Below are 57,392 nucleotides of genomic sequence, written 5' to 3' on the forward strand. Positions count from 1 at the left end.
AACCATAGAACATTACGCGAGGGGCGCTTGCCATGACGGTAACTGCCCGCTGCAAGGCATCGGTGTCCAGTTTTTCGCGCACTTCCATCAGCGTGTGCAACGTGGTATCGAAAATCTTGAGGCTAAGGTCTTCGACCGAGTCGTCTTCGTGAATGGCGAACTGGCCGAAGCTGGCGCCGGCCGCCAAGCTCTGCGCCAGCCTGAGTTTGAGGTCCTGGAACCCTGTACACCCAATGGCCCTACAAAAACGCACGATCGTTGGCTCGCTGATGCCCACATGGTGGGCCAGGTCTGCCATGGAGCTGTGCATCACGGCGGCAGGGTCAAGCAGGACATGATCGGCCACCTTTAGCTCCGATTTACGTAGCAGGTGGCGGGATTGGGCAATGTGTTGCAGAAGGTTCAAAAGTGAGGACTCGTATTGTGTCGGGCTGGGCCACGGTTTTTTGTAGTTATACTACATGGGCTGTTACAGGCCCAGTCAAACAAGGGGAACACCTTCGCTTCCCCGTACCACGAGCCACTGTGCAAACGCGGCCGCTGTGGCTGGGCGGCCGATCAGGTAGCCCTGAACCTCATCGCAACCTTGCGCCTGCAGTGTTGATAGCTGGCCACGGGTTTCCACCCCTTCAGCAGTGACCTTCAGTCCCAGCCCGTGGGCCATGGTGATGACCGCCTGGGTAATAGCAGCATCCGCATGGCTGTCTTCCAGTTCACGCACGAATGCCTGGTCCAGTTTCACGAAGTCTACGGGAAGCCGCTTAAGGTAACTGAGTGCCGAATAGCCTGTGCCAAAGTCATCGATAGCGAGCTTGACCCCCAATTGCCTCAACTGTGCAAAAGTTGCGTGAATGGCGCTGACATTGTCCAGCCACTGGCTTTCCGTCAGCTCAAGCTCCAGTAGTGTAGGTGCCAGGCCGCTTTCGGCCAGTACCTGGCGCACCAGGCTCACCAGGTTTCCATATCGAAGTTGCTGGCCCGACAGGTTCACGCACACACGCAGGTCGCCCAGGCCATGACGCTGCCACTCCCTCGCGTGACGGCAGGCGGTACGCAATACAAACTCACCAATGGCCGTAATCAGCCCGGTTTCTTCGGCCAACTCGATAAAAGTGCCTGGGGCCATCAGCCCTCGCTCCGGGTGATGCCAACGCACCAAGGCTTCAGCCCCACTCAGGGCCCGATTCGTTAGGTCCAGCTTGGGCTGATAGAACACCTCGAGCTGCTGCAGCTCCAGCGCCCGACGCAGTTGATGCTCAAGCTGAAGCCGGTCATGGGCATCAGCCTGCAGAGGTTCGGTGAAAAACTGAAAGCCGTCGCCGCCCAGCCGTTTGGCCTCCTGCATCGCCATGGCAGCCTGATTGAGCAGCACCGCCCCTTCCCGCGTAGTATCAGGTAGCAGGCTGATTCCGATAGAGGCAGTAATGGTCAGCTCGTGGCCATTGAGACGCAGCGGTACTCGAATCTTGCCCAGCAGCCGCGTGGTGACCTGGATCAGGCCGGAAAGGCTGGCGTAGGCATCGAACAGTACGCCGAACTCATTGCCCGATAGCCGGGCAACTGTATCTGCTTCAGGCAAGGCAGCCCCGATACGCTTGGCCACCTGGCGCAGCACTTGATCAGCCGCATCGTGGCCAAAGCTGTCATTGAGCAGCTTGAAACGGTCCAGATCGATATGCAGCAGCGCCAGGCTGCGACCATTGTGTCGCAAACGTTGGGTGGCATCGTGCAGCCGCTGGCGGAACAGGCTGCGGTTTCCCAGGCCGGTCAGTTCGTCGTGGTAAGTGAGGTAATGCAAACGCTCTTCGGAAGCGCGCCGTGAGGTCAGGTCCGAGCAGAACACCACGACTTGGCGCAGGCTGGCCGCCTCGTCGACGATGGCAGTCACCTGCAGCCACTGGGGGTACAGCTCGCCGTTCAAGCGCGTCTCTATAACCTCACCTTGCCAGGCGCCTTGTTCAAGCAGGGCCTGATGGATCTGAGGAAAATGGCGGCGAAGGTCACGGCTGCAGGGAAGGTCCAGCAGCAGCTCGCCCAGGCAGGCCGAGGGCAGGTAACCTGTTATGCGGCTGAAGGCCTGATTTACCGTCAGCACCCTGAAATCCGGGTCCAGCACAACGATGCCCTCGCTCATGGCATCGAACACGGTTGCGGCCAAACGTTGTTGTTGTGCCTGTTCGCGTAACCGTGTGATATCACGTCGGGTACCCAGCATTCGCAACACGCGCCCCCCTGGTGTGCGCTCCACCGCGCGACCGCGGTCTTCGATCCATAACCACCGGCCATCGTCGTGCCGTATGCGGTATTCAACGCGATAATCCGCGCTACGGCCTTTGAAGTGTTCAATCAGGGTGCGCTTAAGCGTTGGAAGGTCATCCGGGTGTAGCCGCGGGCGCAGGTGCTTGAGCAGCAGTGGCGTGTTTAGCGCCGCGAGGCCAACCAACCGCTCCAGCGCCGTATGGTGCACTTCGTCGGTACGCAGGTCCCAATCCCATAACCCCAGCTCGCTGGCTTCCAGCGCCAACGCCAGGCGTGCCTGACTCTTGCTTAACGCCTGGTTCGCCTCATCCAGCTGCTGGCTACGCTGTGCAATATGGGCTTCGAGGCTGGACTGGACAGTACGCAGCTCACGCTCCGCAGCGCTACGGCGGGCCATTTCCTCGGTCATTTCCCGGTTCAACCGCGTGATGACAGCTTGCTCCGCCTGCAGGCTGGCAATGAGGCTCTGGTTCTGAAAACGCCGAAGCAACCCACGCTCGATCAACCGATTGACTTGCCAGGCCACCACACACAGTGCGCCCAACAGCATCAGGCCAAGCCAAGCCCAACCCTGCTGGTGCAGGCCCCCGTGCATAAACAGCCAGATGACAGGCGGAACAAGACAGGGAACAGCAAAGCTTAGGAAGGCAGGAAAGCTCACCGCATAGGCGATGCTTGCCGATAATGCGGCTGCGCCCAGCAAGCCAAAGATCCAGGCTTGCTGCAGAAAACTGTCGAAAGGTGCGAGAAGGATGGCTGCACCGGCCAGGGAAAGCCCACTGGCGGCCGAGCCGAACAGGAACATCCGACGCCACACGGGTGAGGCCTGCCGGTCAGGCATGGAAGCATCAAACGCTGCGACCTGGATCACTCGCAGCGCTACAAGCGTCATAAGCCACCCCAGCCATACGCTGACCAGCCCATGGTGGCCAGGAGACCAGAGAATCCAGGCACACACCAGCCCTGTAATCAGCATCAACAGCGTAGGCACAAGCGAGCCTTGATAGAGCAGCCGCGTGCGCTCCACTGCAAGGCTTGCAGAAAAATCCTGTTCCAGGGCCTGGCGCACAGGCGCAATTTGCCCTGGGGAGCGGTATTCAAGGGCCATAAGCGTTATTCTTGTTCAGACCTGCATGATGAATGGCAGCATACACAAGATTTCCTCGAATGCCGCCAATGGCCCTTTGCCCACGGTGGCTTTTCGATACTTCGTCACCTATCAGCACACCGGTCGTAAGCGACGTTTGCTGTAGCCCGCCACTGCACCCTAGAATGCCCGCCATGCATGATGACCTCTCCTTGTTGCTCAATTCGCTCAACGATGCCCAACGCCAGGCAGTAGCCGCCAGCGTAGGTCGTCAGTTGGTTCTGGCCGGCGCTGGCTCTGGCAAAACCCGTGTGCTGGTGCACCGCATCGCCTGGTTGATGCAGGTGGAGCATGCCTCGCCGCATTCGCTGTTGGCCGTTACCTTCACCAACAAGGCCGCTGCCGAGATGCGTCATCGTATCGAGCAGCTCATGGGCATCAGCCCGGCCGGAATGTGGGTAGGTACCTTCCATGGCTTGGCCCACCGGCTATTGCGCGCCCACTGGCAGGAAGCGAAACTCAACCAGAACTTCCAGATCCTGGACAGCGATGACCAGCAACGCCTGGTCAAGCGCGTGATCCGAGAACTGGGGCTCGACGATCAGAAGTGGCCAGCGCGCCAGGCCCAATGGTTTATCAACGGCCAGAAAGACGAGGGCCTGCGCCCTCAACACATCCAGCCCAAGGGCGACCTGTTCCTGGCCACTATGCGAAGCATTTACGAGGCCTACGAAGCGGCCTGTGAACGCGCTGGCGTCATCGACTTTTCAGAGCTGCTGCTGCGTGCGCTCGACCTCTGGCGGGACAATGCCACCCTGCTGGAACATTACCAGCGGCGCTTCCGCCATGTGCTGGTGGACGAGTTCCAGGACACCAACGCGGTGCAATATGCCTGGCTTCGCCTGCTGGCCAAGGGCGGGCAGAGCCTGATGGTCGTCGGCGACGATGACCAGTCCATTTACGGATGGCGTGGCGCGCGTATCGAAAACATCCGCCAATACACGACGGACTTTCCAGACGCCGAAGTCATTCGCCTGGAACAGAACTACCGTTCCACAGCCGGTATCCTCAATGCCGCCAACGCCCTGATCGCCAATAACAGTGGCCGGCTGGGCAAAGAGCTGTGGACCGATGGTGGGGATGGTGACCCTATCAGCCTCTACGCCGCTTATAACGAGCATGATGAAGCCCGCTATGTAGTGGAAACCATCGAAAGCGCCATAAAAACTGGGCTTGCCCGCAGCGATATCGCGATTCTGTACCGGTCCAACGCTCAGTCTCGCGTATTGGAAGAAGCGCTGCTACGCGAGCGTATTCCCTACCGTATCTACGGCGGCCAGCGGTTCTTCGAGCGGGCTGAGATCAAGAATGCAATGGCCTACCTGCGCCTGCTGGATGGCCGTGGTAACGATGCCGCATTGGAGCGAGTGATCAACGTTCCTCCCCGTGGTATTGGTGAAAAAACAGTCGAAGCTATTCGTCAGCATTCCCGCCATGCCGATGTGTCCATGTGGGAAGCAGTGCGCCAGCTGGTGGCCAATAAAGGTGTCACGGGGCGAGCAGCCAATGCCCTGCAAGCTTTCATGGACCTGATCGAAGACCTGGCTACACGCACCCAGACCATGCCCTTGCATGTGATGACGCAGACGGTCATCGAGCAAGCAGGCCTGATCCTCTACCACCAAGAGGAAAAGGGCGAAAAAGGCCAGGCCCGGGTAGAAAACCTTGAGGAACTGGTCAGCGCTGCACGCAACTTTGAAAACGCTGACGGCGAGGAAGACCTGACCCCCCTGGCGGCATTCCTGGGCCATGCCTCACTTGAGGCAGGCGATACCCAGGCTGAGGAGCATGAAGACAGCATTCAATTGATGACCTTGCACAGTGCCAAAGGCCTGGAGTTCCCCTTCGTGTTCCTGGTGGGCCTGGAAGAGGGGCTGTTCCCGCACAAGATGAGCCTGGAAGAGCCTGGCCGCCTGGAGGAAGAACGCCGGCTGGCGTATGTGGGCATTACTCGGGCCATGCAGCAATTGGTGATGACCTACGCGGAAACCCGTCGGTTGTACGGCAGCGAAACCTACAACAAGGTATCCAGGTTTGTGCGTGAAATTCCTGCCAACCTGCTTACGGAGGTACGGCTGTCCAACAGCGTGAGCCGCCCCTTCGGCGGGGCAGCCAAACCCAATATGGGCAGTATATTCGGGCAGGCCGGTATTCCGGATACCGTGTTCAACCTGGGTCAACGGGTGCAGCATGCTGTATTCGGCGAGGGCGTCATCCTCAATTTCGAAGGTTCAGGCGCCCAGGCCCGGGTCCAAGTGAACTTCGACGAGGGCAGCAAGTGGCTGATGCTGGGCTACGCTAAGCTGGTCCCGTTGGAATAAATGTTCTTTCCCTGAGCCAATAGCCTGTATGCCCGCGCGCTGCTTACGTAGGGCGTGCAGGCTGTAGGAATTTTCCGTAAAAGCCGGAAACAATCTCCTGCTGGCTATCTCTCCAAGCGCCGTGCAACATGGCCATCGCTATATATCCATTAAATGGGAATGCCTTCATGCAACGTTTTTTAAGCATCGCCATGGCGCTCTGCCTCAGCCTTACGCTGAGCCTTGACGCCAGCGCCGCCAAACGCTTTGGTGGCGGCAAGTCCTTCGGTGACGCGCCTAGCCATCAAACACGCCAGGCCTCGCCTTCTCAACCTTCAGCCACCACGCCGGCCCAGGCGGGTCGCGCACCGGGCGCGCCGAGTGGCGCTTCGCGTTGGCTTGGCCCTCTGGCCGGTATTGCAGCGGGCGGCCTGCTTGCGTCCATGTTCATGGGTGACGGCTTCGAGGGGTTCCAGTTCCTGGACTTCCTGCTCCTGGCCTTGGTCGCCTTCGTAATCTTTCGGTTCATTTCCTCGCGCCGTCGCAAGCAACAACCTCAAATGGCCATGGCCGGCCATCCAGTGTACCAGCGTGAGGCAGAGCCCTTGGCAACCCCTGCATCGCCTTTTGGTGGTAGCAGCAGCGCCTCGGCGCGCCCTGTGATTCAGGCTCCAGCCTGGTTCAACGAGCAGAACTTCCTGGGTGCTGCCCGCGAGCATTTCCAAGCGCTGCAACAGCACTGGGATGCCAATGAAATGGACAAGATCGCCGAGTTCGTAACCCCGCAGATGTTGCAATTCCTGCGTCAGGAACGTGCAGCGCTAGGTGATGGCTACCAGTCCACCTACATTGATAACCTGTCGGTACAGCTTGATGGCATCGATGACCGTGCAGATCGCACCATCGCTACGCTGACTTTCACGGGCGTATCGAAGGATTCCCGCTTCGATAAAGGCGAGGCTTTTAGCGAAAGCTGGAACATGGAACGCCAACAAGGTGAGAACCAGCCTTGGGTTATTGCAGGTATTCGCCAGAACGGTTAAACCGCTAATGCGGCATACAAAACCCCGGCCCTGCGCCGGGGTTTTTCTTTTGAACACGGTATATGGCCCCTATCGGCAACCAACTGGGCTTCAAAACATATTTCATAAGGGCTAGCCAGGGAACTCATCCCTACGTCATTACCACGCAGTAGATTCCTCAGCAGGACAAAGGTGGCACATGCGGCCGACACCTGGAAGCTTTGACGGCCACAACCCCGCATACCTCCGGTAACCCCTAATTGAGTAATCGATCATGAGCACCCCAGGTATTACGCCAGGCATTGCACACGCTCCTCAAAGCACTGAGGACGATGAAGAACCCTCCATCCATACGCCCTTGCAAGCGGGTGCAGATATACACGCCCCAGGGCGCAGTGACGATGCTGACATCACCTTCAAAGGCAGAGGTGGCACCAACCTGTCCAAATTGTTCAGCGGCAAGCCGGTTGAGGCAACGCCTATGACAGAAGGTGTTTCCTTGAAAGCAATGGCTAAAGCTGCCAAAACCGACTTGAACCCGTCACAGAGTTTGAAGAACGCACTAATTGAGAACTATGGATTCACCAATAGCATCGAGCTATTAGACAAAGGCGTGAAATTCAAGCTCTAGCCGCAGGGTTGCTATCTGGCTACAGGTATGACCTTTGAGAGACTGCAAGGAATTGGTCCACGCCTGTGTGGTCACTCCTGACAGTAGCGATAAAACCTTCAAGGGCAGTGGTTGCAGCATGCTCTGGCAGGATGGATTAAAATCCCGCCGGCAAACCCGCCCCCCGTTTTTTCAAGGCAAAGGTCCGTCATTGTGGAAGAAATCATCGAACAGCTTCGGGAAGCCAACGAACCCGTTCCAGTCCCTCTGGAACTGCCAGATGAAGACCTTCTGGTTGAGATCGAAGAACAACTCTTCATCAATATCCCGTTCGTGTTCAAAGAGTTCCTGCTAACCGTCAGCGACGTTGTGTATGGCAGCCTGGAGCCGGTAACCGTTACCGACCCTCAGTCCCATACCTACTTGCCAGAAGTTGCAGCGACCGCATGGGATCTTGGCGTACCCCGTGAGCTCATCCCTATCTGCCAGGATGGGGAAGACTATTATTGCGTCGAGGAAGACGGAACAGTACTGCTTTGGAGCGGCGACGAAGAGGCCGTTACCGACGACAGTTGGGAATCGGTGTGGCATTGGGCGCGGGATGTCTGGCTCGAAAGCTGAACACCTACGCCCTTTGTAAGGGCCTAGGGTTTGTACGAGAAGTCGGCAAGCACAACCCCTTCCGTACAAAGCCTAGTGCTCGGCAGTGCTGGCTGGGCTGTCCAATGTCTCCACAAGCGCAGCCTGCATGCGCGCATGAATACGGATGAGCCACCGCCAGAATACGGCGGCAAATATAATCACCACCGCCCCTACGAGCAGCAGCATCTCACGTGTAGGCAGGATGCTGGCGGACAAGGCTGCCAGCAGGAACAGAATTGCGCCTAGAAAAACCATTGGAATGACCTGCGCCATAACTTGACGCAACGTTTCAGTGTGCCTGCCCGCCAACTGGGGTTTTACACCCGCTTGGGCCAGTAGCAATGAAAGCGCACCCAGTTTTCGGTAGGCCGCAATCAGGAAAGGTGTGGACAGCAGCAGCGCTAATGCGCATAGCACGCCCTTCTGCCCTTCTTCCCCTTCGATCCAAGGCGATAACCATTGGCCAACCGGCGCTGCAAAATGTGCGCAGGTAAAGAAAATGGCAACGATCAGCGCCAGGTTGATAGCCACATGCATAAGAATGCGGCGCACGATGGCGACGAAGGCGGCTCGCTCGCCTTCCAGCCGTATACCGCGCAGCCATTCACCGTAGGTCCCGAACACGCGGGTTAAAGGCGCTGGAATCCAGCGTGAAAGTGACCCAGCAAACGGGTCGGCAGCTTTTATGAGATAGGGCGTAAGCAAAGTAGTAATGGCAGAAACTGCCACGGCGACTGGGTAGAGAAAATCACTGGTAACTTCCAGCGTCATGCCAAGGGCCGCAATGATGAATGAGAATTCGCCGATCTGGCTCAAGCCCATGCCAACCCGAAGCGACGTACGCCCATCATTGCCGGCCAGGAATGCACCCAAGCTGCAAGACACCACTTTACCCACGATGACAGCCGCCGTAATAGCAACGATGGGTACAGCGTATTCCACCAGTACTTTGGGCTCGATCATCAAACCAATGGCCACAAAGAAGATGGCACTGAACATGTCTCGTAAAGGCTCTACCAGCCGTTCGATCTTTCGATGGTGGGTAGACTCAGCCATGATGGCGCCAATGAGGAAGGCCCCCAGCACCATGCTATACCCCAGCTTCACCACCAGCAGGCAGAAGCCGAAGCACAACCCCAGCACCACGACCAAAAGCATTTCATCACTTTTGGCTTCGGCCACATAGGCCAAGAGGCGTGGTACCAACAGGATACCGACTACCAAGGCCACGACCATGAACAAGCCTAGCTTGCCTACCGTAGCGGCAACCTCACCAGAGCTGACAGATCCGCTGACGGCAATGCCTGAGAGCAAAGCGATAATGCCGATACCTAGAATGTCTTCAACGATCAATACGCCGAATATCAACTGAGCGAAGCGCTGGTGCTTCATGTTCAGGTCGTTAAGGGCCTTGACGATGATGGTTGTGGAAGAAATGGCCAGGATAGCTCCAAGGAACAGGGCATCCATATTCCCCCAGCCAAAAGCGTTTCCGATTTCGTAGCCGACCCAGATCATCAAGGTGATTTCCAGTAGCGCCGCCACGAATGCGGTAGCGCCTACCTTGAACAGCTTGCGCAAGCTGAACTCAAGCCCGAGGCAGAACATCAGGAATACGACGCCCAGCTCCGCCAATGTCTTGATGGTTTCCTCGTCATGGATAAAGCCGAACGGGGGTGTATGTGGCCCTATGATGAAGCCTGCGGCAATATAACCGAGTACCACCGGCTGCTTCAGGCGATGAAAGATCACCGTGACGATGCCAGCCACCAACATGATAACGGCCAAGTCCTGGATAAAGGCGATAGCGTGCACGGTTGGCGCTCCAATCGTCGTGAAAAGAAATCAAACTTAACACCCATTGGAATGCATTCAGTCCCTTGGCAATATCCAGAAACAGACTCGCGTGTAAGACGATTCTGAATCTGCCGCGTGCGACGCATCGCATGGCGGGTAACTTATCTGTTCGGCAGCCGTCAGGCTGGCTGATCTCATCCCACTATGAGCACGCTATGGAACCTGGAAACGCCCAACTGACGATGACTGTCCTCATGACGCCAGACATGGCCAATTTTTCGGGCAATGTACACGGCGGCACCTTACTGAAGTACCTGGACGAAGTGGCGTATGCCTGCGCCAGCCGTTATGCAGGCCGCTACGTGGTCACGCTCTCGGTAGACCAGGTGATTTTCCGGGAACCTATTCACGTGGGCGAGCTGGTCACCTTCCTGGCTTCTGTCAATTACACCGGCAACACCTCGATGGAAGTGGGCATCAAGGTGGTCACGGAGAACATCCAGCAGCGCAGCGTTCGCCATACCAACAGCTGCTTCTTCACCATGGTAGCCATGGACGAAAACCGACGTGCAGTTTCCGTCCCGCCACGGGCGCCCCAGACTGGTGAGGAAAAGCGCCGGTTTGCTCAGGGTTTGCAACGCCGGCAGATTCGCCAAGAGCTGGAACAGCGGTATCAGGAATTGAAAGCCGAGGGTAACTGAATCAAAGGCGCGTTGCCTCGAACCGGACACGCGGGTGTGCAATACGGTCTTGGGCCCTGACGGGTTGAAGCTCGTAACTGGCACAGGCCTGGGTCTCCAGCATCACCTCATGCACCGCCGCTGCGGTGAATTCGAACGCAGCAACAGGCTCGTCCCCCAGCAGCAGGCGCGCCATGAACAAACCTGAGGTCAGGTCCCCTACGCCTACAGGCTGTCGAGGAAAGGCGAGCAAAGGCCGACGCAAGTGCCACGTGCCTGCCGGCGTAGCCAACAGCATCTCGAAACTATCAGGCTGCTTGTCTCGATAAGCCAGGTGCTTGACCATCACCATGCCAGGCCCTCGCGTCAGCAAGGCCTGGGCCATGGCTACGCACTCGTCGAGCGTATCCGCTGTGCGGCCGGTGAAGCTGTTGAGCTCCAACTGGTTCGGGCACAGAATATCGGCCTGCGGTAATGCGTGGGTCAGCAGAAAATCGGTAACCTCAGGCGCTACTACACAACCTTTTTCCGCATGCCCCATTACAGGGTCGCATAGGTACAGAGCACGCGGGTTAGCGGCCTTCACGGCTGCAACCACGTCTAGAATGGCACTTCCCTGCTCTGGGCTACCCAGGTAACCGCTTACGACACCGTCACAGTTGCCCAGCTCGCCAATAGCCGCAATGCCGTCTACCAGCTCACAAATCTGCTGAGCGGGCAGCACTTCACCTTTCCACTGGCCATACTGAGTGTGGTTGGAGAACTGTACAGTGTTGAGCGGCCACACATTAACGCCGGTCCGTTGCATGGCGAACACAGCGGCGCTATTACCCGCATGGCCAAATACGACATGGGACTGAATGGCGAGCAGATGGGGGGTGCGTTTCATTGAAAATTCCAGCGCATCAAAGGCAGTTTCAGATGTCCTAATAGTGCGTGAAAACCACGCTGTACGACAGACCAGGCAGGCAGTTAAGCTGGGCAAGTCCAGATGGAGCGCTCGTCGATGTTCACCCTTGAAAATCTTGCCGTGCTGTTGGTCTTGGCTTGCGTCGCGGCTTGGTTCTGGCATAACCACGGGCTTAGGGAAAAAGCACTGGCCAAGGTTCGGAACCACTGCGCGAACCTGGACCTGGAACTCCTCGACGAGAACGTGGCGTTCAGGCGGTTCGCATTTGTTCGCGATGCCAAGGGGCGAAAGCGCTTTGCACGTGTTTACGGGTTCGAATTTACAGTCACGGGTGAACAGCGCCATCCTGGGACGATTACCCAGTTCGGTGCTCATTCAGCACAGATCGAACTGGCACCCTATCCTTTCGAGATCAAAAAGCAGCCCACCGCTGAGGTAATCGAGTTGAGCGAGTGGCGGCAAACCCACAAGCGTACCCGGCCCTGATTAGCTCAAGCGGCAATTGAGCCAGGCACTGTTAAGGGCTTCTTCGGGTTGAACCTCGTCAAAGATCATTTCCAGTCGGCTATCACGGCGCCACTCACTGGGTTTCCACTGGATAGGCTGACCAGGCAACAGGTTGGCTGAGTACCAACCAGCAGGGCTATGTAGAACCATTTTTGCACGCGTCCATGGCCATTGGTTCAACAACGCTTCCACGCGTTCAAGGGCTATCAGGTGCTCTGCCTCCATTTGCCAACCTATACTCCACTCAGGCGTCGGCTTAGCGGCTGCCAATGGCAACAGTCTGGGTAGCAATGCAGAGGGTTGGGCCACGCTGTATAACGCCACGGCTTCCCAGTCGAGCCTCCCTTGGGTAATCCATTGCCCTTTGTGCCCCAAGGACTGCTCTATTGCCGGGCGGTCACTGACAGGTACAGTGTCCGCCTTGTTGATTGCTACTATACAAGGCAGGCGTAGTGCGGCTTTGAGCGAGTCCGCTAATGGCACACCACCCTGCAGGCGCTGACCGTCTAGCACGACGACGAGTGGCTGTAACGCCAGTACCTTTTTCCAAGGCACAGACCTTAGCTGCGCTAACAGTGGCAAGGGGTGGCTGAGCCCGGACAGCTCAATCAGTAAACGGTGAGGCTTGGCGGCTTTTATCAGGCGCCCCAGCGCGACGGTAAAAGGTGCGCCGTTTACACAGCAGATACAGCCACCCGCTACTTCCACGACTGAGATACCATCTGCATTCGGCCCCATGAGTGCAGCATCCAGGCCGATGTCGCCAAACTCGTTGACCAGCACCGCCCAGCGCTCGCCTTGGGGCCTTTGGGAAAGCCAGTGCTGAGCTACGCTGGTTTTGCCAGCGCCCAAGGGACCGGCCAATACATAGGTAGGTATATTTTCAAACATGACAGACAGACACAGCCTTGTAGGGATGGTTGGAGCCCTTTTCGCCTTGGTGTTTCCGGCTTTGGTACAGGCGCAGGCCTGCGTGGTGCATACCCAAGGGGATCATGTAGACGTCAAGGTATGCCAGGAAAATCGTACTATTCCTGCACAGCTGTTCAGCACTGGCTTTTGCCAACCCACCTTGAAAGGGCAGCACGTAGATGTCGCTTATATGGACCATTGCCCCACGGGCGGCTTTGGGGTATGTAGCAATGCCCGCGTAGAAGGTATGCCTTATCGGCAGGACATTCACTACTACGGTGTCTCCAGCGATGCACGCTACCTACGGCCGTTTTGTGAGGCAGGTAGCCAAGGAACGTGGCTTGCTCCTTGACGATGTTCCACGTGGAACTATTGCCTTGGTTTCACCGTACCGCAATTGCTCCCTAGCCATTGCGCACGTGTTTGCATGCTGCCTTTCTGGGAGGCACCGGTAGTGCTGAATGTCCCTGCTACCTGGGTGGTAAACTCCTTGTCGCTGAGGAACGTTGCCGTGCCAGCCCCTTGGGCTTTAGGGCAGCTAAAGGAGAACTTCCATACGTTGCCATTGCGCTCTGTGATGCGTTGAGTGCAACCTGATTGAGGGTCCTGAAGGGGAATATCGTTGGCTTTGACCTGTTCCGGTGTAAGGCAGGACCGAATGCCTTTTCCCCCTACCGTGATGCCTTGTTTAGCCAAAACCTGCTCCATCATTGCCCGCTGCTCAGGCGGCAGGTTCTGAAGCTGGCCTAGCAGCATTTGCAGGTCAGGCAAAGGTTTGCCCTCTACTTCCATATTGCTAGTCGTCAATTCCCACAGCCCAGGTTGCAGCATCTGCGCCTGGGCTAGCGTAGTGGTCCCCAGCGCGGCTAACAGGGCAATCAATCCAACAGCCTTCATAGGTAACTCCCTTAATATGCAACATCTTGGACGCCAGGGCACAGGATACGTTGCAGGGTAAAACACAGCTGCACATTTACCTTATGTAACAGTCATAAAACCATCACTTGCCAGGATGCTCGAACATCGCATGGATACCCACAGCGCGGCTTTCTTCGGTTTTTTGCTTGCCATCATCCACAGCGTGGGTGCGATTGCGGCAGTCCATGCCTTGCTAACCGTACGCACGGCTCAAGGGGCCATTGCTTGGGCAATGTCGCTGTTTTTCATCCCCTATTTCACGTTGCTGCCTTACCTAGTGTTCGGTAGAAGCTCGTTCGACGAGTACGTGGATGCTCGTCGACAAGCTAACAGGGAAATGCAGGACGCCATCGCTCATTTAAACTGGCGCCCTTGGGTTGAGGAGGCCATGGCAGCCAAGGCGTCGGATGCCTATGGCGAGCTGCGTGCCCTTCCCCGCCTGGGCCGAATGCCCTGCCTGGCCAATAATGCAGTTGGTTTGCTCATCAACGGTGAAGCAACGTTCCAGCGAATTTTTGAAGCCATACGAGACGCTGAGCAGGTCATTTTGATTCAGTTCTTTATCATTCATGACGATCTGATCGGGCGCCGGCTACAGGCGGCGCTGTTGGAGAAAGCCGAGCAAGGCGTTTCTGTACATTTGCTGTTCGACCGTATCGGCAGCCATGGCCTACCCAAACGCTACATCGAAACGCTCAAACGTGGAGGGGTACAGGTTCACGCGTTTTCAGCAGGGCGCGCTGGGCTAAACCGTTTCCAGGTCAATTTCCGTAACCATCGCAAGATCGTGGTAGTGGACGGCAAGGTTGCCTTCTTGGGTGGCCATAACGTAGGTGACGAATACCTGGGGGACCGCCCTCCCCTAAGCCCCTGGCGCGATACTCACGTATGGGTCACAGGCCCTGCCGTGGCCTGCCTGCAGGAAAGCTTTGCCGAGGACTGGTTCTGGGCGTCGCGGGAGCTGCCGCCTTTGCTGCTACCTGATGCCTACCCAGACGAGGGCGCGCTGTGCCAAGTACTGCCCACGGGCCCTGCAGACCCTCAGGAAACCTGTGCATTGTTTTTCATGGAAGCTATCAACAGCGCCAAGCGCCGCTTGTGGATAACCACACCCTATTTCATTCCAGATGAGGCCGTTTTTGCCGCGTTGCGGCTGGCTGTCATGAAAAATGTGGATGTGCGCATCCTGATGCCATCCCGCCCGGACCATAAGATTGTGTACGCCGCCTCAAGCCTGTATGCCAGTGAAGCGGTGCGTGCAGGCATTCGTATCTTCCGTTACCAGCCGGGTTTTCTGCATCAGAAAGTAGTGTTGGTCGATGATGACATCAGTGCGATTGGCAGCGCCAACCTCGACAACCGTTCCTTCCGTTTGAATTTCGAAGTGATGCTGCTAACGATCGATACGGACTTCACAGCGCAGGTAGCCGGCATGCTTGAAAAGGATTTTGCCGACTCGCAGGAAATGACCGTGGCCGACAGCAAGAATACTCACCGGCTATTGAAGTTGGGCATGCGCGTCGCCCGGCTTATTTCACCTGTGTTATAGCAAAATACGGGCGGCCTCCTACAAAGGTTTCAGAACGTGCTGGCAGTTCATTAGAGGCATAGGCTTTACAGTGCGTAATTACTGTTCAACCTCAGGCAGGCCGCTATGCACAAACACATTTATCAACAACCTGACGCGTCCACTCAGGGCGATGCACCCCACCACAGCTCGCTGACGATCAATCACCCTCGCGCTGCCATAGGGTTGATGAACCTCCTTGACCTCATCGAACATCGTATCGAGCCTCAAGCCGGATATACCGTCCATTGGCTAACCTTCAGCAGCGGCAAGTGCCTGCGGGTGGTAGCAGACAGCTGCTGCGTCACGGTAGAGGGGGAACAGATCGCCTTCCACCCCAGTGAGATCTATCCGTTCAACACGCTGCTGAGCAACCCGCAGTAATACGTATCGCCTTGCTTCGGCTGGTGGCGAAGCAATATTTAGCTAGTTTCATACATCAACGCTATAGATACCCGTCATTTTTCCAATCGCATCGTCTATCAACTTTCATTATCCCAAGCCGATGTATGACTGATGAGGAAACTTGACGGTGAACGGTAATGAAATTGACATGGTTGGATAACTTGAAAGTCAGCAAGAAATTGGGCCTTGGGTTTGGCTCAATACTGCTAGGTGTGCTGGTCGTTACAGGCATTGGCTACTCCAGTACCGACCTGCTGATCGGCCGCTTGGCCAAGGCGGCGCGTGTATCGGAAGTGAAGGCCGACATGCTAAGCGTCAAAGCGGCCACATTGGCCTATGCCGCCACGCCAGACGCCAGCGCAGAACAAGTGTGTGAACAGGCCTTGGGCAAGCTCAGGGAAACGATCAAGGAAGGCCTGAAGATTCTATCTGTACCTGCGAACGTTGAGATGCTGCGCGGTATCAGCAGCCAGGCAGACACCGTTGAACAAACGCTCGCCCACCTGGTAAGCAACAATCAGAAGGTGGACGACGCCCTCAAACCGCTGGTGAAAGTGTCTGATGATGTGAGCAAGAACTTTGAGACCCTGCTTCAAAAGACCTTCGATGATGCTTCGCGCTCGCCGGACCAATCGGGCATCGATCAGATCAGGATCGCAGGTGACCTTCGCAACGGCATGACCAACTTCCGTCTGGTATTCCGCCGTTACTTGAGTATTCCAAACGCCGACAACCGTCAGGCTACCTTCGCGACCGCTGATGCCTTGATTGACCAGGTTGTAGCGGCCCGGGCCAAGCTGCCAGACCAGGCAAACCCGGCCGTGGATACAGCGCTCACCGCACTACGGCAGTACAAGGCCCTGATGACGAATATCACACAGATGCTGGAGCAAAATGACCAGCTTCGTGACACATTGAGACAGCAGGCCACACAGGCAGTTAGCCTGACTGACGCCTTGATGGCTGCCCAGATTGTTGCAGCCAATGGGGAAAAACGTGCTGCTATAGCTCAGCTGTTCACTGTTGCCCTGATAGTGCTGATTGTCGGCATACTCGCTGCCGTGATCTTCACCCGGCAGCTTACGCGCCCACTGGACGCAGCCGTGATCGCGGCGCGGCGCATCGCCGAGGGTGACCTTACCAACGACCTCACCACATCACGCAAGGACGAGCTAGGCCTGTTGCAGAACACGATGCAACATATGACGGTGTCCCTGCGCGGCCTGATCGGTGGGATCAGCAATGGTGTAACGCAAATCGCTACAGCGGCTGAAGAGCTGTCTGCGGTTAGCGAGCAGACCAGCAGCGGGGTTACTCAGCAGAAACTTGAAGTCGACCAGGTAGCTACCGCCATGAACCAGATGGCCTCCACGGTGCAGGAAGTGGCGCAGAACACCGAAGACGCCTCGCGCGCAGCCAAACAGGCGGGTGAGCGGGCTGCCTATGGCAGTGGTGTGGTGAAAGAAGCTACGCGGGAGATAAGCCAGCTGTCAGGCGAAGTGGGGCAACTGGGTGAAGCGATGCAGCGCCTGATCCAGGACAGCGACAAGATCGGTGGGGTGATCGATGTGATCAAGGCCGTTGCCGAACAGACCAACCTGCTGGCGCTTAACGCCGCAATCGAAGCGGCACGCGCCGGTGAACAAGGCCGCGGCTTCGCTGTGGTGGCAGACGAAGTGCGTTCGCTGGCCCAGCGTACGCAAAACTCCACCACCGAGATCGAGGCGCTGATTCAAGCTCTCCAGCAAGGCACAGGTGCTGCCTCGGACTTGATGGACGCCAGCCGTAAACGTACGCAAGGCACGGTGGAATTGGCGCACCAGGCCGAGCAGGCACTGGTGGAAATAACGCACTCAATCAACACCATCGAGCAAATGAGCCAGCAGATATCCGCCGCTGCCGAACAGCAGAGTGCCGTGACCGATGAAATCAACCGGAGCGTGATCAGCGTGCGCGACGTGGCCGATCAGTCCGCCGCTGCCACCGAGCAAAGTGCTGCGTCTGCACAGGAGCTGGCCGGCCTGGGTAGCCAGCTGCAGGGTATGGTTGGGAAGTTTCGGGTGTAAGTGAGCGTGGCCTGGGCGTAGGTGAACTGGGGTTCAGGCTCGTGCAGGCAGCGCTAGGGAGTAGCGCTGCCTGTGGTGGGTTTTATGGGCTAATAGCCGAGTACAACCGCACGCCCTACTCCACCGTCACCGACTTGGCCAGGTTACGTGGCTGGTCCACATCCGTGCCCTTCAATACCGCCACGTAGTACGACAGCAACTGCAACGGGACGGTGTAGAGAATCGGTGCCAAGGCGTCGATGATATGGGGCATGGCCACCACGGTGGTGCCTGTACCGCTGCTCAGTTGTGCTTCTACATCGGCGAACACCACCAGCTCTCCACCGCGTGCACGGACTTCCTGCAGGTTGGATTTCAGCTTTTCCAGCAGCTCGTTGTTGGGCGCAACAGTTACCACGGGCATGTCGGCATCGACCAGCGCGAGTGGGCCATGCTTGAGTTCGCCAGCCGGATAGGCTTCAGCGTGGATATAGGAAATTTCCTTGAGCTTCAAAGCGCCTTCCATGGCCACTGGGAATTGGGCACCGCGACCAAGGAACAGGGTGTGATGCTTTTCGGCAAACAACTCGGCCACTTTTTCTACCGTTGCGTCCATGGCCAGGGCTTCGCCCAAGCGTATCGGTAGGCGGCGCAGCTCTTCCACCAGCTCGGCTTCCAGGCCAGGCGCCAGCGAACCCTGTGCTTGCCCAAGGGCAAGTGTCAGCAACATCAGGCCCACTAACTGAGTGGTAAAGGCCTTAGTGGACGCCACGCCAATTTCCGGCCCTGCATGGGTCAACAGGGTAAGGTCGGACTCACGCACCAGCGAGCTGATGCCCACGTTGCAAAGAGCAAGACTGCCGGCAAACCCTAATGCCTTGGCATAGCGCAGTGCTGCCAGGGTATCCGCCGTTTCACCAGACTGGGAGATGGTCACGAACAAGGTGTCCTGGGGCACCACCACTTTGCGGTAGCGGAACTCGCTGGCCACTTCTACCTGACAGGGGATGCCGGCCAGGCCTTCGAGCCAATAGCGGGCTACCATGCCAGCGTGGTAGCTGGTACCACAGGCCACGATTTGCACATTGCGTACACGCTTGAACAACGCCAATGCATCAGGCCCAAAGGCGTCAATCAGCACCTGGCCCTGGCCAAGCCGCCCTTCTAAGGTGCGTTGTACCACCGTAGGCTGCTCGTGGATTTCTTTAAGCATGAAGTGGCGGTACTCGCCTTTGTCCGCCGCCTCGGCACCTTCACGGTGCTGTACCACTTCGCGTTGAACAGGTTGCCCGTCCCGGGTCCAGACCTGAAGGCTGTCCCGAAGAATCTCGGCAATGTCACCCTCCTCCAGGTACATGAAGCGATCGGTTACTTGCCGTAGCGCCAATTGGTCCGAGGCCAGGTAATTTTCGCCCAGGCCCAGGCCAATCACCAGCGGGCTTCCGCTACGGGCGGCTACTAGCCGATCAGGCTCTTCCAGGTTGATGGCGGCCAGGCCATAGGCGCCATGCAGCTGTTTGACGGTTGCGCGCAACGCCTCGATCAGCGCACCGGTACGCTGCAGCTCAAGGTGAAGCAGGTGAGCGATCACTTCGGTGTCAGTCTCGGATTCGAACACGTACCCCTGTACGATCAAGGCTGCACGCAGGGGCTCGTGGTTTTCGATGATGCCGTTATGGACGACCGCCACATTATGAGAAAAGTGGGGGTGGGCGTTACGTTCATTCGGCGCACCGTGGGTGGCCCAGCGGGTATGAGCGATACCCAGGCGCCCTATGAGGGGCTGCTGTGCAAGGGACGCTTCCAGTTCGCTTACCTTGCCGGTGCGGCGGCGGCGCTCAAGGGTGCCACTGGTGGTCACCAATGCAATGCCGGCGCTGTCATACCCACGGTATTCCAGGCGCTTGAGACCTTCGATCAGGATGGCCGTGATATTACGTTCGGCAATGGCACCAACGATTCCGCACATAGATTTACTCCTGGCTTGGGGTAGCGCATATCAGCCTTACGCCGCGCGCCTGGATGTGCTCGCGTGCCTCGGCCGGCAAACGGTCATCCGTAATAAGGGTATGGACACTGCTCCAAGGCAGCTCAAGGTTGGGAATGCGACGGCCTACTTTATCGGCTTCAGCGAGCACAATGACCTCTCGTGCCGCCTCGGCCATCACACGGCTTAGGCCCAGCAACTCATTGAACGTGGTGGTACCACGCTCAAGGTCCAGGCCGTCGGCACCGATGAACAGCTGATCGAAATCATAAGAACGTAATACCTGCTCAGCGACCTGTCCCTGGAAGGATTCCGAATGAGGGTCCCAGGTGCCCCCGGTCATTAGCAATACCGGCTCGGGCTCAAGCTCCCGGAGAGCGGTAACGACTTGCAGGGAATTAGTCATCACCACTAACCCTGGTTGCCTACCCAAGTGCGGAATCATCGTCGCCGTAGTGCTGCCGCTGTCGATGATGATACGCGCGTGCTCTTTGATCAGCCCCACCGCCGCTTTGGCAATAGCTTGCTTATGAACCGAAACTTTCTGGACAGGCTCGGCAATCATTTCCTGGGGGACTGGCACGGCTCCACCATAGCGACGTAGCAGCAGGCCACTGATCTCCAAGGCACCTAAATCCTTTCGGATAGTCACTTCGGATGTCTGAAAATGCCTTGCCAGAGCTTCTACCGTGACTTCGCCCTGCTTATTCAGGAGGGCAATAATGGCGTGGCGTCGCTGAGGGGTATCACGTTTCGTCATGGTTACGCGATCTTTCGATTCGAAAGTTAATGCGCGCATTCAACCTGTTCGCGAGCAGGCTGTCAACCTCCATCAGCTGCGCCCCTACCACGGGCCTATTTGTCAGGGTTTCTTCTTTTCCGGCCGTTTCCAACCGTCGATATTGCGCTGCCTGGCACGGGCCACACCCAACTGTTGTTCGGGTATGTCTACGGTGATAGTGGAACCTGCCGCCGTGGTAGCGCCGTCCCCCACCTTCACCGGCGCAACCAGTGCGTTATTGGAGCCTATAAAGACGTCAGCACCTAGCTCCGTACGGTGCTTGTTAGCCCCGTCGTAATTGCAGGTAATGGTGCCGGCACCGATATTTGTGCGGGCGCCAATGGAAGCATCGCCTAGGTAGCTCAGGTGGCCGGCCTTGGCGCCTGGCCCCATGTGTGCATTTTTCAACTCGACGAAGTTACCCACATGGGCTTTTTCCTCAAGCACGGTACCAGGCCGCAGGCGAGCGAACGGGCCTGCGTCTGCACCCTCCCCTACAGTAGCGCCTTCCAAGTGCGTAAAAGGCTTGATGATAGCGCCACGCTTGAGCGTGCAGTCTTTAATGAAAACGTTGGCGCCTATCTGTACGTCATCCTCGATCACCACGCGGCCCTCAAGCACCACGTTCACATCGATCATGACATCGCGGCCCGCGATGACCTCACCGCGAACATCCAGCCGAGCGGGATCACGCAGCGTTACACCCGCCGCCATTAGCCGTTCCGCTTCACGTTGTTGATAAAAGCGCTCTAGCTCTGCCAACTGACGGCGGTCGTTTGCGCCTTGGACTTCCATAGGTTGCATGGCGGTCTCAGTGACCACTTCCAGACCATCCGCCACGGCCATGGCAATGATATCAGTGAGGTAATACTCGCCTTGCACGTTGTTGTTGGACAGCCGAGCCATCCAACCTGCCAGCAGGGCCGTCGGCAAAGCAAGAATGCCGGTATTCCCCTCACGCACCTGCCGCTGCGCCTCGGTGGCGTCCTTGTGCTCGACAATAGCCGTTACCCGCCCTTGGGCATCACGGATAATGCGACCGTAGCCCGTAGGGTCGGCAAGGTTGACTGTCAGCAGCGCCACTTGGGTTTCACTGGCTTTGGCGAGCAGGGCCTTCAAGGTTGCAGGTTGAATAAGGGGGACGTCCCCATACAGTACAAGCGTGGTGGAGGAAGCCAGGCCAGGCTGGGCTTGCGCCACTGCATGGCCGGTACCCAATTGCTGTGCTTGTACTACGAAGTGGATATCGCTTGCCTGCAACGCAGTGCGAACCTGCTCCGCACCATGACCAATCACCACATGGATACCCACAGGTGCCAGTTCACGCGCGCTGTGGATAACATGGCCCAGCATAGAGCGACCGGCTACTGGATGAAGCACCTTGGGCAATGCAGAACGCATGCGCGTTCCTTGGCCGGCCGCAAGGATAACGATATCGAGAGACATAAAAGCCCTGTGGGTAAAAAAGAAAAAGGGTAGCCGAGGCTACCCTTTTACTCAATCACTCAAAAAGAGGCGGAGTTATCCACCGTACTTCTTGCGAATTTGTTGCACTGTACGGAGCTGAGCGGTGGCTTCGGCCAAGCGTGCCGCAGCGGCGCTATAGTCGAAGTCCGTTCCTTTCTCATTCAGCGCTTTCTCGGCAGCCTTTACAGCATTCTGAGCCGAGGCTTCATCAAGGTCGGCGGCACGTTGCACGGTATCGGCCAAGACCTTTACCACGTTCGGCTGCACTTCAAGGAAGCCGCCGGAGATGTAGAACACCTCAGCCGCGCCACCCTGCTTGATCAAGCGGATCGGACCTGGCTTCAGGTCCGTCAGCAATGGCGCATGGCCTGGAGCGATACCAAGATCACCCAGGTTGCCGTGCGCAATTACCATCTCTACCAGGCCGGAGAAGATTTCCCCTTCAGCGCTGACGATATCGCAATGGACAGTCATAGCCATCTACCTTGCCTCAACCTGAAAGCGCCCGTTACCGGGCGCCGGGATTACAGTTTCTTGGCCTTCTCGATCGCTTCTTCGATGCCGCCGACCATGTAGAACGCCTGTTCTGGCAAGTGGTCGTAGTCACCGTTGAGGATGCCTTTGAAGCCTGCGATGGTGTCTTTCAGGGAAACGTATTTACCCGAGGCACCGGTGAAGACTTCTGCCACGAAGAACGGCTGGGACAGGAAGCGCTGGATTTTCCGAGCACGGGAAACCAGTTGCTTGTCTGCTTCGGACAGCTCGTCCATACCGAGGATGGCGATGATGTCTTTCAGTTCCTTGTAGCGCTGCAGCACGTACTGGACGCCGCGGGCGGTGTCGTAGTGCTCCTGGCCGATCACCAGTGGGTCCAGCTGGCGGGACGTGGAGTCCAGCGGGTCCACAGCGGGGTAGATACCCAGCGAGGCGATGTCACGGGACAGTACCACGGTCGCATCAAGGTGAGCGAAGGTGGTAGCTGGCGACGGGTCGGTCAGGTCGTCCGCAGGAACGTAAACGGCCTGGATCGAGGTAATCGAACCATTCTTGGTGGAAGTGATGCGCTCCTGGAGGACGCCCATCTCTTCTGCCAAGGTCGGCTGGTAACCTACGGCCGAAGGCATACGGCCCAGCAGTGCAGATACTTCGGTACCGGCCAAGGTGTAACGGTAGATGTTGTCGACGAACAGCAGAACGTCGTTACCTTCGTCACGGAATTTCTCAGCCATGGTCAGGCCGGTCAGCGCTACGCGCAGGCGGTTTCCTGGCGGCTCGTTCATCTGGCCGTAGACAAGGGCTACCTTGTCCAGAACGTTGGAGTCTTTCATCTCGTGGTAGAAGTCGTTCCCTTCACGGGTACGCTCGCCCACACCAGCGAACACGGAGTAACCGCTGTGTTCCATGGCGATGTTACGGATGAGTTCCATCATGTTAACGGTTTTGCCCACACCGGCACCGCCGAACAGGCCAACCTTGCCGCCTTTGGCAAACGGGCATACCAGGTCGATAACCTTGATACCGGTTTCCAGCAGATCGTTGCCGCCAGCCTGCTCCGCGAAGGAAGGGGCTGCACGGTGGATACCCCAGCGCTCTTCGGTATCGATCGGGCCTGCTTCGTCAATCGGGTTGCCCAATACGTCCATGATGCGACCCAAGGTGGCCTTGCCAACCGGGACTGCAATGGCTGCATTGGTGTCGATCACGTTCAGGCCACGCTTCAGCCCTTCGGTGGAACCCATGGCAATGGTACGAACCACGCCGTCGCCCAGCTGCTGCTGAACTTCCAGGGTGGTTTCCGCGCCTTGTACCTTCAGCGCGTTGTAGATGCTCGGTACGCTATCGCGTGGGAATTCCACGTCGATCACGGCGCCGATGATTTGAACGATACGTCCGCTACTCATAGCTGGATCCTCTGAATATTTGAACCGTTAAACCGCGGCAGCGCCGCCGACGATTTCCGAGATCTCTTGGGTGATCGCAGCCTGACGCGCCTTGTTGTAGATCAGCTGCAATTCGCTGATCAGGTCACCGGCGTTGTCGGTGGCGTTCTTCATGGCGATCATCCGCGCCGCTTGCTCAGAAGCGTTGTTCTCCACCACTGCCTGGTAGACCTGCGACTCCACGTAACGCACCATCAGGCCGTCCAGCAGCTCTTTGGCGTCGGGTTCATACAGGTAATCCCAGTGATGCTTGAGCGCTTGATCCGGGGTTGCAACCAACGGTACCAACTGCTCTACCACAGGCTTTTGCACCATGGTATTTACAAACTTGTTGGACGCTACACACAGGCGATCGATACGGCCCTGAAGGTAGGCATCCAGCATCACTTTGACGCTACCGATCAGATCATTGATCGACGGCTCTTCGCCCAAGTGGCTTATTGCTGCAACCACGTTCCCGCCAAAACTGCGGAAGAACGTTGCGCCTTTGCTACCCACCACGCACAGGTCGATTTCCACGCCCCTTTCGCGGTTGGCAGCCATGTCCTTGACCAGCAACTTGAACAGGTTGGTGTTCAAACCACCGCACAGGCCACGATCACTGCTCACCACGATATAGCCCACGCGCTTTGCTTCGCGGTCGAGCATGAACGGGTGACGGTATTCAGGGTTGGCGTTGGCCAGATGCCCGATTACCTGGCGGATGTGGTCCGCGTAGGGGCGGCTGGCGGCCATGCGCAGTTGTGCCTTGCGCATTTTGCTGACCGCCACCTTTTCCATGGCGCTGGTAATTTTTTGCGTGCTTTTGATGCTCGCAATCTTGCCGCGAATCTCTTTTGCGCCTGCCATGTCTCACCTATCAGGTTAGCAAGCGGGGGCCGAAGCCCCCGCTGCGGCTTACCAGGTCTGGGTGGCCTTGAACTTCTCGATACCCGCCTTGATGCCGGCATCGATCTCGTCGTTGAAGTCACCCTTCACGTTGATCTTCGCCAACAGGTCGGCGTGATCGCGGTTGAAGTAAGCAATCAGCGCCTGCTCGAAGCTGCCGATCTTGGCAATTTCGATGTCGGTGAGGAAGCCACGTTCAGCGGCATACAGCGACAGGGCCATCTCAGCGATGGACATTGGCGCGTATTGCTTCTGCTTCATCAGCTCGGTAACGCGCTGACCATGCTCCAGCTGCTTGCGGGTTGCTTCGTCCAGGTCGGAAGCGAACTGCGCGAACGCAGCCAGTTCACGGTACTGGGCCAGCGCGGTACGAATACCACCGGACAGCTTCTTGATGATCTTGGTCTGAGCGGCACCACCTACACGGGATACCGATACACCGGCGTTGACCGCCGGGCGGATGCCCGAGTTGAACATGCCCGACTCCAGGAAGATCTGGCCATCGGTGATCGAGATCACGTTGGTTGGAACGAACGCGGAAACGTCGCCAGCCTGGGTTTCGATCAGCGGCAGGGCCGTCAAGGAACCGGTTTTGCCAGTAACAGCACCGTTCGTGAACTTCTCTACGTATTCTTCGGAAACGCGGGAAGCGCGCTCCAGCAAGCGGGAGTGGAGGTAGAACACGTCACCTGGGTAGGCTTCGCGCCCTGGTGGACGACGCAGCAGCAGGGAGATCTGACGGTAGGCTACGGCCTGCTTGGACAGGTCATCGTAAACGATCAGAGCATCTTCACCGCGGTCGCGGAAGAATTCGCCCATGGTGCAGCCCGAGTAGGGTGCCAGGTATTGCAACGCAGCCGATTCGGAGGCCGAGGCAGCTACGATAATGGTGTTTGCCAGCGCGCCATGCTCTTCGAGCTTGCGAACGATGTTGGCAATGGTCGACTGCTTCTGACCGATAGCCACATACACGCAGAAGATACCGCTGTTCTTCTGGTTGATGATGGCGTCGATGGCCATTGCAGTTTTACCGATCTGACGGTCACCGATGATCAGCTCACGCTGGCCACGGCCTACCGGGATCATGGCGTCGACTGCCTTATAGCCGGTCTGCAGGGGCTGGTCGACGGATTTACGCCAGATCACGCCCGGTGCGACTTTCTCGACCGCGTCGGTTTCGGTGTGGCCCAGGGGGCCCTTGCCGTCGACCGGGTTACCCAGCGCATCGACCACACGGCCCAGCAGGGCCTTGCCAACCGGCACTTCCAGGATACGGCCGGTGCACTTGGCACTCATGCCTTCGGCCAAGGAGTTGTAGGCACCCAAGACTACGGCGCCAACCGAGTCCTGTTCCAGGTTGAGCGCCATACCAAAGACGCCATCAGGGAACTCGATCATTTCGCCGTACATGACGTCGGCCAGACCGTGGATCCGCACGATACCGTCAGACACACTGACTACGGTACCTTCGTTGCGGGCCTGAGAGGTGACATCGAGTTGTTCGATGCGCCCCTTGATGATTTCGCTAATTTCGGAAGGATTGAGTTGCTGCATTGCTCTGCTGCCCCTTCAAACTCAAGATTTCAGTGCTTCGGCCAGTTGCGCGATTTTGCCGCGCACCGAGCCATCGATTACCAGGTCACCGGCGCGGATAACGACGCCACCGATCAGGCTGGCATCCTCCGCAGCGTGCAGTCGCACTTCCCGGCCGAGCCGTGCACTGAGAACCTTGGCGAGTTTGTCTTGCTGTTCTTGGTTCAATGCGAAGGCACTGGTGACGTTCACATCCACGGATTTTTCCTGCTCGGCCTTGTACAGGTCGAACAACGCCGAGATCTCCGGCAACAGCAGGAGTCGGTCATTTTCCGCGGCAACGTGAATGAAATTACGTGCCTGTGCATCAAACTTCTCACCGCATACCTGAATAAAGGCTGCGGCCTTTTCTGCGCTCGTCAGTCGCGGGGCCTTGAGCAATTGCTGCATGGTGCCGTCTTCAGACACCGCTGCAGCCAGGCCGAGCATGGCTGACCAATTGGCCAGTTGCTGGTGGGCCTGGGCATGCTCGAAGGCCGCCTTGGCATAAGGTCGGGCCAACGTGGTCAGTTCTGCCATGATCGCCCTCGCTTAAATTTCAGAGGCCAGTTTATTGACCAGCTCCGCGTGCGCAGTTTGATCGATAGACGATCCCAGGATCTTCTCGGCGCCAGTGACAGCCAGCAAGCCCACTTGGGCACGCAAGGCATCCTTGGCACTGTTCAGTTCCTGCTCGATCTCTGCCGAAGCCTGTACTTTGATGCGTTCAGCCTCGACGCGAGCCTGTTCCCGGGCTTCGTCGACAATCTGCGTACCACGCTTCTTGGACTGTTCGATGATTTCGGCAGCTTGTGCCTTGGCATCGCGCAGTTGTTGACCCGCTTTATCTTGGGCCAATTCCAGGTCGCGAGCAGCACGGCTGGCAGCGTCCAGACCATCAGCGATCTTCTTCTGGCGTTCCTGCAGAGCCGCGATGACCGGAGGCCATACGAACTTCATGCAGAACCACACGAAAATGAAGAACGCAACGGACTGGCCTATCAGGGTTGCATTAATGTTCACGCCAACACCTCGCTCGTTCTTTGCACATCACACCTACTCACTCAGGAGAGAGTGATCAACCAGCGATCTGACCAACGAAGGGGTTCGCGAAGGTGAAGAACAGTGCGATACCAACGCCGATCATGGTCACGGCGTCCAGCAGGCCGGCGACGATGAACATTTTGACCTGAAGCATAGGGACCATTTCTGGTTGGCGAGCAGCGCCTTCCAGGAACTTGCCGCCCAGCAGGCCAAAGCCGATAGCGGTACCCAGTGCGCCCAGGCCGATCAGCAGAGCAACAGCGATAGCGGTCAGACCAACTACAGTTTCCATCTTTCCTCCCGACTTTTTACGTCGTATTGGTTAGGTTTTCTTAGGTTTAAAGCGGTAAAGCAAAGGAGTAGCAAAGCCGTCTCGGCACAGGCGCCGGGGTGCGGCCTTCTTTCCTGACAGCTGTGATGCCGCCAGGAAAGACATAAGACGCGCCAGACGAGCCTTAATGGTTATCTTCGTGGGCCATCGACAGGTAGACGATGGTCAGCATCATGAAGATGAACGCTTGCAGGGTAATGATCAGGATGTGGAATACCGCCCACGCCCATTGCAGGACAACACCCAGGCCACTGAGCCAGAGCAGACCGCTACCGAACATTACCGCAATCAGAATGAACACCAGCTCGCCGGCATACATGTTGCCGAACAACCGCAGTGCCAGGGAAATTGGCTTTGCAATCAGCGTCACGAACTCAAGCAGGAAGTTGACCGGGATGAGCAGGATCTGCACAGCGGTGTTCTTGCTGCTGAAGGGGTGCAAGGTGAGCTCGCCGATGAAGCCGCCCAGGCCCTTGACCTTGATGCTGTAGAAAATGATGAGTGCGAACACTGACAGTGCCATGCCCAACGTAGCATTCGGGTCAGTGGTGGACACTGCACGGAAGGCGATTTCGTGGTTGCCGGTCAGCTTGGCCGCTACCTGAGGAATCCAGTCGACCGGGATGAGGTCGATGGCGTTCATCAGGAATACCCAAGCGAAGATGGTCAATGCCAGGGGCGCGATAACAGCGCTACGGCCATGGAAGCTGTCCTTCACACTGCCATCGACAAACTCGACCAGCACTTCGACGAAGTTCTGCAAGGCGCCAGGCTGGCCGGAGGTTGCCTTGCGTGCTGCCATGCGGAACAGCAGAACGAAGATCATACCCAAGGCAACGGACCAGCCCAAGGTGTCGACGTGGAAAGCCCAGAAACCCATGGCCTTGGCCTCGGCAGCGCTGTGGGCAAGGCCCCAGCTACCGTCGGCAAGTTGACCGAAAGTCAGGTTCTGAAGGTGGTGCTGTATATAGCCCGAAGCGGTTTCTGCTGCCATGGTTGCCTCAAACGCCCTAAGGTCTTGAAAATCTTGTTTTCATGAGCAGAGGTGCGAACCAGTTGACCAGTTGAGTCAACAGGAACACGCCGAACAGCGCCAATGGCGCCAGCGGCTTTACCCCTACGAACGTCAGTGCAAACAGCACTGCCGTTAAAATCAGTTTGCCTGCCTCGCCGGCGTAAAAGGACCGGACGATAGCCTGTGCTGCTCGGGCACCGCTGAAGCGGAACGCCTTCGAAGCAAAATAAACATTGGGCAGCCAGCCGATCAGGCCTCCACACATGCCTGAATAGCCGCTGACCGGCCCGTGCCACTGCCACAGCACCAAGGCTGCCAGCAGTAGCGTGATCAATTGAGCCATCAGGACGGGAAAAACTGCCCAGCGATGGAACGGCAAGCGGTTTGGCGTGCGGGTTTCCATCGATTTGGCTCCTGAAGGTCGGCCTGCCGAACAACGACGACTTGGCATAGAATGTGCCGACAAAATGCGCGCAGAGTATAGGGGCGGTTCAGCCCCTGTTCAACTACCGGCGTGGCTTTTCCGACTGCTCGCCTGAAACTTGATGTTTCAGCGAATGTGAGCGAGGACCCCCTGCAGCTCATCCAGCGAGTTGTACCGAATGACCAACTGCCCTTTCCCCTTCCCACCATGACGTATCTGCACTGCAGAGCCCAGCCGCTCTGCCAGGCGCTGTTCCAGCCGAGCGATATCCGGGTCGGTCTTGACCTCCTTCGCAGGCTGTTCTGTAGTGTTCAACCATTGGCGAACCAGTGCCTCGGTTTGGCGCACAGTAAGGCCGCGTGCGACAACATGTCGCGCCCCCTCAAGCTGGCGCTCGTCCGGCAGGCCTAGCAGTGCCCTGGCATGTCCCATCTCCAGGTCACCGTGCGCCAGCATGGTTTTGATACCTTCGGGCAGCGTGATCAGCCGCAACAGGTTGGTGACCGTCGCGCGTGACTTGCCCACTGCTTCGGCTACCTGTTGTTGGGTCAGCTGAAACTCTTGCTGCAACCGTTGCAAGGCAATGGCTTCTTCAAGCGGGTTGAGGTCTTCGCGCTGGATGTTCTCGATCAGCGCCATGGCGATTGCCGTTTCGTCCGGCACTTCTCGAACCATGGCAGGGATACGCTCCTGCCCGGCCTGCTGGCTGGCTCGCCAACGGCGTTCACCGGCAATGATCTCATAACGGCCCTTGGCTATCGGCCGTACTACGATCGGCTGCATCACGCCTTGTGCACGGATGGACTGCGCCAGCTCTTCCAGCGCCTGCGGGTCCATATCCCGCCGAGGCTGGTACTTGCCTCGCTGAATCACATCCAGCGGCAGGTACTGTAGTTCTTTTTCCTCAAGCCCGACCGCTTGTGCTTCCAAGGCTGAAGCGGTTGGCGCGCTCAGCAGCGCATCGAGCCCCCGGCCCAACCCTCGTTTTTTGACAGCCATTGCGTTTCCTTAGACCGCCGCAGCGGTGCGAGCCTTGCGGCGTTGACGGCGAACCATTTCGTTGGCCAGCTCCAGGTAGGCCATCGCCCCTTTGGACTGCTTGTCGTAGGTCAGCGCGGGCATTCCAAAACTTGGTGCTTCGGCAAGGCGGATATTGCGAGGAATGACAGTCTCGTACAACTGATCGCCGAAGTGCTCTTTGAGCTGTGCGGACACGTCATTGATGAGGCTCAGCCGAGGATCGTACATGGTGCGCAGCAAACCTTCGATCTTGAGCGAAGGATTGATAGCTGCCCCAATGCGTTTGATGTTATCCACAAGGTCGCTGAGCCCTTCCAGTGCAAAGTACTCGCACTGCATGGGGATGATGACGCCATCGGCTGCCACCAGCGCGTTGAGCGTCAGCATCGACAGCGAAGGTGGGCAGTCGATCAGGATGTAATCGTAGTTTTCGCGAATAGGCGCCAAGGCATTACGCAGGCGGCTTTCTTTCATCTGCATTTCCAGCAGCACGACTTCTGCCGCTGTCAGGTCCCGGTTGGCCGGCAGCAGCTGATAACCACCGTGTTCGGAAAAATGCATGGCTTCATTCAAGTCGCATTCACCGATAAGCAGGTCATAGACCGAGCGCTCCAGTGAATGCTTATCCACACCGCTGCCCATGGTGGCGTTACCCTGCGGATCAAGGTCGATCAATAATACTCGACGCTTGACGGCGACCAGTGAAGCCGCGAGGTTTATGCAGGTCGTGGTTTTTCCGACCCCACCTTTCTGGTTCGCGATTGCGAATACCTTAGCCATTGTCGCTTGTGTTCCCCGTCATGCCTTGCGGCGCAGTATCAGTAGATGCCGTTGGCCTTGGCAACCTGGTACGGCCAAGGCATGCGCGCTATCGATTTCAAAATCAGCGGGCAATGCTACCAGTTCATCTGTCGGATGTAGCCCCTTCATCGCGAACCAGCGTGTGTCGGGGTTACCTAGGTGGCGGGTCCAGTTGGTGAAATCCTCCAGGCTGCTGAAGGCTCGGGACACAATGCCATCATACGCCTGAGACGGATGGTGAGCCTCTACACGGCTGTGGATAATTTCAAGATTGGCAAGCTTGAGTTCAAGCTTAACCTGGGTTTGAAACCGGGTTTTCTTGCCAATGCTATCCAATGTGGTAATGGACTTCTGTGGGTACAGAATCGCCATGGGAATGCCCGGCATGCCGCCCCCGCTGCCTACATCGATCCACCGATGGCGCTCGCCGACGTACTTGGCGATGCTCAAGCTGTCCAGAAGGTGACGGGACACCATTTCATCCGGGTCCCGTACTGCAGTCAGGTTGTAGGCTTTGTTCCACTTGATCAGCAACGCCAGGTAGCCCAGCAATTGCTCTTCCTGGACAGACGTGAGCGAAACCCCAAGGGCTTTGGCACCTGTGGATAATTCATCACGGTGGCTAGAGGTAATCATGTTGGTCACGCGCTGTGCTCCACCTGCCTGGCTGCACCACGTTTTTTCAGGTGAATCATCAACAGGGAAATAGCCGCTGGCGTAACACCTGGAATACGCGACGCCTGACCTAATGTTTCAGGGCGTGCCTGGCTCAGCTTGGCCTGGATTTCCTTGGAAAGGCCGGAGATAGCAGGGTAATCGATATCCACAGGCAGCCGTATGTTTTCGCTAGCGCGCAGTTTTTCAATCTCGTCCTGCTGGCGTTCGATATAGCCTGCATACTTGACCTTGATTTCAACTTGCTCGGCGACCTGTGGATCAATTTCAGTAGTGCCGGTAATGGCCGTGAGGCCTGCATAATCGATTTCCGGCCGGCTGAGCAGATTCAGCAGGTTGTATTCATGAGCCAGCGGTGTGCCGTAGTGGTTGGCGACCGCTTCACCTACTGGCGTACCGGGCCTCACCCAGGTGCTTTTCAAGCGTTGTTCCTCACGCTCGATGGCTTCACGCTTGGTACAAAATGCCTGCCACTGCGCATCGTCTACCAAGCCCAACCGGCGGCCTGTTTCAGTCAGGCGCAGGTCGGCATTGTCTTCGCGCAATACCAGCCGGTATTCCGCCCGGGACGTAAACATGCGGTAAGGCTCTTGCGTACCCAGGGTAATCAGGTCATCTACGAGCACACCCATGTAAGCCTCATCGCGGCGTGGGCACCAGGCGTCCTGACCCTTTGCGCGCAATGCCGCATTGGCCCCTGCCAGCAAACCTTGTGCGCCCGCCTCTTCGTACCCCGTGGTGCCATTGATTTGCCCAGCAAAGAACAAACCGGCAATGGCTTTTGTTTCAAGGCTGTATTTCAGGTCACGAGGGTCAAAGTAGTCGTACTCGATGGCGTAACCCGGTCGCATGATGTGGGCGTTTTCCATCCCTCGGATGGATCGCACAATCTGTAGCTGCACGTCAAAAGGCAATGACGTGGAGATGCCGTTTGGATACAGCTCATGAGTCGTCAAACCCTCGGGCTCGATGAATACCTGATGGCTGTCCTTGTCGGCGAACCGATGGATCTTGTCCTCGATGGAAGGACAATAGCGAGGCCCTACACCTTCGATGACCCCCGAATACATGGGGGAACGGTCCAGGTTGGCCGCGATGATCTCGTGAGTACGAGCATTGGTATGGGTAATCCAGCAACTCACCTGGCGCGGATGCATCTGGGCATTGCCCATGAATGACATAACGGGAATAGGCGTATCACCCGGCTGTTCTGTCATGACCGAAAAATCAACAGACTTTCCATCGATGCGTGGCGGGGTCCCGGTTTTCAAGCGGCCCACTCGCAATGGCAATTCACGCAGGCGCCTGGCCAATGCAATGGAAGGCGGATCACCTGCGCGCCCGCCTGAATAGTTATCCATGCCAATGTGGATAAGCCCACCCAGGAATGTGCCTGCTGTCAGCACTACAGAGTCTGCATGGAAACGCAGGCCCATTTGGGTTACCACCCCTTTCACCTCGTCCCCGTCGACAATCAGATCATCGCAGGCCTGTTGAAATATCCACAGGTTGGGCTGGTTTTCCAGAATGTCACGCACTGCAGCCTTGTACAGCACACGGTCTGCCTGGGCACGCGTTGCGCGCACTGCGGGGCCTTTGCGGTTATTCAGTACGCGGAACTGGATACCGCCTTTATCTGTGGCCAACGCCATCGCGCCGCCGAGCGCATCGATTTCCTTGACCAGGTGGCTTTTGCCGATCCCGCCAATAGCAGGGTTGCAGCTCATTTGGCCCAAGGTTTCAACGTTGTGAGTCAGCAGCAATGTACGTGCGCCCATCCGCGCGGAAGCGAGCGCGGCCTCGGTACCGGCATGGCCACCGCCGATGACGATCACTTCAAAACGGGAAGGGAAATCCACCACGCACCTCGTGCCTGTTCATATGGGTAATTTGGGATAGCTGCGCAGTATAGGGAATTTGGCCTGTGGAAAGAAACCGTTTGTGCAAAAAATAGCCAGCCGGCAGCGGTTGGCTGCCAATAGATACATAAAAGAGAAGAGATTTATAAAAGCTTTGTTTTTATGTTTATTCTTAGTCAGCACCCTTTCTGTGGATAAAGCTATACAGGCCTTTATTCATGCACTGTACAGCGATCTTAAACATTGTCGATAGGTGCCTTTGAGCATTGAGGATAACGGGTTATAGCCTGTGCATAAATCAAGCTTTATCCCCAAGGCACTTTTATACACAGCTAGCAGGACGTGTTATCACAAGAGCTCTGGTAGGCTTTTCCACAGGGCTCCTGAGCTGTGGATATAAAAAAACCGGCTCAATGGCCGGTTTTCAGTGAGGGAATATTTTGTTTCAGGTGCGTAAGTGAAGCCGCTATCTGTGAGTCGGGGTTCGATTGGTGTGCACGGATTTCACTTCCCGATACAAAAACTCGTGAAAATCCGCCCAAGCAGATCGTCCGAGCTAAACGCTCCGGTAATCTCGCCTAAGCACTGCTGCGCCAGGCGAAGGTCTTCAGCCAGCAATTCTCCCGCAGCTGCATGGACAAGCTGCGCTAGGCCGTGGTCGAGGTAACCACTTGCCTGTTCAAGGGCATCCAAATGGCGCCGACGAGCGCTGAAACTGCCTTCTGCTGTCTGCTCGTACCCCATAACCGCTTTGAGATGTTCACGAAGCAACGCCAGGCCTGTACCGGTATCCAGCGCACTGAGGGTAAGGGTGGCCTGGCCGGATGGCTCTACGTTCAACCGCACGGTTTCCCCGCTGAGGTCTGCCTTGTTTCGTACCAGTGTCACTTTCGAAGGGTGCGGGGCGGTGTCCATGAATTCCGGCCACAGGGCGTAAGGGTCCGTCGCCTCTGCACTACTGGTATCCACCACAAGGAAAATGCGGTCCGCCTCCTGTATGGCCTTCAGGGCGCGTTCCACACCGATCTTTTCAACAACGTCACCTGTGTTTCGTAACCCGGCGGTATCGATAACGTGAAGCGGCATGCCATCGATGTGGATATGTTCTCTGAGGATGTCCCGGGTGGTGCCGGCGATGTCAGTCACGATGGCGGCATCTCGCCCTGCCAGCAGGTTGAGCAGGCTGGACTTGCCAGCATTTGGCCGCCCAGCGATCACCAGCGTCATCCCTTCACGTATCAAGGCCCCTTGGCTGGCTTCGCGCAGCACTACTGCCAGGGATTCACGGACAGCTTCCAGCCTGGATAACACCAAGCCATCAGCCAGGAAGTCGATTTCCTCCTCAGGAAAATCAATAGCGGCTTCTACGTAGATGCGCAGTTGAATCAAGGATTCGGTCAACGCCTCCACGCGCTTTGAAAACGCACCTTGCAAGGACCGCACGGCATTGCGGGCGGCCTGCTCTGAACTGGCCTCGATAAGGTCGGCAATGGCTTCAGCCTGGGCCAGGTCAAGCTTGTCATTGAGGAATGCCCGTTCGCTGAATTCGCCAGGGCGTGCAAGCCGGCAACCCAAATCGACACAACGCTTCAGCAACATATCCAGTACTACTGGCCCGCCATGGCCATGCAGTTCCAGCACGTCCTCTCCCGTGAACGAATGAGGGCCTTTGAAAAAGAGTGCCAAGCCTTCATCCAAGTTATCCCCACCCGACCCTCGAAAGGCGCCATGGTGCGCGTAGCGAGGTTCAAGCGGGCGCCCAAGCACCTGGTCAGCCACTTTGATTGCCAGCGGCCCTGAAACGCGAACGATACCTACGCCGCCCCTGCCCTGGGCAGTCGCAATGGCTGCAATAGTGTCGTTGGAAAGGTTCATAAGTTATCCACTGCTGGAATAATGCAAAACGCCCCTATCAAGGGGCGTTTGCAAAACAAGTGTAGCGAATCAGGCCGATGTGTTGGCGTTGGCGCGTTCGATGCTACGTGTGATGAACCACTGCTGAAGGATCGACAGCGTGTTGTTGGTGATCCAGTACAGCACCAGGCCTGCTGGGAACCACAGGAAGAAGAACGTGAAGACGATTGGCATCAACTTCATGACCTTGGCTTGCATGGGGTCTGGCGGCGCAGGGTTCAACCGCTGCTGAATGAACATGGTGGCGCCCATGATGATCGGCAGAATGAAGAACGGGTCCTTGATGGACAAGTCGGTAATCCAGAACATCCAGGGCGCCTGGCGCATTTCTACGCTTTCAAGCAACACCCAGTACAAGGCCAGGAACACTGGCATCTGCACCACGATCGGCAGGCAACCACCCAACGGGTTGATCTTTTCCTTCTTGTACAACTCCATCATGGCCTGGGACATCTTCTGGCGGTCGTCGCCAAACTGTTCCTTCAGTGCAGCCAGGCGAGGTGCCACAGCACGCATGCGAGCCATCGACTTGTAGCTGGCGGCCGACAGAGGGAAGAACAACAGCTTGATCAGCACGGTAAGGCAGATGATCGACCAGCCCCAGTTGTTCAGCAGGCTGTGGATATGCTTGAGCAGCCAGAAGATCGGTTGGGCGATAAACCACAGAAAACCGTAGTCGACTGTCAGCTCAAGGCCTGGGGACAACTGCTTGAGCTTGTCCTGGATCTTGGGGCCGGCATACAACGTAGCGGTGGTTTCAGCCTTGGCGCCGGGCGCAATGTTCATGGTGGGCCCAGTGAAGCCCACAATGTAGTTGCCTTGGCTGTCCTTGCGGGTCATGACGTTGTTGCTATCGCCCGCTGCGGGTACCCAGGCTGTAACGAAGTAGTGCTGCAGCCACGCTACCCATCCACCTTGGACCGTTTCCTTGAACTGGCCCTTGTCGATGTCCTTCATCGGAACCTTTTTGTAAGGCTCGGATGTTGTCCACAGGGCAGCACCCAGGTAGGTCGCGGTGCCTGTGGCTGTGCTGGAAGATGGATCGGAGCTGGCATCGCGCTTGAGCTGTGCAAACAGGTTGCCCGTCCAGGCTTGGCTGCTCTGGTTATCAATCAGGTAGCTGACTTTGAGGTCATACTCACCACGCTCAAGCGTGAACCGTTTGATGTAGTTGACACCGCCTTGATTGACGGACAGATCCACAACGAGCGTGTTCTGGCCGTCGGCCAGTTGGTAGCTGGTGTTGGAACTGGCATACAGTGGACGGCCGCTGGCCTGAACGTCCGGGCCATTTGCACCGGTCAACCCACTTTGAGCCAGGTAGACACGCTCGCTGCCGTTATCGAACAACTGAAACGGCACATCGGGATGATCCTGGCGGCGCGGGTATTGCGGCAGCGTCAACTGGACGATGTCACCGCCTTTGGGATCGATGGCCAGGTCCAGCACATCAGTGCGAACACGAATCAAACCTTGAGCCGCTGCATTCACGGGAGTTGCTGCAGGGATGGCCGGCGCATTGGTGTCCGGAACATCTGTGTTGCCAGCGGTTGCCCCCGGTGCCTGAGGCAAGTCCGAAGGAATGTTTGCCTGAGTCGCCACGCTCTGGGTCGGCAGCGTGGCCTGACCATAATCCTGGTTCCACTTCAGAACCAGCACATAAGCCACGACTGCCAGGGCGCCCATCAGGATCGTACGTTTTATATCCATGATTACTCGGCTATCGAATTATTACGAGGGGTGGACACAGGCGGGACAGGATCGAAGCCGCCGGCATTCCAGGGATGGCAGCGCCCCAGCCGGCGTACGGACAGCCAGCTCCCACGCCATACGCCGTGTTGGCTGATGGCTTCGTGGGCATAGCAGGAGCAACTGGGATAGAAACGGCAATGGCTGGCCATCAGAGGGCTAATGGCGTAACGGTAAAACTGGATCGGTAGCAGGACCAGTTTACGCATCTTGGCTGTGCTGTTCCTTGGGTTCGGTAGGGGCGGCCGGCCGAGTACGGGCCAGGCGCTTCCAAAGCTTGGCGAAATGCAAATGCAGTTCGGCGTTCTCGATGTCGCCTAGCCCCTTTCGAGCAACGATGACGATATCCCAGCCTTCCAGAGCAACCTGGTATTGGCGGAAGGAATCACGAATCACGCGCTTGATGCGGTTGCGCTGCACCGACAACTTGACACTTTTCTTGCCGATCACCAGCCCCAGGCGTGGATGATCAAGCTGGTTGTCCTTGGCAAGGATCAGGAGATGCTTCCCCGGGACCTTGGCGGTCGGGGAGTCAAAGACTGCCTTGAATTGCTTCGGAACAAGCAGGCGCTTGCTCCGGCTGAAGTCCTGACTCACCTAACCTGTGCCAGCAAATCAGACAGCCAGACGCTTGCGGCCCTTGGCGCGACGGCGCGACAGGACGGCACGGCCGTTCTTGGTGGCCATGCGAGCACGGAAGCCGTGGGTGCGAGCGCGCTTGATGGTGCTGGGTTGGAAAGTACGTTTCATGGACAGTTACCTGGCTGGTCGGGTGGGCCCCAATGGCCCGGTTTTCAAGAGACCGGCGATTCTAGTGAAAGCACGCGCATAGGTCAATTTCCGACCAGCTTTTCCTTACATATGGTTGTGTGAGGGTTCATTGGGTCGGAAGGTCTGAAAATAGAAATAATAAGAAGGACGTATAAAAAGCTTTTTTGTAGAGCTTATAAAGCTTGAGGGCGCGCCTTTCTGTGGATAACCTGATTTGGGTCAGTGACGCCGGGGTAAACGCCGAGCTCAAAGGTTGTCCACAACCCGCTGTTAAGCTGTTTGAACTGTGGACAAATCCTGTGGACAATAATGCTAATTATCCACAGGTGAGTTATGCACAGGGTTTTACCCCCACTGCTCCCCTGCCCTCAGTGCGAGTTTTCCACAGGGCTTATCTGGCATTCAAAATTACGAAAATGACGCTTGGGAGAGGTACGAGGCAAAGCGCTCGTACTAGGTGTGGATAACTCCATTGTCGGTAGGTACAATGGCCGACGCTCTCTTGCCCACACGGGCTTATCTATCTCAGGGGATTCCTGTGTCAGTGGAAATCTGGCAGCAGTGCGTGGAATTGCTCCGCGAGGAACTGCCTGCTCAACTGTTCAATACCTGGATACGTCCACTCCAGGTCGAAGCCGAAGGTGACGAGTTGCGTTTGTACGCACCTAATCGCTTTGTGCTGGATTGGGTGAATGAAAAATACCTTGGACGATTGCTGGAGCTGATGGCGGAGCAGTGCAACGGTGCCGCCCCGGCTGTCGCTTTGCTGATCGGTAGCCGTCGCAGCGCAGCGCCCAGGATGGCGGTCAATGCGCCTATGACAGCCGCTGCCGCGCCTGCTGCTGCCTCCCCCGCGCCAGTAACGCCCGCCCCAACGCCTGTAACGCCTGCTGCAGATCCGGAACCTTCCAGGGACAGCTTCGACCCTATGTCTGCACCGGCGACCACCCGCGGCGAAACGCGGAGTGTTCAAGTAGAAGGTGCGCTTAAACACACTAGCTACTTGAACCGTACGTTCACGTTCGAGAATTTCGTCGAAGGCAAATCAAACCAGCTGGCCCGGGCCGCGGCCTGGCAGGTAGCAGACAACCCTAAGCATGGATACAACCCGCTCTTTCTGTATGGTGGCGTTGGCTTGGGTAAAACCCACCTCATGCATGCGGTTGGGAACCACCTCCTCAAGAAGAACCCGAATGCCAAGGTGGTTTACCTTCATTCGGAGCGATTTGTCGCGGATATGGTCAAGGCACTCCAGCTGAATGCGATAAACGAGTTCAAACGTTTCTACCGTTCGGTGGACGCACTGCTGATCGACGACATTCAGTTCTTTGCACGCAAGGAGCGCTCGCAGGAAGAGTTTTTCCACACCTTTAACGCGCTGCTAGAAGGTGGACAGCAAGTGATTCTTACCAGCGATCGTTATCCTAAGGAAATAGAAGGCCTTGAGGAACGCTTGAAGTCACGCTTTGGTTGGGGCCTCACCGTTGCGGTAGAACCGCCAGAGCTGGAAACCCGCGTGGCCATCCTTATGAAGAAGGCAGACCAAGCAAAGGTTGACCTGCCTCATGACGCTGCTTTCTTCATCGCGCAACGTATCCGTTCCAATGTTCGCGAGCTGGAAGGGGCGCTCAAGCGTGTCATCGCGCACGCGCACTTCATGGGCCGTGCCATTACGATCGAGTTGATTCGCGAGTCGTTGAAAGACCTGTTGGCGCTTCAGGACAAGCTGGTCAGTGTGGACAATATTCAGCGCACCGTAGCCGAGTACTACAAGATCAAGATTTCCGACCTGCTTTCCAAGCGGCGATCAAGGTCTGTGGCTCGGCCGCGTCAAGTGGCAATGGCGCTCTCTAAAGAGTTGACCAACCACAGTTTGCCTGAAATCGGTGACGTGTTCGGAGGTAGAGACCATACCACAGTGCTGCACGCCTGTAGAAAGATCAACGAATTGAAAGAATCTGACGCGGACATTCGCGAGGATTACAAGAACCTGCTTCGTACGCTCACTACGTGACGCCTACGCAGCCGCCACGAAAAGGCCAGGACTGACGCCATGCATTTTTCCATTCAACGTGAGGCTTTGCTCAAGCCGCTGCAATTGGTAGCCGGTGTAGTGGAACGCCGCCAGACGCTGCCGGTGCTTTCCAACGTTCTGCTGGTGGTAGAGGGCCAACAGCTCTCTTTGACAGGCACGGACCTGGAAGTGGAACTTGTGGGCCGTGTGCAGTTGGAAGAGCCTGCCGAACCGGGTGAAATCACGGTACCGGCTCGTAAGCTCATGGACATCTGCAAGAGCTTGCCAAATGACGCGCAAATTGATGTGCGGCTGGAAGAAAACAAATTGCTGGTAAAGGCTGGGCGCAGCCGTTTTACCTTGTCTACTTTGCCCGCCAATGACTTCCCAACTGTAGAAGAAGGGCCAGGTTCGCTTACGTGCACCTTGGCACAAGGCAAGCTTCGCCGCTTGATCGAGCGCACGGGCTTTGCCATGGCGCAGCAGGACGTTCGCTATTACCTCAACGGTATGCTTCTGGAAGTGTCCACCGGCATGATCCGCGCGGTGGCGACTGATGGCCATCGCCTAGCGATGTGCTCCATGACGGCGGACCTGGGCGAAGCCGACAAGCACCAAGTTATCGTGCCACGCAAAGGCATTCTGGAGCTGGCACGCTTGCTCACTGAGCAGGACGGTACGGTTAGCATTGTCTTAGGCATGCACCACATCCGCGCAACCACAGGTGAGTTCACCTTTACCTCCAAACTGGTTGATGGGAAATTCCCCGACTACGAGCGGGTGCTGCCTAAAGGAGGCGATAAGCTGGTGGTAGGCGATCGTCAGGCCCTGAAAGAAGCATTCAGCCGTACGGCGATTCTGTCCAACGAGAAGTACCGAGGCATCCGTTTGCAACTGGTTGCAGGGCAGCTGAAAATTCAGGCCAACAACCCTGAGCAGGAAGAAGCTGAGGAAGAAATCAGCGTCGACTACAATGGCGGCAACCTTGAGATAGGTTTCAACGTCAGCTATCTGTTGGATGTGCTTGGCGTAATGACGACCGAGCAAGTGCGCCTGGTGCTGTCGGATTCCAACAGTAGCGCCTTGGTGCAGGAAGCAGACAACGATGACTCTTCCTATGTCGTAATGCCGATGCGGCTTTGATTGCTCTTTACTGATGTCCCTTTCTCGCGTGTCTGTCACCGCGGTGCGAAACCTGCACCCGGTGACCCTCTTGCCCTCTCCACGCATCAACCTATTGTTTGGCGCTAACGGCAGCGGCAAGACCAGCGTGCTCGAAGCCATTCACTTGCTGGCCTTGGCACGTTCATTCCGCAGCACGCGATTGCAGCCTGTTATTCAATACGAGCAAGCGGCTTGTACTGTATTCGGACAGGTCATGCTCGACAGCGAGCGCCAATGCAGCATTGGTGTGTCACGTCAACGAGACGGTGAATTCCTCATCCGCATTGATGGCGAAAATGCGCGTAGTGCTGCTCAGCTAGCCGAAGTGCTGCCACTTCAACTGATCAACCCAGATAGTTTCCGTTTACTGGAAGGTGCTCCGAAGGTACGGCGCCAATTCCTGGATTGGGGAGTGTTCCACGTGGAACCTCGTTTTCTTCCCGTATGGCAGCGCCTCCAGAAGGCTTTGAAGCAGCGGAACTCATTACTACGCCGTGGTACACTTGATGCCGTTTCAGTCGCTGCCTGGGATCGGGAATTGACTGCGGCCAGCGGTCAGATCGACGAGTTCCGCCGTGCTTATATTCTGTCTCTCAAGCCTGTGTTTGAGCGCATATTAGCCGAATTGGTTGACCTGCCGGGTTTGACCCTGAGCTACTATCGGGGCTGGGACAAAGACCGTGAACTGAGCGAAGTGCTTGCGGCCTCGTTACTAAGGGATCGTCAATTGGGGCATACCCATTCTGGTCCACAACGCGCAGATCTGCGCCTACGCCTTGGCAACCATAATGCGGCAGAAATCCTGTCCCGCGGGCAGCAAAAGCTCGTAGTCTGCGCCTTACGTATTGCTCAGGGCCATTTACTCAGCCAGGTGCGTCTTAACCAGTGTGTTTACCTAGTTGATGACCTACCTTCCGAGCTCGACGAGCAGCACCGCAAGGCCCTATGCCGCCTGCTTGAAGAATTGAAATGCCAGGTGTTCATCACCTGCGTGAACCAAGAATTGTTGAGTGATGACTGGCAGAAGGAGACGCCTGTCTCATTGTTCCACGTGGAACATGGCCGCATTACTCAAACTGCGCATCATCAGGAGTGAAGCATGAGCGACAATCAAACGTACGACTCCTCAAGCATTAAGGTCCTGAAGGGCCTGGACGCCGTTCGCAAACGCCCCGGTATGTACATTGGCGATACCGATGACGGCAGCGGCCTGCACCATATGGTGTTCGAAGTTCTCGACAACTCGATCGACGAAGCGCTGGCCGGGCACTGTGACGAGATTACGGTAACTATCCATCCAGACGAGTCCATATCGGTACGAGACAACGGCCGTGGTATTCCCGTAGATGTGCACAAGGAAGAAGGTGTTTCTGCAGCTGAGGTCATCATGACCGTGCTGCATGCCGGCGGTAAGTTTGACGACAACTCTTACAAGGTCTCTGGCGGCTTGCATGGCGTTGGTGTGTCGGTAGTGAACGCACTGTCAGAGTCCTTACTGCTGACAGTGCGCCGTAGCGGCAAGATCTGGGAGCAGGTCTACGTTCATGGTGTGCCTCAGGCGCCTATGAAAACTGTAGGAGATAGCGAAACCACCGGTACAGAAATCCACTTCAAGCCGTCAGCTGAAACCTTCAAAAATATCCACTTCAGCTGGGATATCCTCGCAAAGCGTATTCGCGAACTGTCATTCCTCAATTCGGGCGTGGGCATCAACCTGAAAGATGAGCGCAGTGGTAAGGAGGAGTTCTTCAAATATGAAGGCGGCCTTCGCGCATTCGTGGAGTACCTGAACACCAACAAAACGACAGTGAACCAGCAGGTTTTCCATTTCACTGTTCAACGCGAAGACGGTGTTGGCGTAGAAATCGCTCTCCAGTGGAACGACGGGTTCAATGAAAACCTGCTCTGCTTTACAAACAACATTCCTCAACGTGATGGCGGTACCCACCTTGTTGGGTTCCGTTCTGCCCTTACGCGCAACCTCAATACCTACATTGAGCAAGAAGGCCTGGCCAAGAAAAACAAGGTAGCCACTACAGGTGACGATGCTCGAGAAGGCCTCACCGCGATCATTTCAGTGAAGGTTCCAGACCCTAAGTTCAGCTCTCAAACTAAGGACAAGCTGGTTTCCTCTGAGGTCAAAACAGCCGTTGAACAGGAAATGGGAAAATATTTTTCCGATTTCTTGCTGGAAAACCCAAACGAAGCCAAAGCAGTTGTTGGCAAGATGATAGACGCCGCGCGCGCGCGTGAAGCTGCACGAAAAGCGCGTGAGATGACACGGCGCAAGGGTGCCCTAGATATCGCCGGTTTGCCCGGCAAACTGGCAGACTGCCAGGAGAAGGACCCTGCCCTGTCCGAACTGTACCTTGTGGAAGGTGACTCGGCGGGTGGCTCTGCCAAGCAAGGTCGCAATCGCCGCACCCAAGCGATCCTGCCTTTGAAAGGGAAAATCCTGAACGTCGAAAAAGCTCGGTTCGACAAGATGATCGCGTCCCAGGAAGTAGGCACGCTGATCACGGCATTGGGCTGCGGCATTGGCCGTGAAGAATACAATATCGAGAAGCTGCGCTATCACAACATCATCATCATGACCGATGCGGATGTGGACGGTTCGCACATCCGTACGCTGCTTCTTACGTTCTTCTTCCGCCAATTGCCAGAACTGATCGAGCGGGGCTATGTGTATATCGCGCAGCCTCCGCTGTACAAGGTTAAAAAGGGGAAGCAAGAGCAGTACATCAAGGATGACGAAGCTATGGAGGAGTACCTCACTCAGACTGCGCTGGAAGATGCCAGCCTGCACCTGGGTGATGAGGCACCTGGTATCAAGGGTGAAGCACTGGAGCGCCTGGTGAATGATTACCGTATGGTGATGAAGACTCTCAAGCGTCTGTCTCGGTTGTACCCTCAAGACATCACCGAGCACTTCGTTTACCTCCCTCCAGTGTCCCTGGAGCAGCTTGGAGACCAAGCGGCCATGGGCGAGTGGCTGGAGCGCTTCGCAGCGCGCCTGCAGCGCTCTGAGAAGTCTGGGTTGGCGTATAAGGCCAGCCTTCGTGAGGATCGCGAGCGTAACCTGTGGCTGCCGGAGGTGGAAATCATCTCGCACGGCTTGGCAAGCTATGTAACCTTCAACAGGGACTTCTTCGGCAGTAACGATTACCGCACAGTGACAGCCCTCGGAGCCCAGCTCAACAGCCTGCTGGACGAAGGGGCCTATGTGCAACGCGGAGAGCGTAAGAAGCCGGTAGGCGAGTTCAAGGAAGCACTGGATTGGCTCATGAACGAAACGGCCAAGCGTTACAGCATTCAACGATACAAAGGGCTGGGGGAAATGAACCCCGACCAACTGTGGGAAACCACCATGGACCCCACTGTGCGCCGTATGCTCAAAGTCACCATCGAGGATGCGATCGCTGCTGATCAGATCTTCAATACATTGATGGGCGATGCAGTAGAGCCACGCCGCGACTTCATTGAAAGCAATGCGCTAGCGGTATCGAACTTGGATTTCTAACTGTTGAAGTTGGCCGCCCTCCCCGGGCCTGCCTGATATGGAAAAAGCCCCGGCCAACAAGCCGGGGCTTTTTCATGGGCTCATGAGGCGTTGTTGAGGTCGTGACGGATAACAGCTTTGGGGCGCCCAGGCCAGGTGCCTGTGAGGTCTATATGCATCTCGCCCTGTGGCCATTGAGCCGCAGGAATGTCCCAGGACAATGTTTGCGTCTCGTCTTCGATAAGCCCAACGAAGGTCAGTTCGAGCGAGGCATTGTGTGCATCGATTGGAATATTGGCGAAACTGCCAGACAAACCGCCAGAAACAGTCACGGTCTTCTCTTGGTGTCCTGTCCCATCCGTGTAGCTTAACCGTGCCTTGGTAATGTAAGTCATACCTTTGCTCGCTTTGCTGTCCAGGTAGATAGCCAAGCCATTGATTCTCTTGCGCCAGGCCGGAAGTACGGTTCGGCCATGGAAAGATGAAAATGCAAAGGCTATTCCTATAGGGGCCTCCGATACCTGCCCTTGCGTAATGGGCCACAAGTGCTTGTCCAGTGAATGGGTTTCGCGGCTATAGCTGTAATTGGCTTTTACGCCAGTACTAGGACCTTTATCCCCTACCATCACGCTCAGGCCCTCCACAGTGCCGCCCAGCGTATAAGTGGCGTCACTATCTTTAGAGCCGAGATTCAGGCCGCTGTGCGCGAATATGACCTCTGTGATGACGCCAAAGCCTTGGGCGATCTGGCTGTCTTGAGCAAAACCTACCTTTTTAGCTTGGTCTAGCAGCCAGTCATATTGATCGCTCAACACGCCCAGATTTTTAAGAACAGCTTCTTTAATGATTGAAAATTCAGACGCTATCGAATCCTTGCGTTGAAACTTCCAGACCATTTCCACTTCAGGTTTGATCTGCAGCCCCGTGTTTGGATCGATTACCGAGCCTGAAACCTTAGCATCCGCCTGCTGGCGAGTGACCCCCTCACTGCTCAGTTTCCAGGTGGAAGACAGTGTGTTTTCTTGAATAGCGGCACCTGGTAGCGCCTCTGCTACCAGCTGGAAGGCACCTGTAGAGGGGTCCATGAAACCCACTGCTCCTGGCTTTATAGAGGACGCCAGTGCCCAGTTACCCCATAAGTTAGGGCGGCTTTGGCGGATAAGTTGGGTAAAGCGATTGTTCCAGTCTGACATGCGGCGTGTCCTTACGATGAGGGAGGTGTAAACCTACTTCACCACGGACGTTTTATAGAGCGGGAAGCCGTTCCGCTGCCCTTACCTGCTTATTCACCAATCACCAAACCATTGGAGGGCAATGGCAATGCTGTCTTATAGCGCACCTGTTTGAGTGCAAAACTTGAACGTATGTTGGCTACGCCTGGGAAGCGTGTGAGGTGATTGATAATGAAACGCTCAAGGGCATGGATATCAGGCACAAGCACTCGTATCAAGTAATCGGCGTCTCCACTCATCAAATAGCACTCCATTACCTCTGGCCGCTGAGAAATGGCTTCTTCAAATCTTGCTAACGCACCCTCTACCTGCTTTTCCAAGCTTACATGGATAAAAACATTCACATGCAAACCCAGCATCTCAGGTGCCAGTAATGTCACTTGTTGCTTGATCAGACCCAGCTCTTCCATAACCTTCACCCGATTGAAGCAGGGAGTAGTGGAAAGGTTTACGCAACGCGCCAGTTCGGCATTGGTGATACGTGCGTTGTCTTGAAGAGCGTTGAGTATGGAAATGTCTGTTCTATCCAGTTTGCGCATCGTGCTTCCTTGGCCCATCCATCCGCGTGGATGGAAACGCTGAAGTAGAGGTAAGGTAGCTAAGTGCCACTAGCTACCAGCTACAGTTTACGGATTGAAATAGTATGTGTTACGTACCCTGTAATTATTTTTTTTTACCAATGATTGTGGGTCTTTAATCGTACTGAATGGTACGAAATTACATTCAAAGAAATCGAATACTCCAGTGTCTGTGTCTATCTGCCTTTACCCCATGCAAAAATGCACAGCGCTCATGTTGAAAACAATCTCTCTGAGGCCAGCTTTAAGCAATACCATGAGGGAACAAGAAGAAAAAACAGCGAGGCCTTAGGCATGTCGCTTCCTCAGAATACGTATGACTACATCGTTGTAGGCGCAGGACCCGCTGGTTGCCTGTTGGCAAACCGGTTGAGCGTAGACCCTGCCCATAGGGTGCTGCTGCTTGAAGCAGGGGGCAAAGATAACTACGCCTGGATTCATATCCCTGTCGGCTACCTGTTCTGCATTGGCAACCCCCGTACTGATTGGTGCTTCAAAACTTATCCACAGCCCGGTTTGCAAGGGCGGACGCTTAGTTATCCACGTGGAAAGGTGCTCGGGGGGTGCTCGTCCATAAACGGTATGATCTATATGCGTGGTCAAGCCAACGATTATGACCATTGGGCTAGCCTGGGTAATACGGGGTGGGGTTGGGAGGATGTCCTGCCGTTGTTTTGCCAGACTGAATGCCACATCGCAGATAGTGATGATGTGCACGGCCAGAACGGGGAATGGCGTGTAGAGCGCCAGCGGTTTCGATGGCCTATTCTCGACGCCTTTCGGCAAGCTGCCGGAGAAGCAGGCATCGCGCCTGTGGATGATTTCAATCGAGGCGATAACGAAGGCTGTGGATACTTTGAGGTCAACCAGCGCTCCGGGATTCGTTGGAATGCTTCAAAAGCCTTTTTGCGCCCTGCGCGTCACCGCCCAAACCTGACTATCTTGACGCAGGTGGAGGTAGACCGCCTCACCTTTGAGGGCATAAAAGCCAATGGAGTGGCTGCACGTTATCTTGGAACCCGCCAAACCTTCAGGGCCCGTAAGGAAGTGATCCTCAGTGCAGGGTCGATAGGGTCACCTGCCATCCTTCAGCGCTCAGGGATTGGCCCGCGCGCCTTGCTGAACAGGCTTGATATACCGGTAAGGGTCAATGCGGCCGGGGTAGGCGCTAACCTTCAAGATCACCTGCAACTGCGCCTGATCTATCGGATTCAGCATGCCAAAACGCTAAACCAAGTGGCCAACAGCGTGTGGGGAAAATGCGGCATGGGCTTGCGTTACCTCTATGACCGTAGCGGCCCGTTGGCCATGGCGCCTAGCCAACTGGGCGCCTTTGTACGTTCAGATCCAAGCCAGCCCAGCGCCAACCTTCAGTACCACATTCAGCCCCTTTCCTTGGACCGGTTTGGCGAGCCTCTGCATCGCTTTCCAGCATTTACTGCTTCGGTGTGCAATCTTCGTCCTGAAAGCCGAGGCCGCGTGGTGATTCGCTCTCGTGATCCAGGGGTGCCCCCTCTGATCGACCCCAACTATCTGAGTGATGAGAGGGACCTGAAGGTAGCAGCAGACGCCATCCGGATGACGCGAAAGATTGTGCACAGCCCTGCACTTGCCCGGTTCGAGCCGGTGGAGTACCTGCCTGGTGCTGCTTTGCAGACACAAGAACAATTGGAATCAGCAGCGGGTGCGATTGGAACGACTATATTTCACCCAGCAGGTACATGCCGTATGGGCGTGGACTCAGACGCTGTTGTGGACCCGCAACTGCGTGTAGTAGGCGTACAAGGACTTCGCGTTGCCGACGCCTCGATCATGCCCACACTGGTGTCCGGCAATACTTGCTCCCCTACCCTGATGATTGCTGAAAAAGCAGCGGCCTTGATCCTGTCCAATGCAAGGCAACTTCAGACACCCCTACTGCAGGTAGCGGAGGTGATGGTGGAGCGGTAAGCACCTGGCTACAAAGGTAAGTAAAGGCAGTAGAAGCGCAGCGCAGACGTGAGCCATGCGAACAGTGGAACAAAAATAACAATCACTGTGCCCTTCGGGCCGAGGACAAGAGCAATGACCGACTACTCCCATGCCCAGAAGGCGCAAGCCCTGCCCAAAGCAACGCGGGAAGAGCGCAAGATCATCTTTGCATCGTCACTGGGTACGGTATTCGAATGGTATGACTTCTTCCTGTATGGGGCCCTTGCAGCGGTAATTAGCAAACAGTTTTTTGCAGGAGTGAACGACACGACTGCCTTTATTTTTGCGCTTATGGCATTCGCGGCAGGCTTTCTGGTTCGGCCATTCGGTGCCTTGGTGTTCGGACGGTTAGGTGACATGATCGGCCGTAAATACACCTTCTTGGCCACCATCGTACTGATGGGGCTATCTACGTTTGCAGTCGGCCTGCTGCCGAACTATGCGGCGATCGGCGTGGCAGCCCCCATCATGCTGATTGTGCTGCGCATGCTTCAAGGGCTTGCCTTGGGCGGAGAATACGGAGGCGCAGCCACGTATGTGGCCGAGCACGCACCCGCTCATAAGCGCGGCCACCATACGGGCTGGATACAGTCCACGGCAACGCTGGGGTTGCTGCTATCGCTGGTAGTCGTGGCCGGGTGTCGTTATGTGAGCGCTGATCAATTCGAGGTGTGGGGCTGGCGCCTTCCTTTCCTGTTATCGATTGTGCTGCTGGGGCGTGTCGACCTGGATTCGAATGAGCCTGCACGAGTCGCCAGCTTTCGCCAAAATGAAAGCAGAAGGCAACGTCAGTCAAGCGCCTATCCGTGAATCCTTTGGCTCTTGGGCTAACGTGAAAATCGTACTGACAGCTTTGTTCAGTATCAATGCCGGGCAAGCAGTAACCTTTTATACCGCACAGTTCTACGTCATGTTTTTCATGACCCAAATGCTTAAGCTAGATCCTGGCCAAGCCACAAACCTGATGATCATCAGCGTGATCATCGGCGCGCCCTTTTTTGTATTCTTTGGCTGGCTGTCAGATCGCATAGGGCGCAAGCCGATCCTGATGACAGGGTTGCTGCTGGCGACCTTATGCTATTTCCCCCTGTTCAAGGCGCTAAGCCACTATGCCAACCCGCAAATTGACCAGGCCAGCCGCCATGCGCCTATTGTAGTGATGGCAGACCCTAGCAACTGCACGTTCCAATTCGACCCCGTGGGGAAAGCACGCTTTGACAGCCCATGCGACAAGGTGAAAACACTGCTTGTAAAGGCAGGCGTGCCCTATACCGCGCAAGCAGGTACGACCGGAAGCACGGTTGTAGTGACCATTGGGCAAACGCGTATTGAAGGTTATGACGAGGCGGCTTTGCGCAGTGCGATCACTGCGGCAGGTTACCCAGCCAAGGCAGAGGCCATGGACGTGAACCAGCCGATGGTAGTAGCGATCATCGTAGCCTTGATTCTTATCGCAACGATGACCTACGGGCCACTGGCTGCGGTGATGGTAGAGCTGTTCCCTACCCGTATCCGCTACACCTCCATGTCCCTGCCTTATCATATTGGCAACGGCTGGTTCGGCGGTTTTCTCCCTACTGTTTCGTTTGCGCTGGTGGTTTACACCGGGGACATCTACTACGGGCTTTGGTACCCGATTGCAGTAACAGGCATAAGCCTGGTGGTAGGGCTGGTGAGCCTTAAAGAAACTCGCCAGGTAGACCTGAATAATGTGTGACGGTGCATACCTGGTGGAAGTTATGCACGTTTTACATCGGTAGGTGACGCAAAAATTAAGGCTTTAAAATCAGAGCGTTAACACATGCGTAGCCTGCTTTCGAAAAAAACTACGCACATGTTATCCACAATTATTCAGGTGTTGGTGTGGCCATGGGTTCGGCTGGCTGAAGCGCACCCATTTGACGCTGTGCCTGAGCAATCCAGGCGCAGGCTCGGTCGTTCAGTTCAGCGATAGCACGGGGGCCAGTGCCTTCAGCAAACAAAGGGGCGCCGATCATGATGTCAATAGTGCCTGAGCGTTTTCCCCAGCCATCTTTGGGCCAGAATTTGCCGGCATTGTGCGCTATTGGCAGTACGGGGCGATCGGCATTCACTGCCAAAGCTGCACCACTGCGTGTGAATTTTCCCATGGTGCCATAAGGCACCCGTGTACCCTCTGGAAAGATCAGCACCCAGACATTGTCCTTTAGCAATTTGTCACCTTCAGTAGCCACCTGCCGGAGCGCTTCCTTAGGATTATCACGGTTGATCGCGATAGGCCGAAGCATCGCCATGGCCCAGCCAAAGAAGGGTACATACAGAAGTTCTTTCTTCAACACCTGGCTCAACGGCTGGAAGTAAGCTGAAAGAAAGAAGGTTTCCCACGTGCTTTGGTGGTTGGAAAGAATCACGCAAGGGGTAGCAGGCACGTTTTCAGCACCTGTTACACGAACCCTGATACCCAGAAATACACGCGTCAGCAGCAACGCAAAACGGCACCAGTACACGTTGATAAAGCGGTATCGCGCTGGAAAGGACAGGAAGGGACAGACGAAGAAGCCCAGCGAGCACCAGATAAGGGCGCTCAAGCCCAACAAGACGTAGAAGACAGTAATGCGTATGGCCATCAATGTGGACATGAATGAATACCGTGCGGGGCCTGCCCTGTGGTCAGAGGGCTGTGCCTGGGTTAATTAACGCCTTGGCGACTGCGGCCAGGTCATCGAATTGCAGTGTGCCTCGTGGCAGCACGCCGGCGGCGGTCTTCAAGCCTTTTCCTGTCCTCACCAGCACCGGTTGAGCACCAACGGACAAGCCTGCCGCAAGGTCACTGTAGCTGTCGCCCACGAACCATATACCGTCAAGTGGCACATCATAGTGCCCACCGATGGCACGTAGCATGCCCGGGTTGGGCTTGCGGCAGTCACAGCCCTCATCCGGCCCATGGGGGCAAAACAGGATTGCCCCTACTTCGCCGCCTGCTTCGCCCACCTGTCGCCGAAGCTCATCGTGCATGGCCTGCAGCGTATCCAGGGAATAGTAGCCCCGGGCGATGCCCGACTGGTTGGTAGCCACTGCTACCGTCCAGCCGGCCTTGCTCAATGCAGCAATGGCCTCGATCGAACCGGGAATGGGTATCCACTCCTCTACCGATTTGATGTAGGCATCGGAGTCCTGATTGATAACCCCGTCCCGGTCCAGTATCAGCAGCTTCACGGCTTAGCCCAGCACCGAAATATCTGCGACACCTAGGAACAGGCCACGCAACCGCGCCAGCAGGGCGTAACGATTGGCACGTACGTTCGCATCTTCGGCGTTGACCATCACGGCCTCGAAGAACGCATCCACCGGTTCGCGCAACGCCGCCAGGCGGGCCAGTGCTTCGTTGTACTGACGAGCCTGGGCCATGGGCTGAACCGCGTGGTCTGCCTGCTGGATAGCCGAGTACAGCGAGAACTCATGGGCGTTATCGAAGTACTTGGGCTCTACAGTGGTAGCTACCGCACCATCAGCCTTGCCCAGCAGGTTGGAAACACGCTTGTTCACTGCAGCCAAGGCTTCAGCCTCAGGCAAGCGACGGAACGCCTGCACTGCTTGAACCCGCTGGTCAAAGTCCAGCGCAGAGCCTGGCGTGAGCGCACGAACAGCCAGGTAGCTGGCGACATCCACACCTTCGTCTTCATAACGCGCACGCAGGCGATCAAATACAAATTCAAGTACCTGATCGGCCAAGGCAGCAGCCTCTACTTTGGCACCATACAAGGACACCGCGAAAGCCACTGTTTCTGTCAGGTCCAAGTCCAGCTGCTTGTCGATCAGAATACGCAGTACACCCAAGGCCGCGCGGCGTAGGGCGTAAGGGTCCTTGCTGCCGGTGGGCAACATGCCGATACCAAAGATACCGGTCAGGGTATCCAGCTTGTCAGCAATGGCGACCGCTGCGCCTGTTAGCGTTTGCGGCAGTTCGGCGCCTGCGCCGCGGGGCATGTACTGCTCGTTCAGTGCTTGGGCGATGTCTGCGGGTTCGCCGTGGTGCAGGGCGTAGTAGTAACCTGCTATACCCTGCATTTCCGGGAACTCGCCTACCATTTCAGTGGCCAGGTCGCATTTGCTGAGCAATCCGGCACGCGCGGCGTTTTCCACATTGCCACCGATGCGGGCGGCAATAAAGGCAGCCAGCTTGGACACCCGCTGTGCCTTGTCGTATACCGTACCCAACTGGGCTTGGAATACCACGTTTTGTAGCCGGTGGTTGAAGCTTTCCAGAGGCTGACGCTTGTCTTGGTTGAAGAAGAACTCGGCGTCTGTCAGGCGTGGGCGTACTACCTTTTCGTTACCTTCAACGATTTGCCGAGGGTCGCGGCTTTCGATGTTGGCAACGGTGATGAAGCGTGGAAGCAACTTGCCAGCGGCGTCCAGCAGGCAGAAGTACTTCTGGTTATCCTGCATGGTAGTGATCAGGGCTTCCTGAGGGACGTCCAGGAACCGCTCTTCGAATGAGCACACCAACGGTACGGGCCACTCCACCAAGGAGGCCACTTCATCGAGCAGCGCAGGCGGGACGATGGCCTTGCCCATCTGCTGGGCAGCCAGCTCGTCTACGCGCTTGCGAATGAGTTCACGGCGATCGGCGAAATCGGCCAGTACGTAGGCCTTGCGCAGGTCATCAGCGTAGCTGGCAGGCGAATTGATCCGCACGTTGTGTGGATAGTGGAAGCGGTGCCCACGGGACTCGCGCCCCGCGCGTTGCGCCAGGAGCATGCAGTCTACTACTTGCTCACCGAACAGCATCACCAACCATTGGGTTGGGCGCACAAACTCATCCTTGCGCACGCCCCAGCGCATGCGCTTGGGAATAGGCAAGTCCGTCAACGAGTCCGCCACGATGGTAGGCAGTAGGCTAACCGTGGGCTTGCCGGTGATGGTCTGGCTATAGCGCAGCTTCTGGCCGCTTTGGTCGATTTCGCTGATGTCCACGCCGCACTTGCGGGCGAAACCCAAGGCTGCCTGGGTAGGGTTGCCATCAGCATCGAAGGCCGCCTGACGAGGCGGGCCATCCAGGTTCACGCTACGGTCAGCTTGCTGGGTCTGCAACCCTAGCACCTGTACCGCCAGGCGCCGCGGGGCAGCGTAGTAGCGGCTGCTGGCGTAGGTCAGGCCTGCGGCCTGCAGGCCTTTCTGAATACCGGCAAGAAACGCTTCGCCCAACGTTGCGAGGGCCTTGGGGGGCAGCTCTTCGGTGCCGAGTTCGACCAGAAAATCTTGCGCACTCATTGTGCAGCCTCCAGCTTAGCCAACACTTCATCTCGTATTTCAGGCGTGGCCATGGGGAAGCCCAGGCGCGCACGCGCTTGCAGGTAGCTTTGTGCAACGGCACGGGCCAGGGCCCGCACACGCAGGATGTAACGCTGCCGCTCGGTGACGGAAATAGCGCGGCGTGCATCCAGCAGGTTGAAGGTATGCGAAGCCTTGAGCACCATTTCATAGGTGGGCAGCGGAAGCTGCAGCTCGATCAGGCGATTCGCTTCGCTTTCGTAGAAGTCGAACAGTTCGAACAGCTTTTCCACATTGGCGTGTTCGAAGTTGTACGTGGACTGCTCCACTTCGTTCTGGTGGAACACATCGCCATACGTGACCCTGCCGAAGGGGCCGTCTGCCCAAACCAGGTCATAGACAGAGTCTACGCCTTGCAGGTACATGGCCAGGCGCTCAAGGCCATAAGTGATTTCACCCGTGACCGGATAGCATTCGAGACCGCCAACCTGCTGGAAGTACGTGAACTGTGTGACTTCCATACCATTGAGCCACACCTCCCAACCCAGGCCCCATGCACCCAGGGTTGGGGACTCCCAGTTGTCTTCCACGAAGCGCACGTCGTGCACGGTAGGGTCCAGGCCTATGTGGCGCAGCGAGCCCAGGTACAGCTCTTGGAAGTTTTCCGGATTGGGCTTGAGCACTACCTGGAACTGGTAGTAATGCTGTAGGCGGTTGGGGTTTTCCCCATAGCGGCCATCGGCCGGGCGCCGGCTGGGCTGCACGTAGGCAGCGTTCCAGTTTTCCGGCCCTACGGCGCGCAGGAAGGTAGCGGTGTGAAAGGTGCCTGCGCCTACTTCCATATCGTAAGGCTGAAGCACCACGCAACCTTGCCCGGCCCAGTACTGTTGCAGGGCCAGAATCAAGTCTTGGAAGGTACGCACGGCTGGCGTAGGCTGGTTCACAAATTCACCTGTATCTTGGGCTGCGAATTAAAGAGCGGGAGTATACCGCGATTCGTTATCCCCACCAGCCCGGAGCCTTATGCCACGCTGCTTTTGGTGTACCGCCGACCCGCTTTACCAGCAGTACCATGATCACGAATGGGGTGTTGCACTGCGCGACCCGCAGCGGCTGTTCGAGTTGCTGGTGCTCGAAGGGTTCCAGGCAGGGCTGTCCTGGATCACTATTCTCAAGAAGCGCCAGCGTTACCGTGAAGTGCTGTTCGGTTTCGACGCAGCCCGTCTGGCCCGCATGACCGACGAAGAGCTGGAACTGCGCATGCAGGATACCGGCATCATTCGCAACCGCCTGAAACTCAAGGCGGCGCGCCAGAATGCACAAGCTTGGCTTCGGCTTGAAGACCCGGTAGGTTTCTTATGGTCTTTCGTAGGCAACGCGCCCTTGATCAACCATTTTGCCGACCCTAGCGAAGTACCTGTGCAAACATCCCAGGCCCAAGCCATGAGCAAGGCCTTGAAAAAGGCGGGTTTCAGTTTTGTGGGGCCGGTGATCTGTTATGCGTTCATGCAGGCTTCGGGCATGGTGATGGACCACACCACAGACTGCGATCGTTATCCTGCACTGAGCCGCGTACCTATCGACCTGGGGTAGGTCGACCTGGGGTAGAATGGCGCGCGAGTGACGAGGGGATTGAACTGTGGAAAAGTTGAAGGGCGCCGTAATGGTCGGCGTGCTCAAGGCCTTTGCAATGCTGCCATGGGGTGGCGTGCAGGCCGTAGGTGCAGGCATTGGTTGGCTGATGTGGAAACTGCCTAACCGTTCGCGAGACGTAGTGCGTATCAACCTGGCTAAATGCTTCCCGGAACTCTCGGCCGACGAGCGCGAGCGGTTGACTGGGCAAAGCCTGAAGGACATCGGCCGTTCTTTCACGGAAAGCGCCTGCGCCTGGATCTGGCCAGCCGAGCGTTCGCTGGCGCTGATTCATGAGGTGGAGGGCCTGGAAGTGCTCGAAGCGGCGCTTGCCACCGGCAAAGGCGTGGTGGGCATCACTAGCCACCTGGGCAATTGGGAAGTGCTCAACCACTTCTATTGCAGCCAGTGCAAACCGATTATTTTCTACCGCCCGCCCAAGCTCAAGGCGGTGGACGAGCTGTTGCAAAAGCAGCGAGTTCAGCTAGGTAACCGTGTGGCGGCGTCCACCAAGGAAGGCATCCTTAGCGTGATTAAGGAAGTACGCAAAGGTGGCCAGGTCGGTATTCCAGCAGACCCTGAACCGGCGGAGTCTGCCGGGGTGTTTGTGCCCTTCCTGGGCACCCAGGCCCTTACCAGCAAGTTCGTGCCCAACATGCTCGCCGGTGGCAAGGCTGTGGGTGTTTTCCTTCATGCGGTACGCCTGCCGGGCGGTTCAGGCTTCAAGGTGATGCTCAAAGCCGCGCCCGAGGCCATGTACAGCACAGACGTGGAGGTATCCGCTGCCGCCATGAGCCAGGTGGTGGAAGACTACGTGCGTGCTTACCCAAGCCAATACATGTGGAGCATGAAGCGTTTCAAGAAGCGGCCTGCTGGCGAGGCCCGCTGGTATTAAAGGCTGCGGTCCAGTTTGCGGATGAATACATTCATCTCTTTCTCTGACTGCTTGTCACCTTTGGCCTGCGCCGCCGCAATGCCTTGAGCCCAGGCAATGCGTGCGGCGGGCAGGTCGCCTTGCAACTGCAAGGCCTTTCCCAGCAGCTTCCAGGCCGCAGAGTAGTTGGGGTCATGTTCCACGCACCTGCGCAAGTGCTCGGCTGCCTGCTCACCGTTACCTGCATCCAGGTAGCCTTTGCCAAGGCCGAACCGCAGCAACGCGTTATCCACACCCTTGGCAAGCATGTTTTCCAACGACGTGATCATGGCTTGACCTTCCTCAGAAAAAACTCAGCCCGACGTGGAATAGCTTTTCCACATCACGGATGTACTTTTTGTCCACCACAAACAGGATTACATGGTCACCGCTCTCGATCACAGTACTGGCGCGGGCAATGATCACTTCCTGATCCCGGATGATGGCGCCGATGGAGGTGCCCGGCGGCATGGTGATGGTGTTGAGTGTACGGCCGACTACCTTGCTTGACCGCGCGTCCCCGTGGGCAATGGCCTCTATGGCCTCTGCCGCGCCCCTGCGCAGAGAGTGCACACTCACGATGTCCCCACGGCGCACGTAGGTCAGCAGGCTACCAATGGTGGCCAACTGCGGATTGATGGCAATGTCGATCTCGCCGCCCTGCACCAGGTCCACATAGGCTGCATTGTTGATCAGCGTCATTACCTTGCGCGCGCCGAGCCGTTTGGCCAGCAGTGATGACATGATGTTGGCCTCATCGTCATTGGTGAGGGCGACGAAGATGTCCGCATCAGCAATGTTTTCTTCGACCATCAGATCACGGTCTGACGCGCTGCCTTGCAGCACTACGGTGCTATTGAGGTTTTCGGAGAGATAGCGGCAGCGTGCTGCATTCATTTCGATGATCTTGACCTGGTAACGGCCCTGAATGGCATCAGCCAGGCGTTCACCGATATGCCCTCCTCCGGCAATAACGACCCGTTTGTTGTTCATGTCCAGGCCTCGCAGCTCACCCATGACGGCACGAATGTCCGCCTTGGCCGCGATGAAGAACACTTCGTCGTCGGCCTCAATGACCGTGTCGCCACGTGGAAGGATAGGCCGGTCGCGACGGAAAATGGCGGCTACTCGTGTTTCCACATCAGGCATGTGATGGCGGATCTGTCGCAGTTGCTGC

52 protein-coding genes and 2 pseudogenes (2 of these 54 only partly in view) are annotated in these 57,392 nt (G+C 56.7%); 19 read left to right on the forward strand and 35 right to left on the reverse strand.

Features of this window, described 5'->3' with window-relative positions; translation table 11 throughout:
- Window positions 1-406: the start of a transcriptional regulator HexR gene (gene hexR, locus ACSAMW_RS14765; RefSeq protein WP_168083496.1), read on the reverse strand. The gene continues 461 nt to the left of window position 1, outside the view; the window shows 406 of its 867 coding nt (coding positions 1-406); the start codon lies at window positions 404-406; its stop codon lies beyond the left edge, outside the window.
- A 75-nt stretch (window positions 407-481) separates the two neighbouring features.
- Window positions 482-3,367, reverse strand: coding sequence for a putative bifunctional diguanylate cyclase/phosphodiesterase (locus ACSAMW_RS14770; protein WP_500590931.1), 2,886 nt, complete (start codon window positions 3,365-3,367; stop codon window positions 482-484).
- Between the two features lie 173 nt (window positions 3,368-3,540).
- Here ACSAMW_RS14770 and uvrD point away from each other — a divergent pair, with 173 nt between their 5' ends.
- The 4 genes from uvrD (at window position 3,541) to ACSAMW_RS14790 (ending at window position 7,959) form a co-directional block, all read left to right on the forward strand.
- Window positions 3,541-5,727, forward strand: a complete 2,187-nt coding sequence (uvrD, locus tag ACSAMW_RS14775) for a DNA helicase II (RefSeq protein ID WP_500590932.1) — start codon at window positions 3,541-3,543, stop codon at window positions 5,725-5,727.
- A 167-nt stretch (window positions 5,728-5,894) separates the two neighbouring features.
- On the forward strand, window positions 5,895-6,749 hold the full coding sequence (locus tag ACSAMW_RS14780) for a Tim44 domain-containing protein (RefSeq protein WP_500590933.1): 855 nt from the start codon (window positions 5,895-5,897) through the stop codon (window positions 6,747-6,749).
- A gap of 253 nt (window positions 6,750-7,002) precedes the next feature.
- The gene (locus ACSAMW_RS14785) at window positions 7,003-7,359 is read left to right on the forward strand and encodes a hypothetical protein (protein ID WP_500590934.1); all 357 of its coding nucleotides are present in this window, start codon (window positions 7,003-7,005) and stop codon (window positions 7,357-7,359) included.
- 192 nt (window positions 7,360-7,551) lie between these two features.
- The gene (locus ACSAMW_RS14790) at window positions 7,552-7,959 is read left to right on the forward strand and encodes an SMI1/KNR4 family protein (RefSeq protein WP_500590935.1); all 408 of its coding nucleotides are present in this window, start codon (window positions 7,552-7,554) and stop codon (window positions 7,957-7,959) included.
- Window positions 7,960-8,031: 72 nt separating this feature from the next.
- Here the strand turns inward: ACSAMW_RS14790 and ACSAMW_RS14795 are convergent, their stop codons facing one another.
- A complete protein-coding gene (locus tag ACSAMW_RS14795; protein ID WP_500590936.1) occupies window positions 8,032-9,795 on the reverse strand; it encodes a cation:proton antiporter in 1,764 nt (587 codons plus the stop codon).
- Between the two features lie 197 nt (window positions 9,796-9,992).
- On the opposite strand from ACSAMW_RS14795, the gene ACSAMW_RS14800 reads away from it, so the two are divergent.
- On the forward strand, window positions 9,993-10,478 hold the full coding sequence (locus ACSAMW_RS14800) for an acyl-CoA thioesterase (RefSeq protein ID WP_500590937.1): 486 nt from the start codon (window positions 9,993-9,995) through the stop codon (window positions 10,476-10,478).
- Between the two features lies 1 nt (window position 10,479).
- Here the strand turns inward: ACSAMW_RS14800 and pdxY are convergent, their stop codons facing one another.
- Window positions 10,480-11,346 (reverse strand): pyridoxal kinase PdxY, encoded by an 867-nt coding sequence (gene pdxY / locus ACSAMW_RS14805; protein WP_500590938.1) that lies wholly within the window; start codon window positions 11,344-11,346, stop codon window positions 10,480-10,482.
- Window positions 11,347-11,463: 117 nt separating this feature from the next.
- On the opposite strand from pdxY, the gene ACSAMW_RS14810 reads away from it, so the two are divergent.
- Complete coding sequence (locus ACSAMW_RS14810) at window positions 11,464-11,853, forward strand: DUF3301 domain-containing protein (RefSeq protein ID WP_500590939.1); 390 nt, start codon at window positions 11,464-11,466, stop codon at window positions 11,851-11,853.
- On the opposite strand, the gene ACSAMW_RS14815 is transcribed toward ACSAMW_RS14810, so the two are convergent.
- Window positions 11,854-12,765 (reverse strand): CobW family GTP-binding protein, encoded by a 912-nt coding sequence (locus ACSAMW_RS14815; protein ID WP_500590940.1) that lies wholly within the window; start codon window positions 12,763-12,765, stop codon window positions 11,854-11,856.
- Between the two features lie 25 nt (window positions 12,766-12,790).
- Between ACSAMW_RS14815 and ACSAMW_RS14820 the strand changes: the two genes are divergently transcribed.
- Window positions 12,791-13,138, forward strand: coding sequence for an NADH:ubiquinone oxidoreductase (locus tag ACSAMW_RS14820; protein ID WP_500594048.1), 348 nt, complete (start codon window positions 12,791-12,793; stop codon window positions 13,136-13,138).
- Between the two features lie 17 nt (window positions 13,139-13,155).
- On the opposite strand, the gene ACSAMW_RS14825 is transcribed toward ACSAMW_RS14820, so the two are convergent.
- Complete coding sequence (locus ACSAMW_RS14825; RefSeq protein WP_500590941.1) at window positions 13,156-13,683, reverse strand: DUF3617 domain-containing protein; 528 nt, start codon at window positions 13,681-13,683, stop codon at window positions 13,156-13,158.
- A gap of 130 nt (window positions 13,684-13,813) precedes the next feature.
- On the opposite strand from ACSAMW_RS14825, the gene cls reads away from it, so the two are divergent.
- From cls to ACSAMW_RS14845, 4 genes and pseudogenes are all read left to right on the forward strand, one after another.
- The gene (gene cls, locus ACSAMW_RS14830; RefSeq protein WP_500590942.1) at window positions 13,814-15,253 is read left to right on the forward strand and encodes a cardiolipin synthase; all 1,440 of its coding nucleotides are present in this window, start codon (window positions 13,814-13,816) and stop codon (window positions 15,251-15,253) included.
- Window positions 15,254-15,358: 105 nt separating this feature from the next.
- On the forward strand, window positions 15,359-15,655 hold the full coding sequence (locus ACSAMW_RS14835) for a hypothetical protein (protein WP_500590943.1): 297 nt from the start codon (window positions 15,359-15,361) through the stop codon (window positions 15,653-15,655).
- A gap of 158 nt (window positions 15,656-15,813) precedes the next feature.
- A pseudogene (locus tag ACSAMW_RS14840) lies at window positions 15,814-16,884 on the forward strand (methyl-accepting chemotaxis protein); the annotation flags it as partial.
- A gap of 144 nt (window positions 16,885-17,028) precedes the next feature.
- A complete protein-coding gene (locus ACSAMW_RS14845; protein ID WP_420708518.1) occupies window positions 17,029-17,742 on the forward strand; it encodes a methyl-accepting chemotaxis protein in 714 nt (237 codons plus the stop codon).
- A 115-nt stretch (window positions 17,743-17,857) separates the two neighbouring features.
- Here ACSAMW_RS14845 and glmS read toward each other — a convergent pair whose 3' ends face one another.
- From glmS to rpmH, 21 genes are all read right to left on the reverse strand, one after another.
- On the reverse strand, window positions 17,858-19,690 hold the full coding sequence (gene glmS / locus ACSAMW_RS14850) for a glutamine--fructose-6-phosphate transaminase (isomerizing) (protein WP_500590944.1): 1,833 nt from the start codon (window positions 19,688-19,690) through the stop codon (window positions 17,858-17,860).
- Between the two features lie 4 nt (window positions 19,691-19,694).
- A complete protein-coding gene (locus ACSAMW_RS14855; RefSeq protein ID WP_500590945.1) occupies window positions 19,695-20,468 on the reverse strand; it encodes a DeoR/GlpR family DNA-binding transcription regulator in 774 nt (257 codons plus the stop codon).
- Between the two features lie 102 nt (window positions 20,469-20,570).
- The gene (glmU, locus tag ACSAMW_RS14860; RefSeq protein ID WP_500590946.1) at window positions 20,571-21,935 is read right to left on the reverse strand and encodes a bifunctional UDP-N-acetylglucosamine diphosphorylase/glucosamine-1-phosphate N-acetyltransferase GlmU; all 1,365 of its coding nucleotides are present in this window, start codon (window positions 21,933-21,935) and stop codon (window positions 20,571-20,573) included.
- Between the two features lie 75 nt (window positions 21,936-22,010).
- On the reverse strand, window positions 22,011-22,436 hold the full coding sequence (locus ACSAMW_RS14865) for a F0F1 ATP synthase subunit epsilon (RefSeq protein WP_168085484.1): 426 nt from the start codon (window positions 22,434-22,436) through the stop codon (window positions 22,011-22,013).
- A gap of 44 nt (window positions 22,437-22,480) precedes the next feature.
- Window positions 22,481-23,857: a F0F1 ATP synthase subunit beta gene (gene atpD / locus ACSAMW_RS14870; RefSeq protein WP_168085485.1), complete on the reverse strand. Its 1,377-nt coding sequence runs from the start codon at window positions 23,855-23,857 to the stop codon at window positions 22,481-22,483.
- A gap of 27 nt (window positions 23,858-23,884) precedes the next feature.
- On the reverse strand, window positions 23,885-24,745 hold the full coding sequence (atpG, locus tag ACSAMW_RS14875; protein WP_168085486.1) for a F0F1 ATP synthase subunit gamma: 861 nt from the start codon (window positions 24,743-24,745) through the stop codon (window positions 23,885-23,887).
- Between the two features lie 48 nt (window positions 24,746-24,793).
- Window positions 24,794-26,338, reverse strand: coding sequence for a F0F1 ATP synthase subunit alpha (gene atpA, locus ACSAMW_RS14880; protein ID WP_168085487.1), 1,545 nt, complete (start codon window positions 26,336-26,338; stop codon window positions 24,794-24,796).
- 21 nt (window positions 26,339-26,359) lie between these two features.
- Window positions 26,360-26,896: a F0F1 ATP synthase subunit delta gene (locus tag ACSAMW_RS14885; protein WP_168085488.1), complete on the reverse strand. Its 537-nt coding sequence runs from the start codon at window positions 26,894-26,896 to the stop codon at window positions 26,360-26,362.
- Window positions 26,897-26,908: 12 nt separating this feature from the next.
- Window positions 26,909-27,379, reverse strand: coding sequence for a F0F1 ATP synthase subunit B (locus tag ACSAMW_RS14890; RefSeq protein WP_168085489.1), 471 nt, complete (start codon window positions 27,377-27,379; stop codon window positions 26,909-26,911).
- A gap of 55 nt (window positions 27,380-27,434) precedes the next feature.
- The gene (gene atpE / locus ACSAMW_RS14895; RefSeq protein ID WP_003097235.1) at window positions 27,435-27,692 is read right to left on the reverse strand and encodes a F0F1 ATP synthase subunit C; all 258 of its coding nucleotides are present in this window, start codon (window positions 27,690-27,692) and stop codon (window positions 27,435-27,437) included.
- Between the two features lie 163 nt (window positions 27,693-27,855).
- Window positions 27,856-28,725: a F0F1 ATP synthase subunit A gene (gene atpB / locus ACSAMW_RS14900; RefSeq protein ID WP_500590947.1), complete on the reverse strand. Its 870-nt coding sequence runs from the start codon at window positions 28,723-28,725 to the stop codon at window positions 27,856-27,858.
- A 16-nt stretch (window positions 28,726-28,741) separates the two neighbouring features.
- Window positions 28,742-29,149: a F0F1 ATP synthase subunit I gene (locus tag ACSAMW_RS14905; protein WP_168085491.1), complete on the reverse strand. Its 408-nt coding sequence runs from the start codon at window positions 29,147-29,149 to the stop codon at window positions 28,742-28,744.
- Window positions 29,150-29,296: 147 nt separating this feature from the next.
- Window positions 29,297-30,169, reverse strand: coding sequence for a ParB/RepB/Spo0J family partition protein (locus tag ACSAMW_RS14910; RefSeq protein WP_168085492.1), 873 nt, complete (start codon window positions 30,167-30,169; stop codon window positions 29,297-29,299).
- A 9-nt stretch (window positions 30,170-30,178) separates the two neighbouring features.
- Window positions 30,179-30,970, reverse strand: coding sequence for a ParA family protein (locus ACSAMW_RS14915; RefSeq protein ID WP_168085493.1), 792 nt, complete (start codon window positions 30,968-30,970; stop codon window positions 30,179-30,181).
- A gap of 18 nt (window positions 30,971-30,988) precedes the next feature.
- Entirely contained in the window at window positions 30,989-31,627 is a 639-nt protein-coding gene (gene rsmG, locus ACSAMW_RS14920; protein WP_500594049.1) for a 16S rRNA (guanine(527)-N(7))-methyltransferase RsmG, read from the reverse strand.
- A 5-nt stretch (window positions 31,628-31,632) separates the two neighbouring features.
- Window positions 31,633-33,525, reverse strand: coding sequence for a tRNA uridine-5-carboxymethylaminomethyl(34) synthesis enzyme MnmG (mnmG, locus tag ACSAMW_RS14925; RefSeq protein WP_500590948.1), 1,893 nt, complete (start codon window positions 33,523-33,525; stop codon window positions 31,633-31,635).
- 504 nt (window positions 33,526-34,029) lie between these two features.
- Complete coding sequence (gene mnmE, locus ACSAMW_RS14930) at window positions 34,030-35,400, reverse strand: tRNA uridine-5-carboxymethylaminomethyl(34) synthesis GTPase MnmE (protein WP_500590949.1); 1,371 nt, start codon at window positions 35,398-35,400, stop codon at window positions 34,030-34,032.
- 69 nt (window positions 35,401-35,469) lie between these two features.
- Window positions 35,470-37,149 carry a membrane protein insertase YidC gene (gene yidC, locus ACSAMW_RS14935; RefSeq protein WP_500590950.1) on the reverse strand — a complete coding sequence of 560 codons (1,680 nt, stop codon included), beginning with the start codon at window positions 37,147-37,149 and terminating at the stop codon, window positions 35,470-35,472.
- A gap of 2 nt (window positions 37,150-37,151) precedes the next feature.
- The gene (yidD, locus tag ACSAMW_RS14940) at window positions 37,152-37,397 is read right to left on the reverse strand and encodes a membrane protein insertion efficiency factor YidD (RefSeq protein WP_168085498.1); all 246 of its coding nucleotides are present in this window, start codon (window positions 37,395-37,397) and stop codon (window positions 37,152-37,154) included.
- Window positions 37,390-37,785: a ribonuclease P protein component gene (gene rnpA / locus ACSAMW_RS14945; protein ID WP_500590951.1), complete on the reverse strand. Its 396-nt coding sequence runs from the start codon at window positions 37,783-37,785 to the stop codon at window positions 37,390-37,392. The genes yidD and rnpA overlap by 8 nt, the downstream gene beginning before the upstream one ends.
- 18 nt (window positions 37,786-37,803) lie before the next feature.
- Entirely contained in the window at window positions 37,804-37,938 is a 135-nt protein-coding gene (rpmH, locus tag ACSAMW_RS14950) for a 50S ribosomal protein L34 (protein WP_002551315.1), read from the reverse strand.
- A 559-nt stretch (window positions 37,939-38,497) separates the two neighbouring features.
- Between rpmH and dnaA the strand changes: the two genes are divergently transcribed.
- From dnaA to gyrB, 4 genes are read left to right on the forward strand one after another with little or no spacing between them, the layout of a single operon-like run.
- Window positions 38,498-39,973, forward strand: a complete 1,476-nt coding sequence (gene dnaA, locus ACSAMW_RS14955; protein ID WP_500590952.1) for a chromosomal replication initiator protein DnaA — start codon at window positions 38,498-38,500, stop codon at window positions 39,971-39,973.
- Window positions 39,974-40,012: 39 nt separating this feature from the next.
- Complete coding sequence (gene dnaN / locus ACSAMW_RS14960; RefSeq protein WP_168085501.1) at window positions 40,013-41,116, forward strand: DNA polymerase III subunit beta; 1,104 nt, start codon at window positions 40,013-40,015, stop codon at window positions 41,114-41,116.
- A 13-nt stretch (window positions 41,117-41,129) separates the two neighbouring features.
- A complete protein-coding gene (gene recF, locus ACSAMW_RS14965) occupies window positions 41,130-42,233 on the forward strand; it encodes a DNA replication/repair protein RecF (protein WP_500590953.1) in 1,104 nt (367 codons plus the stop codon).
- A 3-nt stretch (window positions 42,234-42,236) separates the two neighbouring features.
- Complete coding sequence (gene gyrB / locus ACSAMW_RS14970) at window positions 42,237-44,657, forward strand: DNA topoisomerase (ATP-hydrolyzing) subunit B (RefSeq protein WP_168085503.1); 2,421 nt, start codon at window positions 42,237-42,239, stop codon at window positions 44,655-44,657.
- Between the two features lie 80 nt (window positions 44,658-44,737).
- On the opposite strand, the gene ACSAMW_RS14975 is transcribed toward gyrB, so the two are convergent.
- Window positions 44,738-45,829 carry a hypothetical protein gene (locus tag ACSAMW_RS14975; RefSeq protein WP_500590954.1) on the reverse strand — a complete coding sequence of 364 codons (1,092 nt, stop codon included), beginning with the start codon at window positions 45,827-45,829 and terminating at the stop codon, window positions 44,738-44,740.
- A gap of 89 nt (window positions 45,830-45,918) precedes the next feature.
- The gene (locus tag ACSAMW_RS14980) at window positions 45,919-46,407 is read right to left on the reverse strand and encodes an Lrp/AsnC family transcriptional regulator (protein ID WP_168085505.1); all 489 of its coding nucleotides are present in this window, start codon (window positions 46,405-46,407) and stop codon (window positions 45,919-45,921) included.
- A 333-nt stretch (window positions 46,408-46,740) separates the two neighbouring features.
- On the opposite strand from ACSAMW_RS14980, the gene ACSAMW_RS14985 reads away from it, so the two are divergent.
- Both ACSAMW_RS14985 and ACSAMW_RS14990 read left to right on the forward strand, forming a co-directional pair.
- Entirely contained in the window at window positions 46,741-48,396 is a 1,656-nt protein-coding gene (locus ACSAMW_RS14985) for a GMC family oxidoreductase (protein WP_500590955.1), read from the forward strand.
- A 114-nt stretch (window positions 48,397-48,510) separates the two neighbouring features.
- A pseudogene (locus tag ACSAMW_RS14990) lies at window positions 48,511-50,134 on the forward strand (MFS transporter).
- A gap of 130 nt (window positions 50,135-50,264) precedes the next feature.
- Here the strand turns inward: ACSAMW_RS14990 and ACSAMW_RS14995 are convergent.
- Genes ACSAMW_RS14995 through glyQ form a run of 4 tightly spaced genes read right to left on the reverse strand, consistent with a single transcriptional unit; the run spans window position 50,265 to window position 54,614 of the window.
- Window positions 50,265-51,035, reverse strand: a complete 771-nt coding sequence (locus tag ACSAMW_RS14995; RefSeq protein WP_500590956.1) for a lysophospholipid acyltransferase family protein — start codon at window positions 51,033-51,035, stop codon at window positions 50,265-50,267.
- Window positions 51,036-51,066: 31 nt separating this feature from the next.
- Window positions 51,067-51,612, reverse strand: coding sequence for a D-glycero-beta-D-manno-heptose 1,7-bisphosphate 7-phosphatase (gene gmhB, locus ACSAMW_RS15000; RefSeq protein ID WP_500590957.1), 546 nt, complete (start codon window positions 51,610-51,612; stop codon window positions 51,067-51,069).
- A gap of 3 nt (window positions 51,613-51,615) precedes the next feature.
- Window positions 51,616-53,670, reverse strand: a complete 2,055-nt coding sequence (glyS, locus tag ACSAMW_RS15005) for a glycine--tRNA ligase subunit beta (protein ID WP_500590958.1) — start codon at window positions 53,668-53,670, stop codon at window positions 51,616-51,618.
- Window positions 53,667-54,614: a glycine--tRNA ligase subunit alpha gene (gene glyQ, locus ACSAMW_RS15010; RefSeq protein ID WP_168085511.1), complete on the reverse strand. Its 948-nt coding sequence runs from the start codon at window positions 54,612-54,614 to the stop codon at window positions 53,667-53,669. Before glyQ ends, glyS begins: the two co-directional genes overlap by 4 nt.
- A gap of 79 nt (window positions 54,615-54,693) precedes the next feature.
- On the opposite strand from glyQ, the gene ACSAMW_RS15015 reads away from it, so the two are divergent.
- Together ACSAMW_RS15015 and ACSAMW_RS15020 are read left to right on the forward strand one after the other, a co-directional pair.
- Complete coding sequence (locus ACSAMW_RS15015) at window positions 54,694-55,263, forward strand: DNA-3-methyladenine glycosylase I (protein WP_500590959.1); 570 nt, start codon at window positions 54,694-54,696, stop codon at window positions 55,261-55,263.
- Between the two features lie 46 nt (window positions 55,264-55,309).
- Window positions 55,310-56,197 carry a lysophospholipid acyltransferase gene (locus ACSAMW_RS15020; RefSeq protein ID WP_500590960.1) on the forward strand — a complete coding sequence of 296 codons (888 nt, stop codon included), beginning with the start codon at window positions 55,310-55,312 and terminating at the stop codon, window positions 56,195-56,197.
- Here the strand turns inward: ACSAMW_RS15020 and ACSAMW_RS15025 are convergent.
- Both ACSAMW_RS15025 and trkA read right to left on the reverse strand, forming a co-directional pair.
- The gene (locus ACSAMW_RS15025) at window positions 56,194-56,505 is read right to left on the reverse strand and encodes a tetratricopeptide repeat protein (RefSeq protein ID WP_500590961.1); all 312 of its coding nucleotides are present in this window, start codon (window positions 56,503-56,505) and stop codon (window positions 56,194-56,196) included. The genes ACSAMW_RS15020 and ACSAMW_RS15025 overlap by 4 nt on opposite strands.
- Before the next feature lie 13 nt (window positions 56,506-56,518).
- A protein-coding gene (trkA, locus tag ACSAMW_RS15030) for a Trk system potassium transporter TrkA (RefSeq protein WP_500590962.1) crosses the window boundary here: on the reverse strand, window positions 56,519-57,392 show its 3' portion. Its footprint extends 500 nt past the window's final position; only the last 874 of its 1,374 coding nucleotides appear in the window; the start codon falls outside the window, past its right edge; its stop codon occupies window positions 56,519-56,521.

This window comes from Pseudomonas sp. AB39(2026), assembly GCF_059831485.1.

Excerpts from the sequence above, each read along its gene's own strand:
- yidD (WP_168085498.1), bottom strand. The coding sequence starts at position 37,397 with ATGCGTAAACTGGTCCTGCTACCGATCCAGTTTTACCGTTACGCCATT.
- ACSAMW_RS14915 (WP_168085493.1), bottom strand. The coding sequence starts at position 30,970 with ATGGCTAAGGTATTCGCAATCGCGAACCAGAAAGGTGGGGTCGGAAAA.
- atpD (WP_168085485.1), bottom strand. The coding sequence starts at position 23,857 with ATGAGTAGCGGACGTATCGTTCAAATCATCGGCGCCGTGATCGACGTG.
- recF (WP_500590953.1), top strand. The coding sequence starts at position 41,130 with ATGTCCCTTTCTCGCGTGTCTGTCACCGCGGTGCGAAACCTGCACCCG.
- ACSAMW_RS14810 (WP_500590939.1), top strand. The coding sequence starts at position 11,464 with ATGTTCACCCTTGAAAATCTTGCCGTGCTGTTGGTCTTGGCTTGCGTC.
- atpE (WP_003097235.1), bottom strand. The coding sequence starts at position 27,692 with ATGGAAACTGTAGTTGGTCTGACCGCTATCGCTGTTGCTCTGCTGATC.
- rpmH (WP_002551315.1), bottom strand. The coding sequence starts at position 37,938 with ATGAAACGTACTTTCCAACCCAGCACCATCAAGCGCGCTCGCACCCAC.
- ACSAMW_RS14835 (WP_500590943.1), top strand. The coding sequence starts at position 15,359 with ATGCACAAACACATTTATCAACAACCTGACGCGTCCACTCAGGGCGAT.
- gyrB (WP_168085503.1), top strand. The coding sequence starts at position 42,237 with ATGAGCGACAATCAAACGTACGACTCCTCAAGCATTAAGGTCCTGAAG.
- ACSAMW_RS14985 (WP_500590955.1), top strand. The coding sequence starts at position 46,741 with ATGTCGCTTCCTCAGAATACGTATGACTACATCGTTGTAGGCGCAGGA.
- ACSAMW_RS14800 (WP_500590937.1), top strand. The coding sequence starts at position 9,993 with ATGGAACCTGGAAACGCCCAACTGACGATGACTGTCCTCATGACGCCA.
- mnmE (WP_500590949.1), bottom strand. The coding sequence starts at position 35,400 with ATGAACCTTTCCAACGACACTATTGCAGCCATTGCGACTGCCCAGGGC.
- ACSAMW_RS14815 (WP_500590940.1), bottom strand. The coding sequence starts at position 12,765 with ATGTTTGAAAATATACCTACCTATGTATTGGCCGGTCCCTTGGGCGCT.
- ACSAMW_RS14780 (WP_500590933.1), top strand. The coding sequence starts at position 5,895 with ATGCAACGTTTTTTAAGCATCGCCATGGCGCTCTGCCTCAGCCTTACG.
- ACSAMW_RS14820 (WP_500594048.1), top strand. The coding sequence starts at position 12,791 with ATGGTTGGAGCCCTTTTCGCCTTGGTGTTTCCGGCTTTGGTACAGGCG.
- rsmG (WP_500594049.1), bottom strand. The coding sequence starts at position 31,627 with ATGATTACCTCTAGCCACCGTGATGAATTATCCACAGGTGCCAAAGCC.
- atpB (WP_500590947.1), bottom strand. The coding sequence starts at position 28,725 with ATGGCAGCAGAAACCGCTTCGGGCTATATACAGCACCACCTTCAGAAC.
- dnaN (WP_168085501.1), top strand. The coding sequence starts at position 40,013 with ATGCATTTTTCCATTCAACGTGAGGCTTTGCTCAAGCCGCTGCAATTG.
- ACSAMW_RS14865 (WP_168085484.1), bottom strand. The coding sequence starts at position 22,436 with ATGGCTATGACTGTCCATTGCGATATCGTCAGCGCTGAAGGGGAAATC.
- ACSAMW_RS14885 (WP_168085488.1), bottom strand. The coding sequence starts at position 26,896 with ATGGCAGAACTGACCACGTTGGCCCGACCTTATGCCAAGGCGGCCTTC.
- ACSAMW_RS14975 (WP_500590954.1), bottom strand. The coding sequence starts at position 45,829 with ATGTCAGACTGGAACAATCGCTTTACCCAACTTATCCGCCAAAGCCGC.
- ACSAMW_RS15025 (WP_500590961.1), bottom strand. The coding sequence starts at position 56,505 with ATGATCACGTCGTTGGAAAACATGCTTGCCAAGGGTGTGGATAACGCG.
- ACSAMW_RS14980 (WP_168085505.1), bottom strand. The coding sequence starts at position 46,407 with ATGCGCAAACTGGATAGAACAGACATTTCCATACTCAACGCTCTTCAA.
- ACSAMW_RS14845 (WP_420708518.1), top strand. The coding sequence starts at position 17,029 with ATGAACCAGATGGCCTCCACGGTGCAGGAAGTGGCGCAGAACACCGAA.
- ACSAMW_RS15015 (WP_500590959.1), top strand. The coding sequence starts at position 54,694 with ATGCCACGCTGCTTTTGGTGTACCGCCGACCCGCTTTACCAGCAGTAC.
- ACSAMW_RS14855 (WP_500590945.1), bottom strand. The coding sequence starts at position 20,468 with ATGACGAAACGTGATACCCCTCAGCGACGCCACGCCATTATTGCCCTC.
- glmS (WP_500590944.1), bottom strand. The coding sequence starts at position 19,690 with ATGTGCGGAATCGTTGGTGCCATTGCCGAACGTAATATCACGGCCATC.
- yidC (WP_500590950.1), bottom strand. The coding sequence starts at position 37,149 with ATGGATATAAAACGTACGATCCTGATGGGCGCCCTGGCAGTCGTGGCT.
- ACSAMW_RS14785 (WP_500590934.1), top strand. The coding sequence starts at position 7,003 with ATGAGCACCCCAGGTATTACGCCAGGCATTGCACACGCTCCTCAAAGC.
- ACSAMW_RS14770 (WP_500590931.1), bottom strand. The coding sequence starts at position 3,367 with ATGGCCCTTGAATACCGCTCCCCAGGGCAAATTGCGCCTGTGCGCCAG.
- atpG (WP_168085486.1), bottom strand. The coding sequence starts at position 24,745 with ATGGCAGGCGCAAAAGAGATTCGCGGCAAGATTGCGAGCATCAAAAGC.
- ACSAMW_RS14910 (WP_168085492.1), bottom strand. The coding sequence starts at position 30,169 with ATGGCTGTCAAAAAACGAGGGTTGGGCCGGGGGCTCGATGCGCTGCTG.
- glmU (WP_500590946.1), bottom strand. The coding sequence starts at position 21,935 with ATGTCTCTCGATATCGTTATCCTTGCGGCCGGCCAAGGAACGCGCATG.
- uvrD (WP_500590932.1), top strand. The coding sequence starts at position 3,541 with ATGCATGATGACCTCTCCTTGTTGCTCAATTCGCTCAACGATGCCCAA.
- pdxY (WP_500590938.1), bottom strand. The coding sequence starts at position 11,346 with ATGAAACGCACCCCCCATCTGCTCGCCATTCAGTCCCATGTCGTATTT.
- atpA (WP_168085487.1), bottom strand. The coding sequence starts at position 26,338 with ATGCAGCAACTCAATCCTTCCGAAATTAGCGAAATCATCAAGGGGCGC.
- cls (WP_500590942.1), top strand. The coding sequence starts at position 13,814 with ATGGATACCCACAGCGCGGCTTTCTTCGGTTTTTTGCTTGCCATCATC.
- ACSAMW_RS14825 (WP_500590941.1), bottom strand. The coding sequence starts at position 13,683 with ATGAAGGCTGTTGGATTGATTGCCCTGTTAGCCGCGCTGGGGACCACT.
- glyS (WP_500590958.1), bottom strand. The coding sequence starts at position 53,670 with ATGAGTGCGCAAGATTTTCTGGTCGAACTCGGCACCGAAGAGCTGCCC.
- ACSAMW_RS14995 (WP_500590956.1), bottom strand. The coding sequence starts at position 51,035 with ATGTCCACATTGATGGCCATACGCATTACTGTCTTCTACGTCTTGTTG.
- ACSAMW_RS14905 (WP_168085491.1), bottom strand. The coding sequence starts at position 29,149 with ATGGAAACCCGCACGCCAAACCGCTTGCCGTTCCATCGCTGGGCAGTT.